Origin of the sequence: Eggerthella lenta DSM 2243 (assembly GCF_000024265.1) — a bacterium.
In the GTDB taxonomy this organism is placed as follows: Bacteria; Actinomycetota; Coriobacteriia; order Coriobacteriales; family Eggerthellaceae; genus Eggerthella; species Eggerthella lenta.
In genome coordinates, this window is sequence record NC_013204.1 from 173,015 (window position 1) to 230,685 (window position 57,671).

Annotated in this window: 39 protein-coding genes and 1 tRNA gene (2 of these 40 running past the window's edge); 27 read left to right on the forward strand and 13 right to left on the reverse strand. The window is 64.0% G+C overall.

The annotated features are described in order from the left end of the window. The 4 genes from ELEN_RS00675 to ELEN_RS00690 form a co-directional block, all read left to right on the forward strand. Positions 1–444 carry the 3' portion of a DNA-binding protein gene (locus tag ELEN_RS00675; protein WP_009305710.1) on the forward strand. It extends 888 nt beyond the left edge of the window, so the window shows 444 of its 1,332 coding nt (coding positions 889–1,332); its start codon lies beyond the left edge, outside the window; it ends in the stop codon at positions 442–444. 252 nt (positions 445–696) lie between these two features. Beyond that, a complete protein-coding gene (locus ELEN_RS00680; RefSeq protein WP_015759826.1) occupies positions 697–2,250 on the forward strand; it encodes a catalase in 1,554 nt (517 codons plus the stop codon). A gap of 219 nt (positions 2,251–2,469) precedes the next feature. Further along, positions 2,470–2,691 (forward strand): hypothetical protein, encoded by a 222-nt coding sequence (locus ELEN_RS00685; RefSeq protein ID WP_009305713.1) that lies wholly within the window; start codon positions 2,470–2,472, stop codon positions 2,689–2,691. A gap of 74 nt (positions 2,692–2,765) precedes the next feature. Next, positions 2,766–4,103: a serpin family protein gene (locus ELEN_RS00690; RefSeq protein ID WP_015759827.1), complete on the forward strand. Its 1,338-nt coding sequence runs from the start codon at positions 2,766–2,768 to the stop codon at positions 4,101–4,103. A gap of 698 nt (positions 4,104–4,801) precedes the next feature. Here the strand turns inward: ELEN_RS00690 and ELEN_RS00695 are convergent. The 4 genes from ELEN_RS00695 to ELEN_RS00710 form a co-directional block, all read right to left on the reverse strand. Beyond that, positions 4,802–4,884, reverse strand: a tRNA-Leu gene (locus ELEN_RS00695). Between the two features lie 160 nt (positions 4,885–5,044). Then, a complete protein-coding gene (locus ELEN_RS00700) occupies positions 5,045–7,162 on the reverse strand; it encodes a hypothetical protein (RefSeq protein ID WP_015759828.1) in 2,118 nt (705 codons plus the stop codon). Between the two features lie 87 nt (positions 7,163–7,249). After that, on the reverse strand, positions 7,250–9,895 hold the full coding sequence (locus tag ELEN_RS00705) for an immune inhibitor A domain-containing protein (protein WP_015759829.1): 2,646 nt from the start codon (positions 9,893–9,895) through the stop codon (positions 7,250–7,252). Between the two features lie 151 nt (positions 9,896–10,046). Then, positions 10,047–11,507 carry a helix-turn-helix domain-containing protein gene (locus tag ELEN_RS00710; RefSeq protein ID WP_021409037.1) on the reverse strand — a complete coding sequence of 487 codons (1,461 nt, stop codon included), beginning with the start codon at positions 11,505–11,507 and terminating at the stop codon, positions 10,047–10,049. Between the two features lie 221 nt (positions 11,508–11,728). On the opposite strand from ELEN_RS00710, the gene ELEN_RS00715 reads away from it, so the two are divergent. From ELEN_RS00715 to ELEN_RS00730, 4 genes are all read left to right on the forward strand, one after another. Then, positions 11,729–13,963, forward strand: a complete 2,235-nt coding sequence (locus ELEN_RS00715) for an FAD-dependent oxidoreductase (RefSeq protein ID WP_041691688.1) — start codon at positions 11,729–11,731, stop codon at positions 13,961–13,963. Between the two features lie 239 nt (positions 13,964–14,202). Next, positions 14,203–15,624 carry a Sapep family Mn(2+)-dependent dipeptidase gene (locus ELEN_RS00720; protein ID WP_015759832.1) on the forward strand — a complete coding sequence of 474 codons (1,422 nt, stop codon included), beginning with the start codon at positions 14,203–14,205 and terminating at the stop codon, positions 15,622–15,624. 179 nt (positions 15,625–15,803) lie between these two features. Further along, positions 15,804–16,691, forward strand: a complete 888-nt coding sequence (locus ELEN_RS00725; protein ID WP_015759833.1) for a tyrosine-protein phosphatase — start codon at positions 15,804–15,806, stop codon at positions 16,689–16,691. Positions 16,692–16,830: 139 nt separating this feature from the next. Next, positions 16,831–17,544, forward strand: coding sequence for a LytR/AlgR family response regulator transcription factor (locus ELEN_RS00730; protein ID WP_009305719.1), 714 nt, complete (start codon positions 16,831–16,833; stop codon positions 17,542–17,544). 561 nt (positions 17,545–18,105) lie between these two features. On the opposite strand, the gene ngr is transcribed toward ELEN_RS00730, so the two are convergent. Next, positions 18,106–18,897, reverse strand: coding sequence for a nigerythrin (ngr, locus tag ELEN_RS00735; RefSeq protein WP_015759834.1), 792 nt, complete (start codon positions 18,895–18,897; stop codon positions 18,106–18,108). Positions 18,898–19,139: 242 nt separating this feature from the next. Here ngr and ELEN_RS00740 point away from each other — a divergent pair, with 242 nt between their 5' ends. From ELEN_RS00740 to gad, 11 genes are all read left to right on the forward strand, one after another. Then, positions 19,140–20,858, forward strand: a complete 1,719-nt coding sequence (locus ELEN_RS00740) for a glucose-6-phosphate isomerase (protein WP_009609026.1) — start codon at positions 19,140–19,142, stop codon at positions 20,856–20,858. A 96-nt stretch (positions 20,859–20,954) separates the two neighbouring features. Further along, on the forward strand, positions 20,955–23,717 hold the full coding sequence (locus ELEN_RS00745; RefSeq protein ID WP_009609015.1) for a carbamoyltransferase HypF: 2,763 nt from the start codon (positions 20,955–20,957) through the stop codon (positions 23,715–23,717). Further along, positions 23,708–23,965 (forward strand): HypC/HybG/HupF family hydrogenase formation chaperone, encoded by a 258-nt coding sequence (locus tag ELEN_RS00750; protein ID WP_009305723.1) that lies wholly within the window; start codon positions 23,708–23,710, stop codon positions 23,963–23,965. The genes ELEN_RS00745 and ELEN_RS00750 overlap by 10 nt, the downstream gene beginning before the upstream one ends. Continuing rightward, on the forward strand, positions 23,962–25,143 hold the full coding sequence (gene hypD, locus ELEN_RS00755; RefSeq protein WP_009609017.1) for a hydrogenase formation protein HypD: 1,182 nt from the start codon (positions 23,962–23,964) through the stop codon (positions 25,141–25,143). The genes ELEN_RS00750 and hypD overlap by 4 nt, the downstream gene beginning before the upstream one ends. 548 nt (positions 25,144–25,691) lie before the next feature. Further along, a complete protein-coding gene (locus ELEN_RS00760) occupies positions 25,692–26,840 on the forward strand; it encodes a serine/threonine protein kinase (RefSeq protein WP_009307323.1) in 1,149 nt (382 codons plus the stop codon). 252 nt (positions 26,841–27,092) lie between these two features. Then, positions 27,093–28,232, forward strand: coding sequence for a DMT family transporter (locus ELEN_RS00765; protein WP_009305726.1), 1,140 nt, complete (start codon positions 27,093–27,095; stop codon positions 28,230–28,232). An 86-nt stretch (positions 28,233–28,318) separates the two neighbouring features. After that, positions 28,319–28,879 carry a hypothetical protein gene (locus ELEN_RS00770; RefSeq protein WP_009305727.1) on the forward strand — a complete coding sequence of 187 codons (561 nt, stop codon included), beginning with the start codon at positions 28,319–28,321 and terminating at the stop codon, positions 28,877–28,879. A gap of 323 nt (positions 28,880–29,202) precedes the next feature. Continuing rightward, positions 29,203–30,498, forward strand: coding sequence for an MFS transporter (locus ELEN_RS00775; RefSeq protein ID WP_009305728.1), 1,296 nt, complete (start codon positions 29,203–29,205; stop codon positions 30,496–30,498). Positions 30,499–30,617: 119 nt separating this feature from the next. Further along, positions 30,618–31,217, forward strand: a complete 600-nt coding sequence (locus ELEN_RS00780) for a TetR/AcrR family transcriptional regulator (RefSeq protein WP_015759835.1) — start codon at positions 30,618–30,620, stop codon at positions 31,215–31,217. A 194-nt stretch (positions 31,218–31,411) separates the two neighbouring features. After that, positions 31,412–33,574: an amino acid permease gene (locus ELEN_RS00785; RefSeq protein ID WP_009305730.1), complete on the forward strand. Its 2,163-nt coding sequence runs from the start codon at positions 31,412–31,414 to the stop codon at positions 33,572–33,574. Positions 33,575–33,620: 46 nt separating this feature from the next. Continuing rightward, positions 33,621–35,111: a glutamate decarboxylase gene (gene gad / locus ELEN_RS00790; RefSeq protein WP_015759836.1), complete on the forward strand. Its 1,491-nt coding sequence runs from the start codon at positions 33,621–33,623 to the stop codon at positions 35,109–35,111. A gap of 536 nt (positions 35,112–35,647) precedes the next feature. Here the strand turns inward: gad and ELEN_RS00795 are convergent. Continuing rightward, positions 35,648–36,241, reverse strand: a complete 594-nt coding sequence (locus ELEN_RS00795) for a helix-turn-helix transcriptional regulator (protein WP_015759837.1) — start codon at positions 36,239–36,241, stop codon at positions 35,648–35,650. A 190-nt stretch (positions 36,242–36,431) separates the two neighbouring features. Next, positions 36,432–39,626 carry a Cna B-type domain-containing protein gene (locus tag ELEN_RS00800; RefSeq protein ID WP_015759838.1) on the reverse strand — a complete coding sequence of 1,065 codons (3,195 nt, stop codon included), beginning with the start codon at positions 39,624–39,626 and terminating at the stop codon, positions 36,432–36,434. Between the two features lie 291 nt (positions 39,627–39,917). Here ELEN_RS00800 and ELEN_RS00805 point away from each other — a divergent pair, with 291 nt between their 5' ends. Beyond that, complete coding sequence (locus ELEN_RS00805; protein ID WP_015759839.1) at positions 39,918–40,610, forward strand: type 1 glutamine amidotransferase domain-containing protein; 693 nt, start codon at positions 39,918–39,920, stop codon at positions 40,608–40,610. Positions 40,611–40,721: 111 nt separating this feature from the next. On the opposite strand, the gene arcA is transcribed toward ELEN_RS00805, so the two are convergent. Then, on the reverse strand, positions 40,722–41,939 hold the full coding sequence (gene arcA / locus ELEN_RS00810; RefSeq protein WP_015759840.1) for an arginine deiminase: 1,218 nt from the start codon (positions 41,937–41,939) through the stop codon (positions 40,722–40,724). Positions 41,940–42,285: 346 nt separating this feature from the next. On the opposite strand from arcA, the gene ELEN_RS00815 reads away from it, so the two are divergent. Further along, entirely contained in the window at positions 42,286–43,248 is a 963-nt protein-coding gene (locus tag ELEN_RS00815; RefSeq protein WP_015759841.1) for a helix-turn-helix transcriptional regulator, read from the forward strand. A 33-nt stretch (positions 43,249–43,281) separates the two neighbouring features. Here ELEN_RS00815 and ELEN_RS00820 read toward each other — a convergent pair whose 3' ends face one another. Together ELEN_RS00820 and ELEN_RS00825 are read right to left on the reverse strand one after the other, a co-directional pair. Further along, complete coding sequence (locus tag ELEN_RS00820) at positions 43,282–44,400, reverse strand: aminotransferase (protein WP_015759842.1); 1,119 nt, start codon at positions 44,398–44,400, stop codon at positions 43,282–43,284. 43 nt (positions 44,401–44,443) lie between these two features. Beyond that, positions 44,444–45,877 (reverse strand): basic amino acid/polyamine antiporter, encoded by a 1,434-nt coding sequence (locus ELEN_RS00825; RefSeq protein ID WP_015759843.1) that lies wholly within the window; start codon positions 45,875–45,877, stop codon positions 44,444–44,446. Positions 45,878–46,126: 249 nt separating this feature from the next. Between ELEN_RS00825 and ELEN_RS00830 the strand changes: the two genes are divergently transcribed. Then, entirely contained in the window at positions 46,127–47,092 is a 966-nt protein-coding gene (locus tag ELEN_RS00830; RefSeq protein WP_015759844.1) for a helix-turn-helix transcriptional regulator, read from the forward strand. A 42-nt stretch (positions 47,093–47,134) separates the two neighbouring features. On the opposite strand, the gene ELEN_RS00835 is transcribed toward ELEN_RS00830, so the two are convergent. After that, positions 47,135–47,821 (reverse strand): TetR/AcrR family transcriptional regulator, encoded by a 687-nt coding sequence (locus tag ELEN_RS00835; RefSeq protein WP_015759845.1) that lies wholly within the window; start codon positions 47,819–47,821, stop codon positions 47,135–47,137. A gap of 171 nt (positions 47,822–47,992) precedes the next feature. Between ELEN_RS00835 and ELEN_RS00840 the strand changes: the two genes are divergently transcribed. Together ELEN_RS00840 and ELEN_RS16650 are read left to right on the forward strand one after the other, a co-directional pair. Continuing rightward, on the forward strand, positions 47,993–50,140 hold the full coding sequence (locus tag ELEN_RS00840; protein ID WP_143924728.1) for an efflux RND transporter permease subunit: 2,148 nt from the start codon (positions 47,993–47,995) through the stop codon (positions 50,138–50,140). Beyond that, positions 50,127–52,019, forward strand: a complete 1,893-nt coding sequence (locus ELEN_RS16650; RefSeq protein WP_015759847.1) for a hypothetical protein — start codon at positions 50,127–50,129, stop codon at positions 52,017–52,019. The genes ELEN_RS00840 and ELEN_RS16650 overlap by 14 nt, the downstream gene beginning before the upstream one ends. A gap of 72 nt (positions 52,020–52,091) precedes the next feature. Here the strand turns inward: ELEN_RS16650 and ELEN_RS15655 are convergent, their stop codons facing one another. Both ELEN_RS15655 and ELEN_RS00855 read right to left on the reverse strand, forming a co-directional pair. Further along, positions 52,092–52,793, reverse strand: coding sequence for a Crp/Fnr family transcriptional regulator (locus ELEN_RS15655; protein WP_015759848.1), 702 nt, complete (start codon positions 52,791–52,793; stop codon positions 52,092–52,094). A 9-nt stretch (positions 52,794–52,802) separates the two neighbouring features. Beyond that, the gene (locus tag ELEN_RS00855) at positions 52,803–53,960 is read right to left on the reverse strand and encodes an MFS transporter (protein ID WP_015759849.1); all 1,158 of its coding nucleotides are present in this window, start codon (positions 53,958–53,960) and stop codon (positions 52,803–52,805) included. Positions 53,961–54,224: 264 nt separating this feature from the next. Here ELEN_RS00855 and ELEN_RS00860 point away from each other — a divergent pair, with 264 nt between their 5' ends. The 3 genes in view from ELEN_RS00860 to ELEN_RS00870 are tightly spaced (at most 16 nt apart) and all read left to right on the forward strand, a layout consistent with a single transcriptional unit that may run on beyond the window. Beyond that, positions 54,225–56,780, forward strand: a complete 2,556-nt coding sequence (locus ELEN_RS00860; protein WP_015759850.1) for a molybdopterin-dependent oxidoreductase — start codon at positions 54,225–54,227, stop codon at positions 56,778–56,780. 11 nt (positions 56,781–56,791) lie between these two features. Continuing rightward, positions 56,792–57,358: a 4Fe-4S dicluster domain-containing protein gene (locus tag ELEN_RS00865; protein WP_015759851.1), complete on the forward strand. Its 567-nt coding sequence runs from the start codon at positions 56,792–56,794 to the stop codon at positions 57,356–57,358. Positions 57,359–57,374: 16 nt separating this feature from the next. Then, positions 57,375–57,671, forward strand: partial view of a DmsC/YnfH family molybdoenzyme membrane anchor subunit gene (locus ELEN_RS00870; RefSeq protein WP_157666242.1) — the beginning only. It continues 489 nt past the right edge of the window; only the first 297 of its 786 coding nucleotides appear in the window; its start codon is at positions 57,375–57,377; its stop codon lies beyond the right edge, outside the window.

Consider the following 57,671-nt stretch of genomic DNA (forward strand, 5'->3'; position numbering starts at 1 on the left):
AACGATTACCAACACTACCTGGAATGCTGCTCGGCGCTTGATGCGGAGCACGTCGAGATCGCGTTGTCCAAGATGATCGTGTGCGACGACATCTTGGGAAACTCCGATCGGCATTGGCGAAACTTCGGGCTTGTGCGAGACGTGGAAACGCTGCGCTACCGTATCGCGCCGCTGTTCGATACGGGCGGCAGCCTCTGGTGCTCGTCGACGCTCGAAAGCCTGCGAGCGCACGATTTCTCGTTCACGACCAAGCCGTTCTACGAAGACGCCAACCGTCAGCTTCGGTTGGTGAACGACTACTCGTGGTTCGATCCGGCTGCGCTCGAAGGGTTTGCAGACGAGCTTTCGGCCATCCTTTCGGACAATCCCGCGTTGGCCGAGCGCGTGGACTATATCTGCTGCGCCGTCCAAAAACGCATCGATCGCATTGTAAGGATGCTGTAGTCGGCGGGGCCGTGAGGGGCGTTTCACGTGAAGCATTTGTACGATGGCCTCTTTCCGGCGCATCTTCGCTCCAAAAACACGCCTCAGCGCCGGGAGCGTGTTTTCCGAGCGAAGATGCTCCTCCGAACTGTCAAATTGTGCCTTTAATGAGAATTAATATCAATTAGTATTCCATTTCGAAACGGATTGCCGTATCGTAGCCCCCATCAAACAGAACGCCGCCAATGCGGCTAAAGGGAAAGGCTCGATACCATGGCCGACCGAATCGACACCACAAGGCTCACGAACGAGGTGGGCAACCCCGTCGCCGACAACAACCATACGCTGACCGCGGGCGAGCGCGGCCCCATGATGCTCCAGGACAACTGGATGATCGAGAAGCTGGCGCACTTCGACCGCGAGGTCATCCCCGAGCGACGCATGCACGCGAAGGGTTCGGGCGCGTACGGCACCTTCAAGGTGACCGGCGATATCAGCAAGTACACGAAGGCGAAGGTGTTTCAGCCGGGCGCCGAGACCGAGGTGTTCGTCCGCTTCTCCACCGTGGCGGGCGAGCGCGGCGCGGCTGACGCCGAGCGAGACATCCGCGGCTTCGCCATGAAGTTCTACACGCCCGACGGCAACTGGGACCTCGTGGGCAACAACACGCCCGTCTTCTTCCTGCGCGATCCCAAGAAGTTCATCGACCTCAACCACGTGGTGAAGCGCGATCCGCACACCAACATGCACTCGGCGCAGAGCAACTGGGACTTCTGGTCCAGCTTGCCCGAGGCGCTGCACCAGGTGACCATCGTCATGTCCGACCGCGGCATCCCGGCCAGTTACCGGCACATGCACGGCTTCGGCAGCCACACGTTCAGCCTGATAAACGAGGACAACGAGCGCGTGTGGGTGAAGTTCCACCTCAAGACCAACCAGGGCATCAAGAACCTCACCGACGCCGAGGCCGGCCAGATCATCGCGGGCGACCGCGAGAGCCACCAGCGCGACCTGTTCAACGCCATCGAGCGCGGCGAGTTCCCCAGCTGGCTCTTCTGCGTCCAGATCATGGACGAGGCCACGGCGAAGAACTACAAGGAGAACCCGTTCGACATCACGAAGACGTGGAGCCAGAAGGAGTTTCCGCTGATCGAGGTGGGCACGCTTGAGCTGAACCGCAACCCCGAGAACTACTTCGCCGAGGTGGAGCAGGCCGCGTTCGCGCCGACGCACCTCGTGCCGGGCATCGGGCTGTCGCCCGACAAGCTGCTGCAGGGCCGCCTGTTCGCGTACGGCGACGCGCAGCGCTACCGCCTGGGCGTGAACCACAATCACATCCCGGTGAACCGGCCGCGCTGCCCCTATGCCGAGTTCCATCGCGACGGTATGATGCGCACCGACGGCAACTTCGGCGGCACCATCGGCTACGAGCCGAACAGCTACGGGCAGTGGCAGCAGCAGGCCGACGCGGCCGAGCCGCCGCTGGACCTGTTCGGACCGATGGACGCGTGGGATCCCGCCGACGACCCCACCGACGACACGTTCTACCAGCCGGGCGACCTGTATCGTCTGATGGGCGAGGATCAGCGCGCTGCCCTCATCGACAACACGGCGCGCAACATGGACGGCGTGACCGAGAACATCCGCCTGCGCCATGCGGCGCACTGCTACAAGGCCGATCCCGAGTACGGCGATCGTTTGGCCGCAGCGCTGGTCGTGGACGTTGAGCGCGTGCACGAACTGGCCGCGATGACTCACGAAGAGCGCATGGCCGCCACCGGCCAGCAGGTTCCCGCCCGCAAGATCGGCGGCGAGGTGCGCGCCTAGCGCTACGCGCCTGAAAGGCGCCCGCCATGTTTCGGGCGCCACCTAACCAAGCTATTCCGTTGACGGTCGCTTCTGCTCATCCCTCTTGCAGAAGCGGCCCGTTTTGTTTCGAGCGATCGCCGGCGGGAAACCAAGTCTGCCACAGATTGCGTTCCGCCGTGTCGCGCATGACGCTTTGCTCTTATCATGCTCCTTTTCAGGAAGCGAAAGGAGCGTCTCATGCGCGAGATATCCGGTTTGGCAAAATTCGGCTACTTCTGCGTCGGCCTCTTCGGCGGCCTGTTCGGCGTGTTGGCCGCATGGTTCATGGGCAAGGATGGTTGGGGTTGGAGCGAGGGCGGCAAGCTGTTCGCCTGGTTCGGCTGCCTGTTCTGGCTCATCGTGTGGGTTGTCATGGTCGTGACGGGAGGCATCGCGGCGTTTCTGGGCATGCTGTTTTAACGCGTTCCCGACAATTCGGCCGCTTCGATCGTGTTACCCTTTGACGGATCAAATAGCCGAATGGAGGGAACGCCATGGATGGACGGGCGAAGCGGGGCGAAAGCCTTGCAGGAAAGACGATCGCGTTGGCTGCAGTGCTGGTGACGCTGCTGGCAGCCGGCACGTTGTTGAGCGCATGCGCGCAACAACGTACGACGAGCCAGTTCGCCGTGGCGCAGCCTGCTATCCCTCAGAAGGCGTCTGAGAACAATCCCGAAGCATGGCTGGACGCGCTCGAGCAGAACCCGATCGATCAATCCTTCGTAGACTCGCTTGCAGCGTTCGCCTACCGCAGCACCGCTTCGGTGTTGGGCGACGGCGCGGACGATGCCAAGGCGAACCGCATGTATTCTCCGCTCAGTTTGTACTACGCCCTGGCGCTTGCGAACGAAGGCGCTGCGGGTCAGACGCGCGACGAGATCGCCTCGGTGCTGGGTGCGCCCAGCACCGTCGACGTGCCCCAGCAGTGCGGCAACCTGTTCCGCGTGCTGACAACCGATCCTTTCTCCACGGTCGATCTGGCGAATTCCATATGGATGGCGAAGGACGCCTCCTTCGAGCAATCGTTCATCGACACGGCGATCGGTCAGTTCTACGCCACGCCGTTTTCGGTGGAGTTCGGCACTGACGCTGCCGACCAGGCCATGGCCGCATGGATTTCCGAGAATACGGGCGGCACCATCGACCCCCAGGTGAAAACCGAGAGCGACCTTCTGCTGTCCATCATCAACGCGGTGTACTTCAAAGGCGGTTGGATGGATACGTTCGATGCGGCGAACACCGCGCCCGCCGTGTTTCACGCCGCATCGGGCGACGTCGAAACCCAGTTCATGACGCAGCGTATCGACTCGCTGCAAGGCTTTCGCCAGACCGACGACTTCCTGCGCGCACGTCTGGCGTTCACGGGCGGCACGATGATGACGTTCGTGCTGCCGGCCGAAGGCGTGTCGGTGGACGACCTGCTTGCCGATGAGCAGCGCTTGGCCCAGGCTTTTGCCGTTGACGCGAACGAGGACGAGTACGGCTTCATAACCTACGTGGTGCCCAAGGTCGCCTTCGATACCGAACTTGATCTGATTCCGGCTCTCGAGCGCTTGGGTATGAAGACGCCGTTTAGCGACAAGGCGGATTTCTCGAACCTTACGGCCACCCCGGCCTTCATCTCGATGGTGAAGCAGGAAAGCCATATCTCCTGGGATGAGGAGGGCGCCGAAGCCAGTGCGTACACGGATATGGGAATCAGCGCCACATCGGCGATGATTCCCGAAGGCGAGGAAGTGGAGCTGCGGCTCGACCGCCCGTTCCTGTTCCAGATCACGTCGTCGCACGGCGTCCCGCTGTTCATGGGCGTGTGCGGCAATCCGGCTGCGTAGCCTGACAGCTTGCCGTGCAGTCGTCCGCCGGCTGCACGGCGCCTGACAGAGCGCCCGTCCCGTCCCGTCCCGTCCCGTCCCGTCCCGTCCCGTCCCGTCCCGTCCCGTCCCGTCCCGTCCCGTCCCGGTGGGATCCTTCGATGCCGATGTTTCACGTGAAACACTCGTTCGGTTTACTATTCGAAACATGCTTTGCCCGCAACGCCGCCACTCAGCGGCGCACTGCGTGCGCTTCTTGCGAGCCGGCTCGTGTGCAGTGACCCGTTAAGCGCCCTTGCGGATGCGGCGGGGGAAAGCGCGTTCTTTGCTTGATAGCTGCTTTCGGTAGTCTGTCGGTGGAGACGGCCTCGCTGATTCTTCAAGCGCGGTCGAAAGAAGAACCCCGGTCGTCCCAGCAAGGGGACGACCCGGGTCCAAAATAGAATCCGAACCGCCGAAGCGGGTTCGAGAGCCGTGGGGAGTAACCAGCTCCCTGCGGCTCGCCTGCTATTGTAGGCAGTACGCCGTTTGCTCGCAAGGCGCTTCCGGCTTTCGCGCACCCGGGCCGATGCCGTTGCGTCACGTCTGCGTCAGCCGTCGGGCGCGACGCAACCGCCGTACTGCAGCAGCGGGACGGCGGTCGCGTCGCTCGTGCTAGGGTCGCGATGCAAAACGAGCTCCTGAAACGCAAGGTTTCTGGAGCTCGTTCATCTGCGAAGTGGTGCCCGAGGCGGGATTTGAACCCGCACGTCTAAGACAACGGTTTTTGAGACCGCCGCGTCTGCCATTCCGCCACTCGGGCGCAGGATGACAGTATACCGGAATTCGATCAAAGCATCGAGTAGAAAATAGCGTCGAGTCCGCGATTGCGAATACGTCGTCAAGCCTTCATGCGTCAAGCTCGATCGAACCCGCCGAGCTCGGCTGCGGGTTCGAGATGGCTCGATCGGCGCAGTCTCTTGTCACCTTGCTGGGGAGCCGACGCTCCGTTTCTTCGCGCATCGTGCGAGCGCCATGCAGCACAGGCTTGCCGCGGCTGCCAGTGCGAGGGCGGCGATCGGTGCCTCTCCATCGCCGGTGGCGGCGAGCGCTTTTGCGGGCATCTGGCGGATCCGCGCGTCGTCGGTGCCGTTGTCATCGGGCGCGCTGCCGGGATGCTGCGCGCCGTCGCTTGAGGGGCTGCCCCCCGAAGGCTGATCCCCGCCGGAAGGCGCGTCTCCGGCATCGTCCGACGGGGGAGTGCCGCCGGACGGATCGTTGCCCTGGTCGCCTTCGCCCTCGTCTGGTTCGGCGGTTTCGTAAAAGCCGAATACGGTGTGGGGCGTCGTTCCGCGGTCGCTTGCGATGCGTACCGCGTACGCCAAAACGCCCGGCTCGAACAGCAGCGGGTCTTCCAGCGGCAGGAAGGGCGCGCTCAAGTTGAGGATCTGCTCGTAGGTGGTGAGGGTCGCAACCTCGTAATGCGCGCCGGGGAGGCTTGCCAGCTGAGGCGAGCTCAGTGCGATCTGGCTTCCCGGCTTCACCGGTCCGCTCGACGGGTTTGCCGCTATCTTATAGGAAACAGGCAGCGAAGAGGTGGCGAACTTCGTTTGGGTGCCGGACCCGGCGTTCGCACCCGGCGCTCCCGAGGCTGCCAGTGAGGCTATCGTCGCCGAGCCGCCTCCTTGCAGCGACTTGGAGGGTTCCGGCACGGAAAGCAGGGGAACTTCCAACCCGTCCACGATGGACGGATTGGATCCTGCGCGGTTCACCAAGCTGTGCGGGCCCGTTTCCTCGCGCAGGAAAAGCGCCGTCGCGTAACCGAGGGCAAGGTCGTCCAGGCTGGCCACGGCGCAGTCGTCGCCGACGCCCGCGTACCCGATGTTGTCGAGTGCGGCCATCAGGCTCTCCGACGTGCACTGACCCAGCCCTCGCTCGTCCCGCATCGCGTCGAACACCGATCGGTACACGCTGTCTCCGCCTCCGGGAAGCCCGCGGGTTTGGTTGGCGAGATAGCGCGAGAACAGGTAACCGTGCGCGTACACCGCTGTTCCTCCTGCGCCCAGAGAAGCGTCCGGCACGAAGCTCCCCTCGTATACGAACGGGGGAATGCGGCCGCTGAGGTTGACCATCACGGCCAAGTTCTGAGCTCGGGTTTTCTGGGTGGAGCCGTATCCTGCGATGGCCACGGCCGCTTGGGAGAACGCCTCGTTGAGCCATGCTTCGCTGGAGCCGTCTGTCTGCGCGAAGTTCACCAGGTGCTGGAATTCGTGGGCGATCATCGGCGGGACGAGGCTCTCGTCGAACTCGCCCACGCCCTCCAACGACTTTCGGTTCAGCACGTTGAGGTGCAGCACGTCCATAGCGTTGGTGTAGGAGGCCTCTTCGATCAGGTCTGCAGCCGTCAGCTGCTCGGGTGTGTACAAGTCGATCGAGGTGAAATAGCCGTCCAGCACCTCCGTCTCCGGCGGGAATCGGTGGAAGACGAACGCGGTTTTCCCGTCGCCGTCCAAATCGACGCGAACCGTCGACCCGAAGGCGTCCGTTACTTTTCGAAGAACGGGGTCGATCTTGCCAGCCAGCCTTTGCACCAGATCTGCGGGGAGCATGTCGGACTCCGCGTCCTCGACCCACAGGGTGAACAGCTCTCCGACAGCCACTGCCGTGGCCGTGAATCCTTCCGGACGGCCTGCGGCGCGAAACGTCTTCGAATCGCCTACCTGGTAATCGGTTTTCTCGGCAGTCGTGATGCGAGGTTCGTCAGCGGCGATCTGCTGCTTCAGCGAGGACATCGTCTCGGCATCGCTTGGCGCAAAAGAGCGCGCGCCGCAAAGGGGCGTTTCCCCGGTTGCGCCCTCGTCGGTCGATTCGCCTTCATTTCCGGCCGAAAGGGGCTTGTCGGCACTCGGGTAGCCGGACGGGAACAGCGCGTCGTATTCCTCGGCGCTGCCGATGGGCGTCATGTTCTGCACGATGACGACTTCGTTCGCCTCGGGTTGCGCATGCGCGGGCTGAGGCGCGAAGGCGAGATTGCTTGCAGCGAGCGCGAAAGCGATTGCGATCGCGACGATGCCGTTCGAGCGTGACCTCGTGCGCAGCATAGGGGCTCTTTCTTTTCCGGGCGTGCGAGAAAGCGAGTATAGCACGGCTATGGCCGCTTCTGAGGAGTGCCGGGCGAGGGGCTGCTGCTATTGCGTCTGCGAATCGTGGCGGCGGCGAAGCTTTATCTGCGCGATCATCGCCGCAACGGCGGCGGCTATCGCCAGCGCGAGGGCAGCGGGTGCCGCCGCGCTGTCGCCGGTGGAGGCGAGCGCCTTGCCGGGCAGCGGTTCGACCTGCGTGTCGCCGGAGGGCTCTTCGCCGTCGGGCTCGCCGGAAGAAGGCGCGCCGTTCCCGTCGGAGGGGCTGCCGCCCGGCTTGTTCCCGTCTTCGTCAGCCGGGCCCGCCGCCTTCTGCTCGAACACGGCGAACGGCGACAGCTCATCGACGGTCATGCTCGCAAGACCGTTTTCCACCGCAACCTTCGCCGTTTCGAGCGAGCCGTCGGCTTTCCGGTGGACCATCCAGACGCTTTCTCCCTCGTAGCGCTTGTCGACCGAGAACGACACGGAGAGCTTGCCTTCGTGCGCGGCATTCTCGCCGGTCGCCGCGTCCACCACCGACGCGTCAGCGCTGACGATGAGCGCGCCCAGCTGGTCGGACGCCTTTGCCATTTCGGCCTTCTGCTCATCGGTCAGGGCCGAGAGCGCCAAGGAGAGCTCGGCGCCTGCGGGGAACGATCCCGACACTTCCACGCGCGATCCGGCGATCTCGCCGACGTGCGAGCTCTCCTCGTAGCCGCCGCCCGGCTGGTCCGGCTCGGGCAGGTCCACCGTCACGCTCATGACGTCGGCCACAGCGTCGCCCACCGAGAGGACGATGCCGGAGTCCACGCGCTCGGCGGGCGTGTTGCAGCCGTCGTACTGCAGCAGCGGAACGACGTTGCCCTCCATGCCGAACGTCTCGCAGGCGTTGGCGTTGAAGAACGGGCGAGTGTAAAGTGCCTGGCCGTCCCGATACTCCGTATTCTCCGGATAGACGGGCATGACGCCCGGACGGTGGTCGACCGTGTTCACGGTGTTACCCAAAAGGGGATCGTCGGCGGTCGTGCCGCGCGCATCCACGATTCCCTGGTCGATATGCCAGATGACGACGCCGCCCGTTTCGTTGTAGTATTGCGGCTTGTCTTTATGGCGTTCGGCGCGGTACGAGGACGTCAATCCCCGGTCGAAGCTCTCGTACTGGCGGTTCTCCACCAGATAGTACTCGCCTTCGGTGCTGGTGGGGACGCGCAGGCACCGGTAGCCCTCGTCGCTCCAGAGCGTGGAGACGTCGTACGTGCCGTCGGCGGCTACCTCGACGGGCTCTATGTAGCCGAGCTGTTCCAAGCAGAAGGGGTCGAAGCTGACGGGGACGAAGACAGTTTCGCCGCTATCGGCAATGTAGTTGCCCCACGATCCGCCTGCCATCAAGCTGATTTCTCCCACGTCGTAGGCCAACCAGGGAAATTGGTCGACGGTCGCATCGGGATCATACGAGGTGTAGTTGACATCGTACAGGTCGGGCAGTCCCAGGTAATGTCCCAGTTCGTGCGCGACGGTGCTCGTGGGCATGGGCTGAGCGGTGACGACGTCGTTCGTAAGGATTTCTCCCATGGTGATGTAGTCGTCGACCACGATTTCGCTGTGCGTGATGGGGTTGACGATCGTTGCGGGTGCGAAGCTGTCCTTGTCCATGCTGGACAGCTGCCATCGGCAGGCCCAGGTTGACGGATCGATTTCGCCTCCCGAGGATTCATAGCCCGCCACGATGAACAGCAGGCAGACTTCGGTCGGTTCGAGCACGCCGTTGCCGTTCGCGTCGTAGGTTGCGAAGTCTATGTACTGGGAGGCTTCGTTGAGCGCGTCGACGTACGCGTCGTGCTGGTCTTTGGCCTCGGGGCTCATGAATTCCGCCCCTTTCCAGTTGCCGTGATTGCGGTCGAGCGTCACGTGGATCACGCCGTCGCCGGGCGCGTCGTACGCGTTGGTGTTGCCGCCCTCCCCGTACGCGCTGGTCTCCTCGGTCGCCGGTGTCCAGGAGAACTTGTCGTTCGACATGGTGGCGTAGTAGTTGGTGATGCTGTTCTCACCGCTGTAGAGCAGCCTGTTCCAATCGTAGTCGTCGCGGTAGCGCTGCTCCGAGGCCTTCCACGTCGACCCGTCCGGTCCCGTGACGATGTCGTCGGGGCCGAGGTTCGTGCCCTCGTCGCCTGCGAACCCGATGACGATGGTGATCAGCGGCAGGGAGGTCTCGGTCTGCGCGACCGACCGCGCGTTTCGGGCGCCTGCGCCGGACGCGGCCTGCGCGGCCTCGATGTCGGAGAGCGTCACCGCCTCGCCGACGCCCCGGTCCCGGGGGACGTAGGCGCCTCCGCCCAGCGCGGAGTAGGCCATCTTGCCGGTATCGTTTGCCAGCACCGAGGGCGCCAGAGCGTTCGCCGGTGCGGCCTCGTCGGCGCGCGGCCCGAGCGCGAGGCCGAAGCCCTCGCTTGTCACGTAATACCACGTCTGGTCGGCGGGGCTCTTCTGAACGAGGAGACCCTCGGTCGTCCGCACGTAGTGGAAGAACTCGTCGCCGCGCTGCCCGGCCTGGAAGGTCGCTCCGTCGGGCTGGACGTAGCCCTGCTCGATCTCCAGGGCGGGCCCGGCATAAGCCGCGCTGGGCGCGAGGCACAGCGAGAAAGCTAGCATGAAGAAGACGAGAAGCGGGGCGCGCCTTACCGTGCGGGCCGGTTCGCCGGTCTTTCGTTGCATAATTCCCTCTCTTCAACGGGGAGCTGCTTTTTGCGTATCGATAGCGTCAGAATACCACAGCGTAAAGCCGCCGTTCGCCGCGGGAGGTATTCCGGACGGAGCGCGGCTGCTGCAAATACTTCAAATGGGGAGCATCGCGAGACGCGCCGGCTCAGCGGTCGTTCTCGTATGCAAGCTCGATCGTCTCCAAGAGGTCCAGCAGCTCCTGCTTGGAGTGGATGTCCAGCTTCTTGTAGATGCTCTTGCTGTGCGATCGCACCGTGTTCTCCGATATGAACAGCTGCTTCGCGATGCTGGGAACGTCCCTTCCCTTTGCCAGCAGCAGCAACGTGTCGTTTTCTCGCGCCGTGAGGCCGTGTTGCTGCGACAGGACCGCGCACCGCTCCGAAACCCCATCGACAACCGTGGCTTTCGCTTCGACCGGGTTTCGCGTTGTGGCATCCTCCCCTCGGCGCTTCTTGCGCGCCTGGATGGCCGCATACGACATCGCCAGGATGTAGAACACGAACAGAACGATGACCGAAAGCGTGGCTGCGCCGAAGTTTCGCGGGTAGTACACCCATGCTCCCAACGCGGTCGCCGCCGCAAAGACGAAGTACGTGGCTCCTGCGAATGCTCCGTACACGGAGGTCGCCGGCACGCTATGTGCGCGAGCTACGGAGATGCTGGTTGACATGATGAACACCGAAACAAATGTGAACAGCACGTACACCAAGGTCGCAACCGAAAGCGCCAGCGAATTGCCCACGATCGAGAGCGCCAAGAGCGCCGTGACGATGATCGGGAAGAACGCTCGGTAGAGTCCGAGAATGCTCAGCTTTTTGAACGGCGCGCGATCGTCTCCCAACACGAACCATATGCCGTAGAGGGCGAGCGCGACGACTATGATACAGCCGCTGGCGATGAGGTTGATCGCGTCGGTTCGCTCTATCCCGTCGAGCGTGATGGCTCGCGTCAGGGCAACGGCGAAGGCGATGGCGCATACGCACAGCAGCGGATCGCTCAGCTCGGCAACCGCGCTCTTCAAGGCTCCCTTTCGCCTTTTCGAGTTCGTGCGGCGATCTTCGTTCGACTTGGGAAGACGGAGGGTGATAAGGCAGAAAACGACCGCCAACGCGACAAGGAAGGGGAAGACCATCCACGTGCGGTCTTGCAAGAGCGCGAATAGCAGCAGGTAGCCTGCCGATTGGATGACCAGGGCGAACAGCAGCGTTTTCACTACGTCGTCGAACGCAAGCGACGATAGGCGATGCTGCCAAACTAACGAGAGAAGACCGTATCCCACGCCTACCAGAATCGCCGATGTGCTCACCGTTGCAAGGCGCAGAACCCCCGTCGTCTCCATGAACAGAACGGCGTACCCGCCCAAAACGAAGACGCCTGCCGCCACCGCAGCTGCGCTCGAACAGCGCTTTGTCGGCGGCTTGCGTTTCGCTAGAACCGAGAAGAACGTCAACCCAAGCGCTATGAGCAGGGGAATCGACCAGTATTTCAGTATTTCGGGTATTCCCAGGCGCGTGAGGCCGCCCAAGGAGAGTCCGCCCCAGAGCGTGAACAATCCGACGAGCAGGGCGAGCGCCAAGCCGAAATACATGATGATGCGATGTCCCACTCTGCCCCCCCGTCGCGAACGCTTTGAGTCCCCGCGCCTATTGTAACGGTTCTGGGCAAAACCGCCCGTGCCATGTGGGGCGTGAGGCCTCGTTTCCCCTCATTTCACATGCCGCATGTGAGGAAAAATGCCCGTGTCTTGCGTAGTCTGAGGCGGTCGCCGAAGGGGCGATGGAGTTGCTTTCGAGCAAGAACCAAAACGACATGCAGGGAGGATGCATCATGGGAACCGAATTAACCAGGCGAAGCTTTCTCGCGGGGCTCGGAGTTGCGGGTATAGCCGCCGCAGGGGCGGGGCTGGCCGGCTGCGCTCCGGCGGCCAACGATTCCGCGGCGGCCACGGGCAATGGCGGCAAGGCGGCGGGCGCAAACGGGGCGGCCGCGAACGACACCGAGTTCATCGCGGCATCGTACGTCAACCCGCAGGATACCGATTACCGCCAGAACACCACGGATTTCAGCACGCTCTTCTCGCCGATCAAGATCGGCTCCATCGAGTCGAGCCATCGCATGATCAAGTCCGCCGCCGGATCGGCGACGTATCTGGCCGGCCTCACCGAGGAATTCTTCCAGTACTACGTCAATATGGCGAAGGGCGGCGTCGAGTTCATCTGGGTCGAGGGCGAACTGGGATCCCTTATCGCCGGGGACGAGGCCGCGCCCGATGCGGCTGACTTCTGCAAGCGTTTGGTCGACGAGTGCGCGCAGTACGGCACGTCGCTCGGCTTGCAATGGGCGTACATGGGCGGCGATGTGGCCGAGCTTTCGGTCGACGACATCGTGAAGATCGAGGATGTCGGCGTCAGCCTTGCGCAAACCATCCAGGGCATGGGCTTCAAGGCGCTCGAAATCAACGCGGCCGGCTTCAACATCGGCGAGCACTTCCTCTCGCGCTTCCACAACACGCGCACCGACCAGTACGGCATCGGCAGCTTGGAGGATCGCGCCCGCTTCGTCACCGAGTGCATCGCGAAGATCAAGGCTGCTTGCGGCGACGACTTCGTCGTGCAGATGCTCATCGATTGCGTCGAGGAAAACGACAACCTCACCAACAACGCGACGCTCATGGACCTCGACAACACCCTGACCGCTCCCAGCAACCTCGTGATCACGGTCGAAGAGGGCATCGAGTTCGCGAAGCTGTTCGAGGCCGCCGGCTGCGATTCCATGCACCTGCGCCTGGGCCCTCTGGGAAACCACCCCTGTCAGTTCGCCAGCGATCTGTACTTCATCCTGAACGGCATTGAGGGCGCGACCGGCTACGGCACCCAATGGGATTTCAGCCGCCACTTCCAGGGCCAGCTTGACGGAAGCCACAGCGGCGCCGGCATGCTGATCGACGTCGTCGCGCGCTACAAGGAAGCGGTGAAGATCCCCTGCGGCACGGTCACCTATATGGATCCGGCGCACGCCCCCGACTTCTTCGAGCAGGCGCTTGCCGACGGCAAGGTGGACTTCTTCCTGATGAACCGCCCGATCACCGTCGACAGCGAGTATGTGAACAAACTTCGCGAACGCCGCGCGGACGAGATCGCCCCGTGCACGCGCTGCCTGCACTGCCATATCGGCAGCAACCAGCTGAACCGCATGATGGGGTATTGCCGCGTCAACGCGCTCACCCAGCGCGTTATGACCGAGCAGGGGCCGGCCACCTACGAGCTTGAGCCGGCATCCTCCCCGAAGAAGGTCATGGTGGTCGGCGGCGGCCCCGCCGGCATGGAGGCTGCGCGCATTGCGGCGTTGCGCGGCCATCAAGTGTCGATGTTCGAGAAGACCGGTTCTCTGGGCGGCATGCTGGGGTTCGCGAGCATGGTGAAGGGCCCGCACGAGAACCTCGACGACCTTGCAGCCTACCTGGAGCGACAGCTTGAGATCGCCGGCGTGAACGTCACGCTGAACAAGGAGGTCGATCAGGCCCTCATCGACTCCGAGGCGCCCGACGCGGTCATCCTGGCAGTGGGCGGCACGCGCACCAAGCTCGATGTGAGCGGCGGCGTCCCCGTCATCGATTTCGACTCGTTCATGACCGCCGACATGGGGGAGAACGTCGTCGTGTACGGCTCGAATGCCCAGGCGTTCGATTGCGCGCTCTGGCTTACCGTGCGCAAGAAGCACGTCACCATCGTCACGCCGAGCGCCAACAAAGACCTCGACATGCAGCAGTCCCAGCATGCGATGCGCTTCATGACCACGGCGCTCTATTCGCTGGGCGTGAAGGTGTACCCGGGGGCGTCCATCAAGCAGATCGGCGACGGCCAGGTCACCATCGCCACCGAAGTGGGCACGAACGTGACCATCGATTGCGACGCCGTCATCGATGGCGCCGAGATGGAGCCGAACACCGCTCTGCTCGACGGCATCTCCGTTTCCGAGACCTATGCTATCGGCGATTGCAACGAGCCTTTCAACATCGCCCTTGCTATCCGCAGCGGAAACGACGTGGCGCGAGCTCTCTAAAACGCACCTTTTCGGCTCCCCGCCCTCTCCCTTCCCTCCTAGCGGACGGGCCGATGAAGGGTTTTCGTCCAAGCGACCCCATGCATGCGTGCGTGGGGTCGCTTGGCGTTTCGGTCAACAGATGGATGACGGCCTAGCGCACCGCAGCCGCAAGCATCATAATGAAAGTATCTACGTGCGAACGCGGCGTTTCGGCCGCTTTCGAAGCCGACGCACTCGAATAGAGAGGCGAATTTGCCATGGAACATGCTGAACTGACCAGGAAGATCGACGCGTATCTCGAGGAAAATTGGGAGACGATGGTCGAAGACATCGAGACGCTCGTCCGCATCCCCAGCTTCGAGGAATCGGACAAGGCGACCGAAGGCGCTCCGTTCGGCCCCGGCCCGAAGGAGGCGCTGGAAGCCGCGCTTGAAATGGCCTCCGACATGGGATTCAAGACGCACGATGCCGAGGGCTACATCGGGTTCGCCGACTTCCCCGGCAAGAGCGACACGCAGCTGGGCATCATCGGCCACATGGACGTGGTTCCCGCCGGTCCCGGCTGGAACTTCGAGCCGTACGCGGTCACGCGCAAGGAAGGCTACCTCGTCGGTCGCGGCACGCTCGACGACAAGGGCCCCAGCGTGGTGGCGCTGCACGCCATGAAGTTCTGGAAGGACTTGCAGGACGCCGGCGAGGCTCCTCAGTTCCCCTACACCGTCCGCTTCCTGTTCGGCGCGAACGAAGAATCCGGCATGGCCGACGTGGCCTACTACCACAAGCATTACGACGATCCGGCGTTCCTGTTCACGCCCGATGCCGAGTTCCCCGTGTGCTACGGCGAGAAGGGTGGCTACGACGGCGAGCTGATCAGCAAGCCCATCGCCGACCGCATCGTGCTGGAGTTCACGGGCGGCGCGGCCACGAACGCGGTGCCCGGCATCGCCGAGGCCGTGGTGAAGGCCGACGCTGCCGACCTGCCGAATACTGATCGCATTACCGTTGCGGCCGACGGCGAAGGCCGCGCGAAGATCACTGCGGCCGGCAAAGGAGCGCACGCCTCCATGCCCGAAGGAGGCGTGAACGCCATCGGCCTCATCGTGGACTACCTGCTGGAGCACGACCTGTGCACCGCCGACGAGCGCGCGTTCTTCGAGCTCGACCAGAAGCTGCTCAATCATACCGACGGCAGCGGCATCGGCATCAAGAGCTCCGACGAGTACTTCGGCCCGCTCACCGTCATCGGCGGCACCATCAAAATCGAGGACGACCGCTTTGTGCAGACGCTCGACAGTCGGTTCCCCACGTCCATCACGGCCGACGAGATCACCGAGCGCCTGCGCCAGCTGGCGAGCGAGATCGGCGGCTCGTTTGAGAACACGCTGCTTATGGAGCCGTTCCTCGTAAAGCCCGACAGCCCTGTGATCCAGGCGCTGCTGAACGCGTACAACGAGGCCACCGGCGAGGACGCGAAGCCGTTCACCATGGGCGGCGGCACGTACGCGCGCGAGTTCAAGAGCGGTGCCAGCTTCGGTCCCGAAAAGCCGTGGGTTGAGGATCCCGAATGGGTTGGCATGATGCACGGTCCGGACGAGGGCGTCAGCGAGGACCTGCTGAAGCAGTCCTTCAAGATCTACGCGCTCACGCTGGACAAGCTCATGCAGCTCGACCTGCAATAGCGAAGGGTGTGTCAAGGGGACGGGTGATTTGACGCGCTCCGCCCCGGTCGTCATCCTGAGCGCAGCGCGAAGCGCGGAATCGAAGGATTCCGTGAGGCGCTAGCCGGAAGCCCCCCCGGCTAGCGCCGACAAAACGCTTCCGGCTGCGCGCTCATCATCGTCGTCGAAAGGCTTTTCCCATGTCCCAACTGGATACTGTCCCCACCGATTTCGCCCCTGCTATCGGCATTGCTCCGGCCGAAGGCCTCGAGAGCGAAGAAGGCGGCCGCATCGTGCTTGAGGGTCTGCCAAACACGCGCGACGTGGGAGGCCTGCCCACGGACGACGGGCGCTACGTGAAGCATGCGCGCCTGCTGCGCTCGGGTGCGCTCGACCATGCCACCGCCCGCGACCTCGAAGTGCTGCTTGACGACTACCAGGTGCGCACGGTTATCGACCTGCGCACCGAAGAAGAGCGCAAGGAGCATCCCGACCCACAGGACGGCCTGGTGGGCGTTCGGTTCGCGGATGCGCCGGTGCCGAGCGCCTCCACATTCGGCGTCACGCGCGAGGGCGGCATGATGCAGGCGCTCAAAATGCTGCGCACCGTGCAGAAGAACCCTGCCAGCATCATGGAGGAAGTGTACGAGCGCATGATGTTGGACGAGCAGAGCCAGCGCGGCTTCGCGCAGTTCTTCGACGATGTGCTGGCTGCCGAGGATGGCTCCGTGCTTTGGCACTGCACCATCGGCAAGGATCGCGCTGGCTTGGCCGCCGCGCTCTTGCTGCACGCGTTGGGCGTAAAGCGCGAGGCCGTCGAGCAGGATTATCTGGCCACGAACAAGTACGTCCAATCCGAAACGCAGAACATCATGGACGCGCTTTCCTCGTTCGGTCTGGGCGACAAGCTGGATAAGAGCATTCACGTGATCAACTCCGCCGATCCGCGCTTCCTGCACGCCGCGCTCGATGCCGTGGAAAAGCAGTACGGCAGCCTCGACGCTTACGTGCGCGACCAGCTGAGCGTCACCGACGAAAAGCGCGAGGCCCTGCGCGCTCGCTACCTCACGGACGATCCCCGCGGGTAACGGCGGATTTACCGATGGTCAGCGGTGGTTGATGTTCTTTCGTCGGTTTGCTTGCTTCTATCTTTCGGCTTTTGGCCGGTTTCGGTGATCCATGATTTATAATGGTCGAAAGCAAACGTACGGAGGGTAGGAGGCTTAGGTGTTGAAAGCGATGATCGTCGATGACGAGGCTCCTGCGCGTTCAGAGCTGAAGTTCCTGCTTGACGAGCTGGGGCAGACGGAGGTTGTCGCCGAAGCTGCCAGTGTGCGCGAGGCTATCGAGAAGTTGAAGGAATATCCGTGCGACGTGATGTTCCTCGACGTGAACATGCCCGAAGCCACGGGCTTGCAGCTGGCTGAGGCGCTGCAGCACCTCAAGTTCCCGCCTGCGGTGGTGTTCGTGACGGCGTACAGCGAGTTCGCCCTCGATGCGTTCAAGGTGAACGCCATCGATTACCTGGTGAAGCCGGTCGAAACCGAGCGCCTGTCGCAAGCTATCTCGCGCGTGCGCGAGCACGTGTCGCTGCACGTGCAGGCTCAGAAGTCCGAGCGCATTCCCGTCGAAAAGGGCGGCAAGAAAATCCTCATCGGCATCGACAAGATCCGCTTCGTCATGGCGCGCGACGACTACGCGTACCTGCAAACGGATACGGATCGTTACTTCTCCACGGTCAGCTTGGCTCAGCTGGAGAAGCGCCTCGACGGTCACGGTTTCTTCCGCGTGCACCGCGGCTATCTGGTGAATCTCTCGATGGTGGAGGAGATCGAATCGGTGTCGGGCGGTACGCTGCTGCTCACGCTGAACGCCGTGGACGAGAAAATTCCCGTGTCCCGTCGCCGAGTTTCCGCTTTGAAGAAGGCGCTGGGGCTGTAAGGCGCGTCCGCATAACGAACCTCGAAGGGCCGGAGAATCGTCGGCCCTTTTCTTTTTGGCACGAGCGCCATCAGGAAAGCGGCTTTTCCCTCCTGCGTCCCCGCGTGAGTGACCCCGTCATCCCGAGCGGCGCTGCCCCCCCCTTTGTCATCCTGAGCGAGCGAAGCGAGTCGAAGGATCCCGTGCGGCGTCGGCCATAAAATCATCTGCAATAATCGCACGGATCTTCGGTTCCGGCATCTTCTGCCTGTGCTCAAGACGGCAGTCCCAGCGATGTTTCACGTGAAACATTTGTTCGCTTGTCGCATGGCATTACGACAAGTGTTTCACGTGAAACACTTGTTCGCGCAAACCGCGGACAGTCGCGAAGCCCGCAAGCGGCAGACGGGGACGCATCGGCACCAGACAGGCGAGAGGTTCGCGCGCAGCGGGCGGCGCGAGGTTCGCGGGCGGCGGACAGGCGCGAAGGTGGGAAATCGCTCCAATCGCATGCGAGAATGCGAAAAGCGCCCGAGAGACGAACCCTCGGGCGCTTCCGACAGAGAAATGTGGGGTAATGGCCTAGTAGGCGGTGAAAGACGACTTCGGAGCCAGGCAGATGGGACAGGCGGTGAAGTTTTCGCCCTTGTGGATGTAGCCGCAGATGGGGCACAGGTAGTACTTGCCGTCGAACGGGGTGTCGATGGTGGTGTACGCATCCATATACAGCTTCGCATGATACGCCTCGGCAAGCTTGGCGCGCGTGAACACCTGCACGGCCTTGTTGTTGCCCTCTTCCTGGGCCTTCTTGATGAAGGAGGGATACATGTCCGAGGTCTCGTAGATCTCGCCGTTGGCGCCGGAGATCAGGTTGATGTCGCTCTCGTGCTCCTCGACCGCGGGCGGCTCGGGCTTCTCGGTTGCGGGGTCGATCTCCTTGGCCAGGTCGTACTCGAGGCCGATGTGGATTTTCTCGGCGTCCGCGGTGCACTGGAACAGGCGGGCCAGCACGTCGAAGCCCTCGTTCTTGGCGACCTTCGAGAACGCCTCGTACTTGGTGGTGGCGCCCGTCTCGCCCGCGATGGCCGTCATAAGGTTTTCGTAGGTGGTGCCGACGGTGGTCTTGCTGTCGTAGATGATGTTGAAATTGCTCGCCGTCGAGGCATCGGGCATGGATGTGGGTTCCAGCACCTCGGCCATATACTCGCTGTTCGTCCCGCTGCCGGTTCCGGTGCCGTCGGCGGACGGATCGGTCGTGGTTTCGGCCTTCGGCTCGCTCGGGGCGGCGCAGGCGCCCAGCAGGCCCATCGCGGAAATGGACACGGCGCTGACGGCGGCGCCCTTCAACAGGTTCCTTCTAGAAATATCGGACATGGTTCCTCCCTCGTCTTCCCGATGGGCTCCTCTCCAGCCCATCTGATATCGATACTATATATCAATTAATATAAATAATCAATAATGAAATAGTACGGGAATGCTTGGGATTTGCGCGCTGATTCTCGTTCTCGGGCGCGCTCCCACACGCTTTGTCCACAACTCCGTCACAAGCGCAAACACGATGGTCAGCCTCGTCACCGTTTGCTAGAATGGAGCGAATTACGCTGAAAGAAGGTTGTATGCTATCCGGTGATGTAGAAAAACTGTATCCTTCCGCGAAAGCCCTCGTGAAGGACTGCGTTGCCAGCCGTATCCATGCCAAGGATGCGAGCCTGTACGACTTCTCGGAGGAAGCGCGCGCGTGCTCCGAGCAATACATGGGATGGACGGACCTTGCGAGCAATTCGCCGTACTCCCTGCGCGACATCCAGAATTTCGCCGACTCGATCATCGCCCAAGGGCTGAAGACGGTCGTGCTCATCGGCCAGGGCGGTTCCACGCAGGCGCCCATGACCATCACGAAATACAACAAGCCCGATTCGTCGAAGATCACGTTCAAGACGCTGGACTCCGACTCGCCCGTGCGCGTGCGCGCCATTTTGGCCGAAGCGAAGCCCGAGACCACGCTGTTCGTGATCTCGTCGAAGAGCGGCGGCACCATCGAGCCGCGCCTGGCCCTGCGTGCCGTGCGCGACGCCGTGGCCGACCGCATCAGCGAAGAGGAGCTGGTGCAGCACCTCGTGGCCATCACCGACCCCGGCTCCATGCTTGAGCGCCAGGCGCGCGAAGAAGGGTGGGCCGCGGTGTTCTCCGGCCAGCCCACCGTGGGCGGGCGCTTCTCCGCGCTGTCCGTGTTCGGCCTGCTGCCGGCGGCGCTCGTGGGCATCGACCTGGAAGAGTTCATGGCGCACGCCATCGACGCCGAGCGCCAGTGCAGCGAGGACGCCATCGACAACCCGGCCATCGGCCTGGCATCGTTTTTGTACGACAACTACCTGCAGGGACGCAACAAGTTCACGTTCCTCACGCAGAAGCGCGGCCGCGTTCTGGGTCTGTGGATCGAGCAGCTGGTGGCCGAGAGCCTGGGCAAGGACGGCCAGGGCATTCTGCCCAACATCGAGGTGGACTCCCTGCTGCTCAAGAAAGACCCGGGCGATCGCAGCGCCATCGTGTACCTCACGCGCAACGACCTGTGGGACGAGCGCCGCAACTTCGAGATGAGCCTGTCCTACATCGACCCGGCCATCCCGCGCGCCAACTACAAGATCGACTCCGTCGAAGAGCTGGCCGAGCACTTCGTGATGTGGGAATACGCCATCGCGATGTGCGGCTACCTCATGAAGATCTGCCCCTTCGACCAGCCCGACGTGGCGTCGGCGAAGGCCGTGGTGCTCGACATCCTCAAGGAGGGCCAGCCCGAGCCCGACTTCGTGCAGGATTTCATCGACGAGGTGCACATGGGCGAGGTGGAAGTGCGCCTGTCTCCGTGCTTCAAAGATTGCACCGATGTCCGCAGCGCGCTGCGTGCGCTGCTGGGCAGCATTCAACCGGGCGATTTCTTCGCGCTCAACGCGTTCTTGCCGTTCACGGGCGAGGGTCGACGCGAGGCGCTGGAAACCATCCGTCACGGCGTGGCTGAGAAGCGCGGCGTGGTATCCTGCCTGGAAGTGGGTCCGCGCTACCTGCACTCCACCGGCCAGCTGCACAAGGGCGGCCCGAACTGCGGCGTGTTCCTCATCCTGTCGGCCGACGAGCTAAAGGACATCCCGCTGAAGCAGGAGGCTGAAAGCCTGGGCTCGCTGGCCAAGGCGCAGGCGTCGGGCGACCTCGTTACGCTGGCCGAGCGCGGGCGGCGCGTGGTGCACCTGCACCTGCCCGACAACTCGGGCGTTACGCTGCGCCAGCTGGCTGAAGTGATTTCCGACATCCTGGAAACCATGACGGTGCCGACGGCTTAGCGGGCGGCCGCGCGACACGATAGCGTTACACCCCGAGGGCGGCCGTCGAGCCGCCCTCGTAGATTGAAGGCCACAGCACAACGCGGAGGCGATCATATGAAGGAAGCGCTGGACATTCAAGTCAAAGGCATCGTGCAGGGCGTGGGCTTTCGCCCCTTCGTCTACCGTTTGGCGAAGAAATACCTGATCGACGGATGGGTGCTGAACGCCACCGACGGCGTGTTCATCCATGCCGAGGGCGAGACGAAGCTGCTCGACGAGTTCGTCATCGAGCTGTCCGAGAACCCACCGGCCGCCTCGCGCGTGGAGGAAGTGACGCTGAAGGAAGTGCCGCTGGAGGACTTCGACTCGTTCGAGATCCGCTTCTCCGACGCAGGCGCCGTGGAGAAGACCACGCTCGTGTCGCCCGACCTGGCCACCTGCGACGATTGTGCCCGCGAGCTGTTCAACCCGAACGACCGCCGCTACCGCTACCCGTTCATCAACTGCACGAACTGCGGCCCGCGCTTCACTATCATCGAGAAGCTGCCCTACGATCGCAAGAGCACGTCGATGAAGGACTTCCCCATGTGCGAGCGCTGCGCCCGCGAGTACGGCGACCCGTTGGACCGCCGCTTCCACGCGCAGCCCGACGCGTGCTTCGAATGCGGCCCCCATATCAGCTGGCGCGAACACGAGGGCATGCCCGGAGCGCTCGCCGGCGTTCATGCCCCCGGCGTTTCCGCCGACGTGCCGGCCGCCCCTGACGTCCCCGCTGGCGCTTCCGCCTCCCATGCGGCGCAAACAAATGTTTCACGTGAAACATTGTGCGCTTCCGATGCCATTGACGCGCCCCTGGGACCCATCGCCTGGGGAACCACGCGCGAGGAGAGCGATGCCATACTTGCGCGCGCCGTGGAACTGCTGCTGGCGGGCAAGATCCTGGCCGTGAAGGGCCTGGGCGGTTTCCATCTGGTGTGTGACGCGTCGAACCCCGAAGCGGTGGCGTTGCTGCGCGCGCGCAAGCGCCGCGAGGGCAAGGCGTTCGCCGTCATGATGGCCGATATGGAAGCCGTGCGTGCCTATTGCGAAGCGGGCGAAGCGGAGGAGGGCATCCTCACGGCCACGCAGCGCCCCATCGTGCTGCTGCGCAAGCGCCCCGATGCTGTTTTTGCTCCCGGCTTGGCCGACGCCCTCCCCGAACTCGGCGTCATGCTGCCCTACACGCCCCTCCAGCATCTGCTGCTGCACGACTTCGCGAAAGCGAGCGGTTGTGCCGAGCGCAGCTCCCAGCGCGAAGCCGAAGGATCCCGCGCAGCGACGGCCGTCCCTATGCTGGTGATGACCTCGGGCAACATCCACGACGAGCCCATCGTCATCGACGACGAGGATGCCTACGAGAAGCTGTTCGCCGTGGCCGACGCGTTCCTGGGCCACGACCGCGCCATCCGCGCCCGCTACGACGACTCGGTGGTGCGCGTTATCGAAGCGGGCAGCGCCGGCGAAGCCGTCCAATTCATCCGCCGCGCCCGAGGCTACGCGCCGCTCCCGTTGGCGATGCCCGCGAAGGCGCGCGAAGGAGAAGATGTTTCACGTGAAACATCCGTTCGCGAACAGGGTTGCTCCATCTTCGCCACCGGGCCCGAGCAGAAGAACACGTTTGCGCTCACGCGCGACGCCGAGGCGTTCGTGTCGCAGCACATCGGCGACCTCGAGAACGCCGAAACCTACGACGCGTGGCTCCAGGCGAAGGACCGCTACGAAACGCTGTTCGAGATCGAACCCGACCGCATCGCGTGCGACCTGCATCCCGAGTACCTCACGTCGAAGTGGGCCCACGAGCAGAGCCTCCCCGTCACCGAGGTGCAGCACCATCATGCGCACGTCGTGTCGGTGATGGCCGAGCACGGCCTGGCCGGCCCCGTGTGCGGCATCGCGTTCGACGGCACGGGCTACGGCATGGACGGCGCCATCTGGGGCGGGGAAGTGCTGCTCACCAACCTGACTGCGTTCGAGCGTTTCGCGAACTTCGCCTACGTGCCCATGCCGGGCGGCGCGGCGGCCGTAAAGCATCCGCTGCGCATGGCCTACGGCGTGCTGTGGGCGTTCGACCTGCTCGACCATCCGGGGGCTGCGGCTGCGCTCGAGGCTCTGGGCGAGCAGGCGGCCGTGTGCGATCAGATGATCGACCGCGGCATCAACACGCCCATGACCTCGTCCGTCGGCCGGCTGTTCGACGCGGCCAGCGCGCTGTTGGGCATCTGCGCCGAGCCTGCGTACGAAGGCGAGCCCGCCATCCTGCTGGAAGCCGCAATCGGGCGAACAGATGTTTCACGTGAAACATCTGCCGCCGACGCAACCGATGCGACCCCTGCTGACACCAACCGGGATCCTTCGACTCCGGCGCTTCGCGCCTCCGCTCAGAATGACGATGCCGGGCTTAGCGCCTCCGCTCGGGAAGCCGCGTCCCGTTACGCCATCGCGGTGGTGAAGAACACCGCCACTGCCGCCAGCACGGCGCAGGACACCTCGGTCGTGCTGTTCGATGCCGCGCCAGCGTTCGCCGCGCTGCTCGACGACCTCGCGGCCGACGTGCCTGTCGGCATCATCGCGCGCTGCTTCCACGACGCGTTCGTGCAAGCCATCGTCACGGCGGCCGAGCTCGTGCGCAGCTTGTACGGCATAACCACGCTTGCCCTGTCCGGCGGCGTGTTCATGAACCGCTACCTGCTGGAGCACGCTCTGGCGGCGCTCGAGCAGGCGGGTTTCACGGTGGCCGTCAACCGCGATCTGCCGCCCAACGACGGCTGCATCTCCTTCGGCCAGGCTGTGGTAGCATGGGCTTCGAGCAAAGAAGAAGGAGAACAGCCATGTGCTTAGCCATACCTGCAAAAGTGACTGAAATGAAGGACAACCGTCTGGCTACGGTGGACATCCTCGGCGTCACGCGCGACATATCCCTCGACCTCACGCCGCAGGCGAACGTCGGCGACTTCGTGCTGGTGCACGCCGGGTTCGCCATCGAGGTGGTGGATCCTGACTACGCGCAGGAAACCATCGACCTCATCAAGCAGTTCCCCGAGCTGGCGGGCGACGACATCCCCGCAGCCGACGAGGTAGCGCGATGACCTCCTCGACCGGAACGGATGTTTCACGTGAAACATCCGTCGAGCCGAAGGATAGGCCCGAGCACCTCGCGCGCGCGGTCGACGCGGCCACGATGGAATCCGAGCTGGCAGCCTTCAAAGACCCTAAACTCGCGCGCGGTCTCATCGAGTCCATCGCGAAGCTGTCGCCCGCAGGCGGCGCCACGCTCATGGAAGTGTGCGGCACCCATACGGTGGCCATCGCGCGCAACGGCATCCGCAACCTCATGCCGGAAGGCACGCGCCTGGCGTCCGGTCCGGGCTGTCCCGTGTGCGTGACCTCGAACAGGGATATCGACACGGTCATCGCCCTCGCCCGCGTGCCGGGCATCACCATCGCCACGTTCGGCGACATGACGCGCGTACCGGGCTCCACGTCAAGCCTGCTCGCCGAGCAGGCGGCGGGCCGCAGCGTGCAGATCGTGTACTCGCCGCTGGACGCGCTCACTCTGGCCCAGCAGAACCCCGATCGCGAGATCGTGTTCGTGGGCGTGGGCTTCGAAACCACCACGCCGCTGGTGGCCATGGCCATCAAGCGCGCGGCCGCGGCCGGCCTCAAGAACTTCAGCGTGTTCGGCGCTCACAAGAACATGCCCGGCGCGCTGGAGGCCATCATCAACGACCCGCAGCTCAAGGTGGATGCGCTCATCCTGCCCGGCCATGTCAGCACCATCATCGGCGCCGAGCCGTATCGGTTCTTGGCCGAGAAGTACGGCATACCCGGCGTCATCACCGGGTTCGAGCCGGTTGACGTGCTGCAGGGCATCGCCATGATCATGCGCCAACTGCACGAAGGCCGTGCGGACATCGAGATCGCCTACGCGCGCGGCGTCATGCCCGAAGGCAACCCCGTGGCGCTGGCCGCCATCGACGAGGTGTTCGAGACGTGCACCGCCCTCTGGCGCGGCCTGGGCGAGATTCCCGGTTCCGGCTACCGCATCCGCGAGGAGTTCGCGCAGTTCGACGCCGTGCGCCGTTTCCAGCCCGACGTCGAGCCCACGCAGGATCCGAAGGGCTGCCGCTGCGGCGACGTGCTTCGCGGCATCATGGCGCCCAACGAGTGTCCCTTGTTCCGCAAGGTATGCACGCCCGAGAACCCCGTGGGTCCTTGCATGGTGTCAAGCGAGGGCAGCTGCGCCGCGTACCACCGGTACTACTAAAGAGAAAACAGGCGCTGCAGCATCCGAAGGACCCCTCGTCGAGGGGTCCTTCGGACTATCTTCGAATGTTTCACGTGAAACATTCGTTCGATAGACTCGGATACGTCGATCCAGCGGCAAGACGACGCGGGAAATTTCCCAAAAGATATTCTTTTCAGTTGATTGTGCAGTCCCTATGCTCAGCGGCGCGCTCATGTTCGGTGCTGTGCGTGCATGAGTTACCCTTTTGTTTCCATCGCTATACAGAACGAGAGAATTAATTGCGGATAATATCCAATATTGGGTCAAAAACTGCATAAAGGAGAAAACGCCGTCGTTCAACATTTTTGTGCATTTGAACAATTTACTTATTCGTTTTGCTCAAATGTCTATGTAATTTCATGTTGCAGTTGAACAAAAAAGATGGTATAACTGGCTCATCGGCAAATCTGGAAGGACTTGCCACGACGGGGTCTAAGCCGTGGCGCTCTCTCCAGCGAAGCTGCAGTTTGTAGTTGTGCCATCCAAATAGGCGGCGCCGGAAGCGCTGCCGGAGAAAGGAGACTGTCATGGCGAAGATAGTCAATTCTTGGAACGACTGGGATCCGCTGAAGCGCGTGATCGTCGGCCTGTGCGACAACTCGGTCATCCCGCCCGAGGAGCCCGCGACCTCCGAGAAGGTGCCGGTCGACTCCGAGATGCGCGGCATGTGGGGTCTCCGCCCGCTGCGCACGGTCGAGGTCGGCAACGCCTGCCTCGAGAACCTCGTGAAGGCGCTCGAGGAGCGCGGCGTGGTCGTCGACCGCCCGACGCCCCTGCAGTGGAACCAGGCCATCGGCACGCCCGACTTCCGCAACGACTCGATGATGACCTGCATGCCGCCCCGCGACATCCTGCTCACCATGGGCAACGAGATCATGGCCTCCGCCAACTCCTTCCGCTGCCGCTACTTCGAGTACCTGGCCTACTGGCCGCTCATGAAGCAGTACTTCGACGAGGACCCGGACTTCCTGTGGACCCAGGCCCCGCGCCCGCGCCTGACCGACAAGTCCTACAAGCACAACTACTACGACGAGAAGATCTCGCTGGAGGAGCGCCTGGTGCGCACCGCCAACAAGGACTTCGTCACGACGGAAGTCGAGCCGATGTGGGACGCCGCCGACGTCATGCGCATGGGCAAGGACCTGTTCATCCAGCACGGCCTGACCACGAACCGCACGGCCATGGACTGGTTCCAGCGCTACTACCCCGAGCACCGCGTGCACGCCGTGAACTTCCCGGGCGACCCCTACCCGATCCACATCGACGCGACCTTCGTGCCGCTGCGCCCCGGCCTGATCATCAACAACCCGCAGCGCAAGCTGCCCGAGGAGCAGCGCGCGATCTTCGAGGCCAACGACTGGCAGATCGTCGACGCCGCCCAGCCGGCCCACTCCGAGCCGCCCGAGTTCTGCTACAGCTCCGTGTGGCTGTCCATGAACTGCCTGGTGCTCGACCCGAAGACGGTCATCGTGGAGGCCTCCGAGGTCTACCAGCAAGAGGAGATGGACAAGCTCGGCATGAACGTCATCCCCGTCGACCTGCGCGGCGCCTACGCCTTCGGCGGCGGCCTGCACTGCTCCACGGCCGACGTCTACCGCGAGGGCGAGTGCCTCGACTACTTCCCGAACCGCGTCGCCGACCCGACCCTGGTTCGCCCGGAGATGTGGAACGACTAGTCGCGTAGCTTGACCTACTTGTCACAGACAGGCATCGTCACTTCGTAAAAAGAAAGGGGATTCGGTTTGCAAGGCATTCCGGATCCCCTTTTCCTTTTCATAATCCAATTATCACGCACAAACAGATCGGTCATGTAGGATCAAAGGTAAGACTCCAATCGTTTCGCATTCGATCTTGCATGACAAGAAAACCCCTCTGACAGGGGGTTAGGTGGGGCATACTCTTTTTTGCTACTGGTTTAAGGAGGACCAATGGCAGACAACGCTAACAAGGAAATCAAGACCGCGACAGCCGATGACGGCTCGACCGGCTACGAGATGAAGATCGGTCTTGGCACCATTGCCATGCTGATCTCGGCGACGGGCATGGGCTTGGTGCCCCTGTTCAGCCGCTGGGCAACTCGTACGGACATGTTCGACGGGGCGCTGGGTCTGAACGCTGGCGACTCCATCGGTGCTTTGATGGCCGTGGGCCGCATGAGCATGGGCGTGCTGTTCTTCGTCGTCATCATGTTCGCTACGGGCAAGGTAGAGACGTTCAAGAAACTCAAGCTGACGCCGGCCATCGCGTTGGGCGGCTTGATGATCGGCATGTCGCTGGCGTGCTACGTGACGTCTACGCTGTTGACCACCATCTCGAACGCTGTTCTGTTCATCTACATCGGTCCTGTCGTTTGCGTAGTGCTCGCGCGCATCTTCCGCAAGGAACCCATGTCTGCTTTACAGTGGGTATGCCTGGTTGCGGTGTTCATCGGCATGTTGTTCGGCAACAACCTGATGGGTTTCAACGAGTCTGGCTTCTTCGTAGACTTCAACCTGGTTCCGTCTACGCCTGAGTTCCCGCAGAAGGGTCTCGGCGACGCCTTCGGCCTGGCTTCCGGCTTCTTCTACGGCGCTTCGATGTTCTTCAACGGCTACCGTAAGGACGCCGACACCACGGCTCGTGGTGTGTGGAACTTCATCTTCGCCGTCCTGGGCGCTGGTGTTATCACCGTCGTCCTGAACTCGCTCGGTGCAAACCCCGGCATGGAGAACTGGGCTCTCAACATCCACTTCACCGCATTCAACTGGATCGGTGCCCTGCTTTTGTGGGTCATCTGCGGTCCTGTGGCTCTGGGCTTCTTGCTGGTGGCTGGCCGCAACCTGCCGGCTGCTGACTACGGCACCATTGCGTACTGGGAAGTTCCCGTGGCCATCTTCGTGGGTCTGGTCGTGTTCGGCGAGGCCCTGACGGTTAACACGATTCTCGGTGGCATTCTCATCATCGGCGGCGGCGCTATCCCCTCTATCAAGGGCATGCTTTCCGCTCGCAAGATGAGAAAAGAAGAGGAGATTTGCGAGAATCTTGCCGCTCGCTTGGAAGAGGAAGAAGTCAAGGAGCACCTGCAGTAGGTTTGGCGGCGTGCGCCTGGTTCTCGGGCGCACGCCTTTCCACTGAGAAGCGGTAATCCATAACCGGAAAGGAAGGGGTGTGATTCATGAAGATCACGAGCAACCTGACCCATGTTGCCACTGAAATCGAGTTCGAAGCGCCGTTGAACGAGGAGGAGCTGCTCGCCGTGTTCGAGAAGAGCGGCGTCCAGGGCTTCCCGGCCGAGCTCGACATCGCCGAGCGCACGGAGGACCACGTCCAGATGATGTCGCTTGACGGCCTGCTGGGCTTCGCCAAGGCGTCCGGGCTGTCCGCGGTGACCTACGACGTGACGTACTTCCCGCACGCCGACGACGCGGAGGTGGCCTACCAGCTCAGGCAGCTGGCGCGCGACCTGGAGATCAGCGCCGAGGTCATCCGCGACGTGTGCGCGGCCGAGATCCAGGAGTACCTGGCCCTCGACGCGAAGCGCGACGCCGGCCTGCCCGTCCACAGCATCGTGGAGGCCTACACGGGCGGCACCGCGTTCGCCTGGTACGGCATGAGCGACTACCCGCGCCTCAAGCGCTTCATCCTGCGCAAGCTGGCGCAGGGCGGTCAGAAGGCCAAGCACAGCTTCATCATGCGCGCCAGCAAGGCCCAGGTGGATATGCTCGACGAGTACTGATCGTCTTTTGCGGTTGAACCTTCGGGTTGCCCTACGGCCTGTCAGCGAGAACGCAGCACGTCCAAAATTATGCGTTTCACGAGGCATTTTAGGTGGAGCCCGTTTGCTGCAAAACGGGCTCCACGCCTTTTCGGGGCAGGGCTCTCGACGGTTCAAACGCATATAAAAGGTTACAGGTTTACCTCGTATTGCCGTTTTTGCGGTATGATAACCTCAGGTTAAGGCGTTTTCCGACTATCGAAAGGGGCTTCTTTTGGAGCACCAGATACGCCGACAGCTTGCGTGTACTTCTAACGAAGCTGCTAATTTCTTAGGGGATTACCATGGGATCTAACGACCAACGTTCCACTATCAGAAAAGTAGCCGTTTCATCGTTCCTTGGGAACTTCATCGAATGGTTCGACTACGCAACCTATTCGTACTTCGCAGTGGTCATCGCCAACGTGTTCTTCCCTGGCGACGACCCGGCGCTTGCGCTCATGCAGACGTTCGCGGTGTTCGCGCTTTCGTTCCTGCTGCGCCCCATCGGCGCCATCTTCTGGGGCAGCATGGGCGACAAGAAGGGCCGCAAGTGGGCCCTGTCCACGTCCATCTTCCTGATGACCGGCGCTACCTTCTGCATCGGCTTGCTGCCGGGCTACCTGGCCATCGGCCTCGCCGCCCCCATCTTGCTGCTGCTGCTCCGCATGATCCAGGGTTTCTCGGCTTCCGGCGAGTATGCCGGCGCTGCTACGTTCCTGGCTGAGTACGCTCCCTCGGACAAGCGCGGCGTGTACTGCTCGCTCGTGCCTGCTTCGACGGCCGTGGGCCTGTTGGTGGGCTCTACGTTCGCCACGGTCATGTACACGATCCTGCCTGACGCAGCCGTGAACGAGTGGGGCTGGCGCATCCCGTTCCTGTTGGCAGGACCGCTGGGTCTCGTCGCTCACTACATTCGTACCAAGCTGGAGGATTCGCCGACGTATCAGGAGATGCAGGCTGCTATCTCCAAGACCGACGACTCGAATCATCCTATCCGCGACCTGTTCCGTCATCACACGAAGGAGCTCATCATCTCCTTCGGTGCCGCCATGCTGAACGCGGTGGGCTTCTACGTGGTTCTCACGTACTTGCCGGTCTACCTGGAGACGGTGGTCATGATGCCGGCGAACGAATCGTCGCTGATCACCACTATCTGCCTGGTCGCGTACGTGGCGTTCATCTTCGGCATGGGGCATCTGTCCGATAAGTTCGGGCGCAAGAAGATGCTCATCATCGCCTGTGTGTCGTTCATCGTGCTGACGGTGCCGGCGTTCATGCTGTTGAACACTGCGCAATTCTTCACGGTGCTGGCCGTCGAGCTGGTGCTGTGCCTGGCGCTTACCATCAACGACGGTACGCTGTCCAGCTATCTGACCGAGACGTTCCCGACGGCGGTGCGCTACACCGGCTTCGCCCTGTCGTTCAACTTGGCGAACGCCCTGTTCGGCGGTTCCGCCTCGTTCATCTCGACTGCTCTGATCGCCGCTACCGGCTCCGGTCTCGCGCCTGCCTGGTACATGGTCGGCGTGTCTTGTGTCGCGCTGGTGGCGATGATACTATCGCACGAACATACGGGTAAGGATCTGTCCGAAGTGTAAGGCCCTGCGGTCTGCACGACGATAGTGCTGATACAAACGGGCGCCGTCCAGACCTGCTGGTCCGGACGGCGTTCGCTCATGAGACGGCGTGCTCGCGCCGCCCGTACAATGGAGGACGAATGGCTGAAACATCGCAGACGCCGAAGTCTTTGAAAGCTCAGATCACGCGCACGTCGCTCGTGCTGGCCGCGGCGGCGTTGTTGCGCGAGCAGGGGCCGAAAGCCGTGACGTATCGCAAGGTGGCGAAGTGGGCCGGTGCGGCCTCGTCATCGGTCGGATATTACTTCGACTCGGTGACGCAGTTGCTGCACGAGGCCGGTCGCTACAATATTCAGCTGTGGGCCGAGCGTGCAGAGAAAGCGGCATCGGCTGCCGAAGGCCTTGAGCCTGAAGAGTGTCGTCGTCATGTAATCGACCTACTCATTCGCGCCTGCTTGCCCGATGAATCGGTGGTGCCTTCGGCTCACTACGGGCAGCTGATTGCCGCGGCCGAATCGGACGTGGTCACCGAGGCTTACCAGAAGGGCCGCGTTTTGCTCGATGCCGCCATCGAGCGCATCCTTGCACGCGCAAAGATCGATATGCCGCCACGTATGGTGGGCACCGTGGTAGACGGCGCGGCAGTGGCCGCCATTTCCGAGGGGTACGACGTGCGCAAGTTCGCGTCCGATATCCTGCGCGATGCCGTCGAAGTCTACATCAAGGCATCTGAAGCTTAACGCTTGTAGCGCGCCTCAGTAATCCAGCAACTCACGTTTCGGCGACGGGAGGGTGAACGCCCTCCCGTCGCCGTTCTTCTTTCCAGCCTGAATGGTAGAACGGATGCAAGAAACGCATCGATTGCGATGTCGCGCCGCTGTGTTCGCGAGCGGCGCGACATCGCGTCCTAGGTGAGGAAAGGGGTTGAGGCAGCATGAGCGATACTCGTCGCGCACCGGAGGCGTCTTCGGCTGACGCGGGCCCGGTGGGCTCGGTGAGCCGGCCGTCGTTCAAACGCACGTTGACGTTCTTCGGATTCTTCGCCATCACGGCTTCCATGGTGATGACGGTATACGAGTACCCGTCGTTTGCGTCGTCGGGATTCCAGCTGGTGTTCTTCCTGATCATCGGCGGCATCCTGTGGTTCTTGCCCGTGGCGCTGTGCGCTGCGGAAATGGCCACGGTGAAAGGATGGGAATCGGGCGGCATTTTCGCCTGGGTGGGCAATACGCTGGGCAGACGGTGGGGTTTCGCCGCGCTGTTCTTCCAGTGGTTCCAGATCACAGTTGGGTTCGTCACCATGGCGTTCTTCATCCTGGCGGCGCTGGCCTACGTGTTCAGGTGGGACGCGCTGTACAACAACCCGCTGGTGATGTTCTTCGGCGTGGCGGCCATCGTGTGGCTGCTCACGCTCACGCAGCTGGGCGGCACGAAGTACACGGCGCGCATCTCGAAGGTGGGCTTCGTGGGCGGCATCATCGTGCCCGTGCTAGTGCTGCTGGTGGGCTTGGTGATCTACTTCGCCACGGGCGGCGTCTCGCAGATCAAGATGGACGCGGCCACGTTCGTGCCCGACTTCGGCAAGGTGGACACGCTGGTCATCTTCGCGTCGTTCATCCTAGCGTACATGGGCGTGGAGGCTTCCGCTTCGCATGTGAACGAGCTGAAGAACCCGAACCGCAACTACCCGCTTGCCATGATCGTGCTGGCAATCCTCACCATCGCGCTGGACGCGCTGGGCGGCTTGGCCGTGGCCACGACGCTTCCGGCGTCGGTTCTGGACGGCAACCTGTCGTTCGGCGTGATCGAGGCGTTCCGCGCCATCTTCGTGCAGCACATCGGCCCGTCTATGAGCTGGATCGTGTTCGTGGTGGCGCTGTTGCTGGCGCTGGGCGTGCTTGCCGAGATCTCGGCGTGGATCGTGGGCCCGTCGCGCGCGCTGCTTGATACGGCGCACGACGGCATCCTGCCCCCGTCGTTCAAGAAGGTTAACAAGCACGGCGTGTCGGTGAAGACGGTGGTCATCCAAGCCGTCATCGTCACGGTGTGGGACGCGGTGCTGTGCGGATCCATCGCGCTGTCCGGCGGATCCAGCTCGTCGGTGGGCTACCTGACGGCCATCGGTCTGACCGTGGTCATCTACCTGGTGGGATACGTGCTGTTCTTCCTCGGGTACTTCTATCTGATCTTCAAGAAGAAGAACCTGCAGCGCTCGTTCCAGCTGCCCGGCGGCACGCCGTTCAAGGCCATCGTGGCGGGCGTCGGCCTCATCATGACCGTGGCGACGTTGATCATCTCGTTCTTCCCGTCGTCGAACCTGGACGCGCAGTCGAACGCGGTGTACCAGGCGACGCTGGGCGTGGCGTTCGCGATATCGGTGGCTATCCCCTTCATCATATACGCGTTGCGTCATCGTTGGGAGCCGAAGCCTGTCGTGCCGGTAGGGGCGACGGTTGCCGCGCCTTCGGGCGCTGCCATGCCCGCGCGTCCCGCGGCTCCCGAACAGGGCGCTCATGTCCGCACCGATGCGGGCACCTCGGGCCCCATCAACAAGCGCACGAAGGCGCGCGACGCGATGGGCGGCCCGCGTGACGCTTCGGGCACGCCGCGATCGGCCGGAGCAAGCGGCGCGGTTGCTGGCGGCGGTCTGAGCGAGCGCGTGGCGCAGGGCATTTCCAGCGTGGTGGTCGGCGTGACCAGCCGCCCGCCGGGACCCATTCCTGTGGACGCGAAGGATCCGCACGGTGCCCCCGACCCGCTGTGCACGCCTACCGTGGACGAAGGCCGTGCGCACGAGATGTCCCAGCCTCCGGCCTGCGGCGTGCCCACGCCGCAGAACCCCATGCCGGTTCCGTGCGACGTCTCGGACGAGGATTCCGCCTCGCGGCATGCGGCTTCCAGCTCCGGTGCCGAACGGCCTGCGGCCGATGCCGCCGACGTGCGCGACGATCTGATCGACCGCACGGCGGAAGGCGACCCCAGCTTGCGCTCCAGCGTGACGGAGGGCGTGGTCGGGCAGGGCGTTCCCCAGGCCGACCCCGATACGCCCGATCCGCAGCGCGAGACGGGCATCGACACCGACAAGCCGGCCCGCTAGCGCGCAGCGAACAACCAGGTATCAAACTTCGAAACAGGAGGTTTTCATGAAGGAACAGACATCTACCAGCAAGATCCTCGACAGCATGGACGAGGGCACCAAGTACTCGACGCCCATCTTCGGCTCCGAGGCGTCCGACGTGGCCATGCCGCGCCTCAAGATGAACGATAAGCCGGTCGAGCCGCGCATCACGTACGAGATGATCAAGGAATACCTGTCCATCGAGGGCAACGCCACGCAGAACCTCACCACGTTCTGCCAGACGTACATGGAGCCCATGGCCACGAAGATCATGGCCGAGACGATGGAGAAGAACGCCATCGACAAGGACGAGTACCCCATGACGGCCGACCTCGAGAACCGCTGCGTCGCCATGATCGGCAACCTGTGGCATGCCGACCCGGCCGAGGAGCCCATGGGCACGTCCACCGTCGGCTCGTCCGAGGCGTGCATGCTGGGCGGCTTGGGCATGCTGTTCCGCTGGAAGAAGCTGGCGAAGGACGCGGGCATCGACATCTACACGGCGCAGCGCCCCAACCTGGTGATTTCCGCGGGCTACCAGGTGTGCTGGGAAAAATTCTGCCGCTACTGGGACATCGAGATGCGCCTCGTGCCGCTTGAGAAGGACCACCTGTCGCTGAACATGGACACGGTCATGGACTACGTGGACGACCACACCATCGGCATCGCGGCCATCCTGGGCATCACGTACACCGGCAAGTTCGACGACGTGCAGAAGCTCGACGAGCTGGTGGAAGCGTACAACCAGCAGCATCCGAAGCTGCCGATCCGCATTCACGTGGACGGCGCGTCGGGCGGCATGTTCGCCCCGTTCGTCGAGCCCGACCTGGTATGGGACTTCCAGTTGAAGAACGTGTGGTCCATCAACTGCTCCGGCCACAAGTACGGCCTCGTGTACCCCGGCATCGGCTGGGTGGTGTGGCGCAGCAAGGAGGCGCTGCCCGAGGACCTGATCTTCTGGGTGAGCTACCTGGGCGGCGAGGAGGCCACGATGGCCATCAACTTCTCGCGCTCCGCGTCGCAGATCGTGGGCCAGTACTACGTGCTGATGCGCAACGGCTTCGAGGGCTTCAAGGAGATCCAGGAGCGCACGCTCGACGTGGCACGCTACCTGGCCGCCGAGCTCAAGGAGATGGGCGTCTTCGAGATCTACGAGGACGCGTCGCACATTCCCATCGTGTGCTGGGGCTTGAAGGACGACGCCGGCGTGGAGTGGTCGCTGTACGACCTGTCCGACCGCCTGCGCATGAGCGGCTGGCTGGTGCCGGCGTACCCGATGCCGGCCGACATGCAGGACACCACCGTCCAGCGCGTCGTGGCGCGTGCCGACTTCTCGATGCAGCTGGCCATCAAGCTGGTCGAGGACATGAAGAAGGAGATGGACACGCTGAACAAGGCGAAGTTCGTCACCGGCAACACCCAGGGCGTCATCCGCACCGGCTTCAACCACGGCGGCCGCTCCGCCGTCGACAAGGGCGAAAAGGTGCAGACGAAGGCCCCGACGCCCCAGAAATAACCGCCCGATAGCGTGCGTGCCGCGCCTCCGCTGCGGGGACGCGGCACGCTCCGTCCGACTGGTTGTGGGCGGGACGACGAGGGTGCGGCGTGGCCCGCCGATCGTTTTGCGCCCAGAATCGAAATCCGGAGCGCGGATCGCGCTCATCTCGTCGCTGCCCGGTCGTCGCGGCGCAGCCCGCCCGTTGCGCCCCGGCGCTGGATCCCCGCCGAAAGCGGGATTCGGTGTCCCTTCTGCAACTTTTTCGACTTTATGGCAGGCGCGTTTCCGAAGTCAACATCCTCATCAGGCGTTTTGCGGTTGCAGGGAAGCGCGGCGGCGGAAGGCTGCAGCAGCGTCGGGAGAAATCCCTGGTCAGGTTCCACCCCATTTGCCACAAAGTCGAAAAAGTTGCAGAAGGGGTTGCATTCCCTGCTTCGCGGCTCCGACGACAGGAAGCGGGGCGGCGACCTCGTCCCTTGTCGCGCTCTTACGAGAGACGACAAGGGGGCGTCGGTCGCGAGAGCGCGGGGTCGCAGGAATCGTTCGCGATGGGTTTACCCGAAGATGCCGTACATGTACCCGAAGTAGCCGGCCAGGCCGCCGACGACGGCGGCGGCCAGGAAAAGCACGACGCCTTTGAGGGTGCGATGCTGGCGGGCGCGGCGGCTGCGCGGGTTGTTGCGGTCGATGGGCTCGCCCTTCGAGTACGCTACGAGCTCGCGGTAGGTAACCAGGTCATTCTGCTTCTTGATGCGCTCCACGCGCATGAGCATCGCCATGCCGATGCCCCATACCAAGAGGCCGATGATGGCGGACGGCACGACGCCCCAATCCCATTGGGTTATGCCGGCGATGGCGGCTACGGCTCCCACGATCGCGATGGCCAAACCTCCCCAGCTGAGGGCGACCATCTTCTTGTAGTCGTTCGCGATTGCTTTTTTCATGGCTTCCACGTCTCCTTTGATCAGTTCGTCGACGGTTACGTCGAAGAGAACGCTGAGCAGCAGCAGGCTTTCCACATCGGGATAGGTCTTGTCGTTCTCCCAGCTTGAGACGGTCTGGCGCGAAACGTAGATTTTCGCGGCGAGGTCGTCTTGCGAGAGTCCCCGATCCGTCCGATGCCGTTTGATCTGACTGCCGAGCTCCATGCGTTTCCCTTCGCTGATCACAGGTTGCCATGACGCGCCAAAGTGTACCATCAAATGGTCTTGACGAAGCCTCTCCCGCCCCCAGTTCACCTTGTCAAAAGTCTTTTACGTTGCGTCTGAACAGGGAAAAGCCCCCCGCTTCGATGCTTGAAGCGGGGGGCTTGGGAGGTTGCGATCGGTCGATGCAAGCCTAGGCGCGCCTGCGCTTTCGGAAGGCGGCGACGACGAGGAGCGCGGCCGCGAAGGTTGCGCCAAGCGCGACTGCGGCGAACGGGGCATCGCCGGTGGCGGCCAGCTTGTGCGGCGCGTCGGTCGGGGTGGGGTCCTTCGGCTTCTGCGGGATCTCGCTCAAGGTGTTGGTCAGGTCGTAACCCTTCACGGAGGCCGTGTACCCGCTGGGGACGGCGTCCTCCCGTATCGAGTACGCGAACTCCTTCCCATCCGCGTCGAAGCGGGGGAGGTCGGCGAAGCGGTACGCCCAATCGCGTTGTGCGGACGTCTCCTGCGTGCGGAAGAGCTTGTCGTTCTGGTACAGCGAGACGGTGAGCGTTTCCGGTCGCGTGGTGCCGGCGTTGTCGTTGTCCACCCAGGTCTTCGTGCCGGCGACTTCGACGGTGTCGCCGCCGGGCTGGGGCTTCAGCGTGTTCGCGATGTTGTGGCCCGAGACGGCCGCCTCGTAGCCGGCCGGGACGTCCTTCTCGCGCACGGTGTAGGCGATCTCGGTTCCGTCGTCGGCGTACTTCGGCAGCTCGGCGAACGCGTACGCCCAACCGTCAGCCTCCGTGGTTTCCAGCGACTTCACCACATCGTCGCCGTCCAGCAGCTCCACGGTGATGCTTTCGGGGCGCGTGTTGCCGGCGTTGTCGTTGTCGTCCCAGGTCTTCGTGCCCTTCACCTCGGCTATGTCGTTCAGCTTCGGGTCGAGCGTGTTCGCGATGGCGGTGCCGTCGATGACGGTGGCGTAGTGCTCGACGGCCTCCTCCTGCACGGTGTACACGTGGATGGCGCCGTTCGCGGCGGCTTCGGGCAGACCGGTGAACTGGTACGCCCAGCCGTCGTCGGCGGTTGCGGTGGCGGTGTCGAACAGCACGTCGTCCTGATACAGGTTCACGGTGATCGCCGCCGGGCGTGTGCCGAGGGCGTTGTCGTAGTCGTGCCATGTTTTGGTGCCGGCGACGTCGACGCGCTTGATCTTGTTGACGGTTTGCTCGCCCGGAACGACCACCGTCTCGATGTCGCCGGTGCCCTGGATGTTGGCGATGGGGACGAACGACGTGTACCCGTTCACGGGCGTTTCGGTGAGCTGGTACGTTGCCCGCTCGGAGCCTTCGAGCAGCGGGATGTTCGTGAACGTGTACGTCCAGTCGGGCGCCGACGCCGTGGTCTTGAAGATGTAGGGGGCGTGCCCGCTCGCGTTCGTCTGCGTGAGCGTCAGGGACACGGATGCGGGGCGGTCGGCCTCGGTGTCGCCGCTCCATGTTTTCTGACCGGTCAGGTAGAACTTCTCGGCAACGTTGTACAGGTTGGAGACGATGACGCCGTTGTCAACCGCTGGATCGGCGTCGATGGTCGAGATGTAGTTGCCGGTGATGCCCGAAGCGTCCCGAACGGGATCCTCGGTCACTTCGTACACGAGGTCGTTGCCGTACTGGTCGGTTTTCGGCAGGCCGGTGAACACGTGGTCGAAGTCGTCGGCCCCGCCTTCGCTCGGCTCTCCTCCGATCAGCGTCCAGGTGCCCACCTCGTCGCCGCCGCACCACAAGCGGATGGTGACGTCGGCGCGCGTTCCGTGCCAGTCGGGGTTGTCCTGCCAGTGCTTCTTCACGGGGATGTCGATCGCCTCGACGGGCTCGTCGCTCGTTTGCACCTGCACGGGCGCGGCGGTCGACGTGCGATACCTAGCCGTGACGGAGACGGGCCCCATGATGGCGTTGTCGCCCTTCTCGGCGTTGATGTCGGCTTGGGCGTCGGTCAGGCTGTCGAACGTGCGCACGACGTTGTCGCCGCCTCGGTCGCCGTCGAGCTTGTCGTACGTCACCTGCACGCCTACGACGTCGTCGGGGTTGCTCGATGAAAGCTCCAGGTCGGGGCTGAGCAGGGTGCCGGAGCCGTCCTTGCCGCCGGCGAACAGCCGCTCGTTGGCAGAGGCGTTGACGGTTTGGCCGTCGGACGTGGTCACCTGCGACTCGCCGCCGCCGACCGAGGTGGTTGCGCCCGTGGTGCCCTCTACGATGGTGAAGGGAATTTTCTTGTCGTTGAGCAGGTAGCCGGTGGGCGCTTCGGTCTCCTGGAAGTAGTAGGCGCCCGGAAGGAGGCTGGAGGTGGAGAGGCTGCCCGCATCATCGGTCGTGCGCTCTTCGACGAAAGCCCCCTTGTCCGTGTACACCGCATAGGTCGCTCCGGCCACCGGCGCGTTGGTGGTGGAGTCGGTCTTGGTCAGCACGGCGCTGCTTCCGGCTGCGGACGCGGCCGTGATCCGGTCGTATACGCGAAAGGTGGGCGTGAGGTAGTATTTGTAGGATTGCTCGCCTTCCGTAATGGCGCCCCACTCGTCCTGGGTGCCGTACTTCAACTCTTTATCCATGCCGACGTAGATATGGAAGACCCCGCTTTTCTCGAGGCCGGTGAAGGCGGCGGTCGTGTCGTTATGAGAGGCGATGACCATGCTGGTGGCGGCGTCGCCCGGCCGTGTGTGAACTCCGCATTCTACGACGTGCGCGTCCTCGATCTTCGCGCCATGCTCGTATATGGCCGATTTGCCGATGTCGAGGGCTCCGCTGACGGCGGTTTCGCCGGCGGGGCGAACGTAGGCAAGGTGCTGGGATACGTCTTCCGAGTACGTGAAAGAAGAGCTTGCCGGCTGCATGATCTTCAGGCGTCCCCCGAAGAACGTCGGGAGCATCTCAAAGGGGTTGCCGCCGAAATCCCACACCACGTTCCTCTCGTCGATTTCGATGGTGGGGTCGTTCGCCAGCAGCTCGCCATAGTACTTGTCTTCGAGCCCGCCGCTCCTCTCGAGCCATGAAAAGTCGCGAATCTCGTTGTACTTCAGGCTGACGAGCTGGGCGTTGCGCAGGTATTGAATGCCGTGTACGTCCTTGATCTTCTGATCCGAGGGCGTCGCGTTGCTCTTGTTGTACAGAACGGTTCCCCTGAAATTGTACAGCGCTTCTTCGACGTCCGCGCCTTCGGCGCCGTCAGCCCCGTCCTTCACGGCATCGAACACGGCTTGGCGGAAGATCGCGTCGGGAACGTACGGCACCAATTGCTCGATGTCCGTGATTTGCACGGTATCTTCGGCGGCTTCCGCCGTCATGCCCGGAGCGACGGGCAGGCAAAGCGCAAGGCCCAACGCGGCGCCTATCAACAGTGTGCGAACCTTCATGGCGTAATCCCCTTCGATGCTCGATAATCCATCCGCCAGCTTAGCATCAACGCAGGTCAGAACATGCGTGAATCGCCAGCCTCAACTTGTTGCTCAGGCGTGCGATCGGCGCCTCGCGGCGACGCGCCGCAGGCGCGCGGCAGAAGCGGCGCGGGGCGCGAGGCGCGAGACCCGGGGCACGCCGCGTATGCCGTTTGGCCACGCGGCGCTTACGGATGACGAAGCGCATGATCGATGAGACGCGCGCACCGTATGATCGAACGCAGCCCCGGCGTCGAGGAGGAGCCCACGATGAAGAAGATCCTGATTGCCCTGACTAACACCCCCACGTACGGGGAGAAGCACGCTGCCACCGGGCTGTGGCTGGGCGAAGCCGCCGAGTTCGTGGACGAGGTGGGCCAGCGCGGCTTCGAGGTGGACTACGTCAGCCCGAACGGCGGCTTCGTGCCCCTCGACCCGCGCAGCATGAAGCCGGCATATCTCGACCAGCCCACATTCGCGTTGTATCACACGCCCGACTTCCAGGAGCGCGCGCTCGCGCGCTCGATGAGCCCCGACGACGTGGACGCGGGGGAGTACGCCGCCCTGTACTACACGGGCGGCCACGGCGTGATGTGGGATTTCCCCAGCAGCGAAGGGCTTGCGCGCCTGTGCCTCGAGGTGTACGGCAACGGCGGCTACCTCGCCTCGGTGTGCCACGGCATCGCGGGGCTGCTGTTCGTGCAGGATCGCGGCACGTACCTCGTGGAAGGGAAGAGCATCACGGGTTTCACCACGGCGGAGGAGTACCTGAGCGGCAAGAGCGCCGCCATCCCGTTCTGGAACGAGCAGGTGGCGAAGGCGCACGGCGCCGTGTTCTGCAAGAAGCGCCCGTTCGCGTCGTTCGCCATGCAGGACGGCCGCATCATCACGGGTCAGAACCCCGAATCGCCCCGCGCCGTCGCGCGCCTGCTGTTGGAGAATATAGAACGCCCCCTGCGCTGAACCCGGTTCTCGTTCGCCATTTGGGACCGGATTCAGCGCAGGGGGCGCCTGGGGAAGGTGGTGGTCACGCGGAGCACATCGCGCGCAACCACCGGTGATAGCGGAAAAGCTTTAGTCTTCGCGCTCGATGGGCATGCTCATGCAGCGCGGGCCGCCACGGCCACGGGACAGCTCGGCAGACGGGACCACGATCAGCTTGAGGCCCTTGCCTTCGAGCACGGCGTTCGTCACGTCGTTGCGCTCGTACACCACGATGGTGCCCGGAGCGATGCACAGCGTGTTCGAGCCGTCGTTCCACTGCTCGCGCTCGGCCGCGATACGGTCGCCGCCGCCGCAGGGGATGAGCTCCACGGGATGACCCATGTAGGTCTCCAGGATGCTCTCCAGCGTGCCGTTCACTTCCTTGACCTTGATGCCGTCGCCTTCGGCGGTGATCTCGAACACGGTCAGCGGGCCCATGATGCCCGGGTGGATGGTGAACTTGTCAACGTCGATCTGGGTGAACACGGTGTCGAGGTGCATGAAGGCGCGGGAGTTCGGGATGTTGAACGCCAGGATGGTCTCGATGGGGCTCGTCGGATCGTTGAAGATGTTCTTCGCGATGGCGTCGATGGCATCGGGCTCGGTGCGCTGGGAAATGCCGATGGCCAGCACCTTGTCGTTGATGTTGAGGATGTCGCCGCCCTCGATGTGGAACGTGTTGTAGCGGCTGTAGTACTCAGGGGTGCCCTTGAGCAGGGGATGGTGCGTGAAGATGTACTCGCCGTAGATGGTCTCGCGGTTGCGGGTCTCGGAGTACATGCGGTTGATGGACACGCCGTTGCCGATCATCGCGAACGGGTCGCGGGTGAAGTACAGGTTCGGCATGGGGGCCACGACCATCTTGGAGGACTCGGAAACCAGGTCCACCAGCGAGTTGGACTTGTCGGTGTGCAGCTCGGTGAGGTTGATGCCCTCCATCGTCTTCAGCACGAAGTCCTTGGCGTCGGGGTAGTTCTCCTGCATGTAGTCGAAGATGATCTTCTGGTAGCGATCCGTGCGGATGCCGGCCTCTTCGATCCACTGCTTGAGGAACTGCTCGCGCAGCTCGGGGTTGGCCTCGAGAACCTCAGCCATGAGGTCTTCCAGGTAAAACACTTCGACGCCGTTGTCGCGCAGAGCCTGTGCGAACGCGTCATGCTCCTCCTGGGCGACCTTCAAGAACGGGATGTCGTCGAACAGCAGCTCCTCGAGCGTGTTCGGCGTCAGGTTCAGAAGCTCTTTACCCGGGCGGTGCAGCAGGACTTTCTTCAAGGGCTTGATCTCGCTCTTGACGTTTACTCCTGACATGTGCAACCCTCCTTCTTCCTTTACGTCGGTTCCTCGTGAAGGGGGAACCGATCTTCGCCAAGTCGCCGTGCGGTCTTTTAAGCCGCTCGGCGCGTTGAGTCCACCATGCACCCCTCGTCGGGCGAATGAAAGATGTAAACAAGATTTAGCGATAGATTGATTGCGGGTGTAGCGGAGCGGCGAACGCGGTAAACCTCCCGTAAACCGCAGGTGGGAAGATGATTCCCTGGCGGCGGCCGCCGGGGTGCGCGGGCGCGTTTTCGGGCGGGGGCAACGCCGTGCGCGATTTCGTGTATCATGGCATATGATGCAAGCCATGAGGTAAACGATAGCGAGGTGCTCGTTCGTGGGGTTCGTGCTGTTTTACTACACGCTGTTCGTGATGCTTGCCTCTATCCTCGCTTCGGCCACGTGCTTGTCGGCCTATCTCGTGTCGCATCGGCGCGAGATGATGTTCGCCGTGTTCGGCTTCCTGTTCTACTTCTTCGATGTCGCCTGGGTGCTGCAGGACGACTTCGCCCTCCTGGGCGATTTGCAGGTGGTGGGCGTGTTCGCCATCGTCCGCTCGCTGGTGTCCGTGGTGACGGGCGGCGGCTGCCTCATGGCGTTCTGGCTGCTGCTGTGCGACTACCTCGGCGGCACGAACCGCGCGCTGCGCGTGGTGCCGGGGGTGGTGTACGTGCTGGGCAGCATCGCGGCGCTCACGTTGCTGCCCGACGGCAACGTGCAGCGGTTCGTGTTCTACACCACGCGTGCCATGCTGCTGTTCTGGATGCTGCTGTACGTCGGGTTCCGTTACTTCTCCAGCAAAGACGAGGTGGAGCGCAATCGTTTGCGCCGTCATCGATGGCTCTACGTGCTGGTGTGGGTGGTGGGGCTGCTCATGGTCCTGGAGGACGCGAGCTTCTTCTTGGTGTGCGAGCCGAACTCCATCGTCATGTGGCCGCGCACGTTCGTGCCCGAGCGCAACTTCATGGAGAACGTGCTGATGCTGAGCCTGGCATTCTTCGCGTGCCGCGACGCGTTCCAGGTGCTGTCGATGCGTTTCGAGCGCCCGCCGATGCACGGCGGCGAGGTGCAGGACGCGCGCATCAGCGAGAACCTCATGGTGTACGGCAAGCGTCACCAGCTGTCCGAGCGCGAGCAGGAGGTGCTGCACCTCGTGCTGCTGGGCAACGACAACCAGAACATCGCGTCCACCATGCACCTGGCCCTGAGCACCGTGAAGGTGCACGTGCACAACATCCTGCAAAAGACGGGCCAGCCCAACCGCCAGGCCCTCACCCAGGACTTCTGGAAGACGTCGTAGCGAAGCGCGCGCCGAGCGGCGCGCGCTTCGTGCTTAGTCGAACTGGCGCAGCGCGGCGCTCAGGCGCTTGAGGCCCTCGCGCAGCGTGGGGTCGGGCGCGCAGTATCCCAGACGGGCGCCGCAGGGCAGCTCGAAGCGGCTTCCCGGCACCAGCAGCACCCCTTGGTCGCGCAGCAGGTCGATGCAGAACCGCTCGTCGTCGATCGGGATATCCAGCTCGATGAACGACGTGGACACGGCCTTCGGGGGCACCCAGGACACGCGCGGCTCGTTGTCCACCCACTCTTGAGCGATGGCCAGGTTGTTCGTGACGATGGCGCGGTTGCGCTCGAGCACCTTGTCGCGGTTGCGCAGCACGTGCACGGCCAACGCGTCGTTGAACACGCCGTCGCAGATCATCGTGTAGTCGCGGTACACGCGGAAGCGGTCGGCCAGCTCCTTGTTCGACACCGTCCACCCGATGCGCGCGCCCGGCACCGAGTACGTCTTCGACAGGCTGTTCGTCACGATGGCCCGGTCGTACAGGTCGGCCATCGACACGTACGATTCCGTGTCGTGCAGGGGCAGGTACACCTCGTCGGACAGGACGTAGGCGCCCACCGATTCGGCGATTTCCGCGATGCGCTTGAGCGTTGCGGCATCGAGCACGGTGCCCAGCGGGTTGCTGGCGTTGTTGATGCAGATGAGCTTCGTGTCGGGGCGCACGAGCTTTTCAAGCTCGGTCACGTCGGGGTTCCAGCCGTGCTCGCGGCGGATGTGCCAATACTCCACGTCGGCCCCCAGCGTGCGGGGGATTTCGTACAGCGGCTGGTAGGTGGGGTATTCGGCGATCACGTGGTCGCCCGGCTCCACGAGGGCCAGCAGCGCCAGCAAGTTGGCGCCGGTCGCGCCGTTGGTTTGCAGCACGTTGTCGGGATCCGCCGAGCGGTAGAGCTTGGCCACCTCCTCTTTGAACGCGGGCGAGCCCTCGATCCAGCCGTAGTTCATCTTCTCCTTGTTCAGCCGCTCGTAGAACGTGGCCCCTTGCTCGTCGTCCAGGGCGAGGATCTCGCCCATCGTCATCGACGAGATGGTGGATTGCGCGATGTCGTAGGTGGCGCTTTTCTCCCAGACGTTCAGCCAGTCTTCAACGCCAATGGTTGCGATATGCATAGGAGTGTTCCTTCCCGGTTGTGACAGGTTGCGATATGCGGTGCTAGAAGCTGATGAATCCCGTGAACAGCAGCACGAGCGACAGCACGCCGAGCGCCGAGATGATGCCCATCCCCGCCTTCTCGGCCGTCGTCAGGCCGCGTCCTTGATCCTTGCGCGCCTTGGCGTACACGAAGAAGCCCGGGATGTAGCCGACGCAGGTGAGCAGCAGGAACGTCCAGCCGTTCAGCAGCACGCCGACAACCTGGAACAGCACCGCGATCGCGCCGATGACCAGCTGTCCCATCTGCCTGTTCTGGGCGGAGTACTTCGCTTGATAGGCCGCTGCCAGGGTCCAGGTGATGACGATGGCCACCGTGCAGAGGGAGAACGCGAAGTTGTACGCGTCTTCGGAGAAGATGAGCGTGAGCATGAACACCTGGGTGCACGCGCCCACGATCAGCAGGCTGAACCGGGGAGCGTTCTTGGCGTTCATCTTGCCCCACGCGGCGGGCAGCAGCTGGCGTTTCGCCATGTCCGACGTGGTTTCGGCGGGCAGGATGGTGAACGACAGCCACGACCCCATGACGGAGATGATGATGGCGATGGAGATGAACGCGCCGCCCCAGCCGGGGGCCATCGAGTCGAACACGTAGAGCATGGCCGGGTAGTTCATGGCGGCGATCTCGGTGTAGGGCAGGTAGCCGTACGGCAGCACCGAGGCGCTGATGTAGATGAGCAGCAGGCAGATCAGGCCGATGACGGTCGCCTTGCCCACGTCGCTCTTCTTGCGGGCGCGCGAAGACATGACGGTGGCTCCCTCGATGCCCACGAAGGTCCACATGAGGATGATGAGGCAGTTCTTCACCTGGTCGCCGACGCTTCCGATGGCCACCGCGTCTGCGCCCAGCTCGCCCATGGAGGCCATGTTGTTCTGGAGCGTGCCCCAGAAGTCGGCCGTGAACACGTTGGCGTTGAACAGGAACAGGGTGAACAGGATGAACACGGCGATGGACGCCACCTTGCACACCATGACGATGGCGTTGAGGAACGATGCGCTCTCGACGCCGCGGATGACGAGCAGGGTGAGCAGCCACATGATGACCGACGCGATGAGGATGCAGGGAACGGTGTTGCCCGGCAGGAACGCGGGGAAGAAGTACCCCAGCGTCGACATCATCATCGTGGCGAAGGCGACGTTGCCCAGCCACGCGCTCAGCCAGTACCCCCAGCCCGAGATGAAGCCCGCGAACGGGCCGAAGCCCTCCTCGGCGTACTGGAAGATGCCGTGCAGGTCGGGGCGCTTCGCGCCCAGGTTGGCAAGCGACAGCGCCAGCATCATGAAGCCCACGCCCACGACGCCCCAGGCTATGAGCGCGCTGCCGGGAGACGCGACCTGCGCCAACTGGCCCGTGATGGCGAACACGCCCGACCCGATGCACGAGCTGATCACCATGCCGATCAGCCCGAACAGGCCGATCCCTTTTCTTTTGTCCATTGACGAACTCCTTTGCGAAGAGGTGCTGCATGACGACGCGTCGATCACACCTTGCCGGGAGGCGACGGCGAAAGAAAGGTCTAAACAGGGTCTATCGAGCGGCCCGCGCGCGTCCGAAATGCGGCGACTGAGAACTACAACCTAGTTAAACCGCAGGTGATCGGATGCATGCACCGCAGGGGCGTACCGTTTCGTATATGATGGGAAACGATTGATTTCCTGCATCGTCGGACGAAGGAGTGTCTGTTGGTGGGGTTCGTGCTCTTCCATTTCACCCTGATCGTGCTGCTGGCTTCCGTCCTCACCTCGGCTGCGTGCCTGTCGGCGTACCTCGTGTCGCGCAAGCGCGTGCTGCTGTTCGCGTTCCTCGCGTTTCTGTTCTACTTCTTCGACGTGGCCTGGGTGTTGCAGGACGAGCTCATGTATCCGGGGCTCGATGCGCAGATGACCAGCGCGTACCTGATGGTGCGCTCGTACGCGTCCATCCTGGCGGGCGCTGGGTTCCTCGTGTCGTTCTGGCTGGTGGTATGCACGGTGCTCGGCGAGAAGAGCCGCGCGCTCATGGCGGTGCCCGGCGTGGTGTTCGTGGTGGCAAGCGCGGTGGTGCTCATCGTGTTTCCCGAGGGGAACGTGCAGCGCTTCACGTTCTACACCCTGCGCGCGCTGCTGCTGTTCTGGATGCTGGGATTCGCCGCGTATCGCTACCGCACGACGGACGACAGCGTGGAGCGCGGGCGACTGCGCCGCCACCTGCGCCTGTACGTGGCGCTGTGGGTGCTCGGCGTGTTGGTGGTGGCCGAGGACGTGCTCTTCTTCCTCGTGGTGGATCCGGCGACGCTTGGCATCGGGCCGTGGGCGTTCACGTCCGAGCGCAACTACGCCGAGAACGCGTTGATGCTCGTCTGCATGTTCGTGGCGTGCCGCGACGCGTTCCGCACGCTCGCGTTGCGCTTCGAGCATCCGCCGGCGCCGGGCGGCGAGCGCCGCGAGGCGGTGCTGAACGACACGCTCATGCGGTACGGCAAGCAGCATCAGCTGTCCGAGCGCGAGCGGGAGGTGCTGTACCTCGTCCTGCAGGGCAACGACAATCAGAACATCGCCTCGTCGTTGCAGCTGTCGCCCAGCACCGTGAAGGTGCACGTGCACAACATCCTGCAAAAATCCGGTCAGGCGAACCGTCAGGAGCTTATCCGGGACTTCTGGAGGATGTCCTAGAAGGGGTTCGGCTCCCTTTGGGGCATCGGGGCGCCGCGCTTGCTACGACGGGCGCTCGGCCAGCGCGAGGTTGCGCTGGAGGACGCCTTCGCCCAGCACGTTGAGGTAGCTGTCGGCGAGGGCGACCATGGTGTCGATGGACTCGCGGCGGTCGCTGGCCAGCCAGCTTTTCAGCATGCTGACGATGCCGCCGGCGATGAAGTCGAACTGGTAGTTGCACAGCGCCATGCCGAGGGCGCGGTCGCGGTTCGGCGTCAGGCCCTGGTCGCGCTCCCGGCGCTCCACGGCCTCGAGGGGCGCGACGGCCGTGAGGCAGCTGTCGCGCACTACGTCGATGACGTCTCCCAGGAAGGCCCCGTCGGCGTTGTCGCCGAACACGATGGCGAACGCGTCTTCGTTCGTTTCGAAGTAGCTGAAAATGTCCTCGAGGAACGGACGGTTCTCGTTGCGCGCCAGCTCTTCGCCATGCGCGTCCACCAGCTCGCGGCAGATGTTGCAGAACTCCTCTTTCACCTGGTCGAACATGTCGTACACGTCCTGGAAGTGCACGTAGAACGTGGCGCGGTTCACGTCGGCCAGCTCGGCCAGCTCAGTGACGGTGATGCTTTTGAGCGGGCGCTCCTTCAAAAGCGCCATGAGCGCCGTCGTCAGCGCGTTGCGCGTGCGCCGAGAACGGCGATCCATTTTGATGTCGCGACGCCATCCGGGTGTCAAGATTTCTTCCGACACGATTCACCTTCTTCGACGAACAGCCCCCGCGGTGTCGAATAGTCGACGATCGGGCGCTTGATTGCGTATTGCCCTGGTCGAAAGCATATCGCATACTCGTTCATTATTCAACACATGATGTATAACGGTACTAATGTTGAGTATGCATCACCTGTGGTATGAGTGTTTCACGTGAAACATCTGTTCGAAGGGAGCATGATGCTCAAGTTTTGCGAAGCGTTCCTGCGCCACCGCAAGGCGGTGGTTGCGCTGTTCGCGGTGGCGGCAGTGGCGTGCGCGCTGTGCATCCCGGCGGTGAAGGTGAACTACAGCATGACCGATTACCTGCCGGCCGACGCGCCGTCAATACAGGCGCTCGACGACATGGAGCAGTCGTTCGACGGGGGCATCCCGAACGCGCGTCTGTTCGCCGAGGGCATCGACCAGGCCACGGCCGAGCAGCTTTCCCGCGACCTGGCCGCCGTCGACGGCGTGGACGAGGTGATGTGGCTGGGCAGCGTGGCGGACACGAAGAAGCCGCTCGCCGTGCAGGACGAGGACGTGACGGCGTCGTGGGCGACCGACGACGGGTATCTGTTCCAGCTGGTCATCGACGAGGCGAAAGGGGTGACGGCCACCGAGGAGGCGCGCGCGGCCGCCCAGGATACGGGCGCGTCGCAGGTGTCGCTGTCGGGCGATGCCGTGAACACCGCCAGCGCGCAAAGCTCCACGTCGGTGGAGATCGCCTACATCATGGTGCTGGCGGTACTCATCATCATCGTGATCCTGTCGCTGACGTCGCATTCGTGGTTCGAGCCCGTCATCTTCCTGACGGTGATCGGCGTGGCCATCGTGATGAACATGGGGACGAACCTCCTGATCGGCGAGATCTCCTTCATCAGCCAGATATGCGGCGCCATCCTGCAGCTGGCGGTGTCGATGGACTACGCCATCGTGCTGCTGCACACGTTCCGTCGCTGCCAGCGCGAGTACGCCGACCCCTACGTTGCCATGGCGCATGCGATGAAGCGCGGCTTCTCGGTGGTGCTGTCCAGCGCGGCCGTCACGTTCTTCGGCTTCCTCTCGCTCACGGTCATGCAGTTCGGCATCGGCGTGAACATGGGCATCGTGCTGGCGAAGGGCATCCTGTTCAGCTTCCTCACCGTCATGTTCCTCATGCCGTGCCTCACGCTGCTGTGCCTGCGCTGGATCGACAGGTTCGAGCACCGGTTCCTCATGCCCTCGTTCGACGGCTTCGCCCGCGTGTGCCAGCGCATCATGGTGCCGATGGCCGTGGTGGTGATCGTCGTGGCGGTGCCGGCGTACCTGGCGGAGAGCCGCACCGATTTCAGGTACGGCACCTCCGGGTTCGCACCTCCGGGCAGCCAGACCGCGGTTGAGCAGGAGCGCATCGAGGAGGCGTTCGGCGCGTCGGCCACCTGGGTGGTGATGGTGCCCGAGGGCGACACGTCGCGCGAGCAGGCGCTTGCGGACGATCTCGAGGCGCTCGATCACGTGACGGGCGTGACGTCGTACGTGACCGAGGCCGGGCGCGCGCTGCCGGTGGAGGTTGCGCCCGCGTCCACGGTGGAGCAGGTGGTCGCGGGCGGCTGGTCGCGCCTCGTGGTGTCGCTCGACGTGGAAGGCGAGGGCGACGAGGCGTTCGCGCTGGTGGAGCAGGTGCGTGCGACGGCGGAGGCTCAGTACGGGGACGCGTACCGGTTGGCGGGTGCGGAGGTGTCGGTGTACGACCTGCGCGACACGGTGCAGCAGGACGCGGGGCGCGTGAAGCTGTTCTCCATGCTGTCCATCGGCCTCGTGCTGGCGCTCATGTTCCGCAGCCTGTCCATCCCGTTCGTGGTGCTGATCGCCATCGAGGTGGCCATCTGGATCAACTTGGCCGTGCCGTACTTCCTGGGCGACAGTCTGAACTACATCGGCTACCTCGTGATCGACGCGGTGCAGCTGGGCGCGGCCGTGGACTACGCCATCATCTACACGCGCGAGTACTTCGACCGCCGCAGCGAGTACACGCCGCGCGAGGCGGCGCGTTCGGCGGTGAAGCATGCGGCCCTGACCATTCTCACGTCGTCGTCGATCCTCGTGTTCGCGGGGCTGGCGGTGTGGCAGATCGCCTCGAACGGCGTGATCTCCGAGCTGGGCGTGCTCATCGCGCGCGGCGCGTTCACGTCCATGCTCATGATGTTCGTGTTCCTGCCGTGGTTGTTCAAAACGTTCGATGGAGTCATTCGCCGCACCTCGCTCGGCCTGCATGTGTACGAGGGCGAGCCGAAGGGTGCGAGCGCGTTGGAAGGAGAAGGTGCTCATGGAGAAGCGTAAGGAAGCGGGATGTGCGCTGGCGGCCTCGCTGCTGGCCGGCGCGCTGGCGTTGCCGACGGCGGCGTTGGAGGTGAGCCAAGCATGGGGCGTCGAGCCCGAGGCGGCGAAGGACGAGGTGGTGTACGTGAAGGCGGGCGCCGACGGGGCGACGCAAGGGCTGTACGTGGTGAACGTGTTCGACACGGGCTCCGTCCAGACGGTGGACGACCCGGCGCGCTACACGCGGGTGAAGAACCTGACCACCACCGATGCGCTGGTGCAGGAGAACGGCGCCGTGCAGGTGAGCACGTTGGCTGATCAGCCGTTCTATTACGAGGGCGAGATGGACGCCGCGACGCCGCTGCCGTGGGACGTCTCGTTGACGTACTACCTCGACGGGGCGCAGATCGCGCCGGACGAGCTGGCGGGGAAGAGCGGGCGGCTGCGCATCGAGTTCGCGGTGACGGCGCGCGGCGGGGATGCGGAGGCCGCGGGGCTCGCGGACTTCGCCGAAAGCTGCGTCATGCAGGCGCAGGGGACGTTCCCGGAAAGCGCGTTCAAAGTGGAGGAGGCCGAAGGCGCGACCGTCGCCCACGTGGGCGACAACGCCGTGATCAGCTACCTGGTGCTGCCGGGCGAGAGCGCCGTGTACGCCATCGAGGGCGATGCGCGCGCCTTCTCGTACGAGGGATGGCAGATCAGCGCGATGCCGCTCGGCCTGGCCATCGATCTGGCCGAACAGGACACCGCGCAGCTGTCCGACAAGACCGGCGAGCTGGAGGACGCAACTGCGCAGCTGTCCGACGGCGCGGCCTCGCTTGAAAGCGGGCTGGGGTCGCTGGCCAGCGGTTCGGGCGATCTCGCGTACGGCACCGGCGAGGTGGCGGCGGGCGCGACGGAGCTTGCGGGCGGCGCCAGCTCGCTGGCGCGCGGGTCGGAGGAGCTGCAAGCGGGCGTGGGCGCGGCGGTGGACGGGCTCGCGTCGGTGAGCGCGAACAGCGCGGCGCTCGACGCGGCGGCAGAGCGGGTTCGCGCGGGGGCGGCCGACCTCGACGCGGGCGTGCAGGCGCTGCGGGCGGGCGACCAGTCGTTCCTCGGGGCCGTGGCGGCGGCGAAGGCCCAGGCCGCCGTCGGCGCCGCGCAGTACGCGGCCGCACAGGAGGCGTACGCGGCGGCTGCGGCGGCGGCGTACGCCGATCCGACGGCTGCGACGGTAGCCGCTTTGGACGGCGCGGTGCAAGCGCTTGCCCAGGCCAGCCAGGCCGCCGGATCCTACGGCGCGCTCGACACCGTCGAGGGAAGCTATGCGCCGCTGTCGGGCGGCATCGCCGAGGCGGCGGCGGGCTCGGCGAGCCTGTCGGCGGGCACGGCGGACCTTGCCGCCAACGTGGAGGCGTACGCCGGCGGCGTCGATGCGCTCGCGACGCAGGCGCCTGCGCTTGCTGAGGGGGCTGCGAGCTTGAGCGCGGGCGCGGTATCGCTGGCGGGCGGCACGGGCGAGGTGGCGGCGGGCGCGTCGTCGGCGGCTGCGGGGGTCGCGCAGCTGGCGAGCGGCGCAGCGAGCGCCTCGTCGGGCGCGCGCGAGCTGTCCGTCGGCACGGCCGACCTCGCCGAGGCCGTGAGCGGCATGGACGAGCAGGTCATCGACGCGGTGCAGCAGGCGATCGACGACAAGCTGGGCGCCGACTACCAGGCGCACTCCTTCGTCGACCCGTCGAACACCGCCGTCGACGACGTGCAGTTCATCTACGTGGTGGACGGCGTGGAGGAGCCCGACGACGCGGACGCGGCGGAGGCGGCGGGGGAGGCGAATGCGGACGCGGACGGGGGCGCAGACGCAGGCTCGGAGCCGCAGGGCTTCGTGGATCGCCTGCTGGCCCTCTTCCGTCCCGCAAGCTAGAAGGAGCGGCCCCCCCTGCCCCACGACGGGCGGGGCGGGGGGCAGGCGGGCTGGCGGGGGCTTGCCGCGAGCCTAGTTCTCCACGATGAGGTTTTCGGCGATGCTTTTGAGCTTCTTGAAATCGGTGATGACCAGCGCGCCGCGTTGGCGTTCGGCGCAATCGGCGTTGCGCAGCGCCACGACGGAGTTCGTGATGGAGTTCACGTGCACGCCCAGCATCTCGGCCAGCTCCTCGTTGCTGAACGGGATGATGGCCGGCGCCTGCGCCGAGTTGAACTCGCGGGCCAGCGTGAGCAGCAGCGCGGAGAACCGCTGCAGCACGGGGTACACGGAGGCGTTCACCGCTTCGCGCGTTTGCAGCGACATCATCTCGAACAGGTATTGCGCCATGGCGTAGCACACGTCGCCGTGCGTTTTGAGGTAGGAGCCGAAACGCTCGGCGTCGATGGCGAACGCTTCGACTTTCGTGGTGGCCTTCGCGTTCAGGATGGACGGCTTGCGGTCGACTTCGGGACGGAATCCCTGGAACCCGATGAGCGTGCCCGCCTTGTGGAAGAACACCGTTTTGGTGTACCCGTCGGGCGTGCCGCTGTACAGCCGTACCAGGCCCCTCGTCAGGTAAAACGTCTCGCGCATGTCGTCGCCCTCGCGGAACAGGTAATCCCCCGGGCTCAGCACGAGCGCCCGAGCCTTCAGGGTGCCGTCGGCGACGATGCGTTCGATGGTCTCGCTCAGCAGCGGCTTCGGCTGCACGAACAGGCTGATTGCTTCCATGCGTTCCCCCTAGCGCTTCGGCTTCCCCTTCGTGTTCGGATACATCATACCCCACGCGACCAGACCCGCCCCGGCGACCGCCGAGGTTGCCAGATAGGTCGCGGAAACCGGCAAGCCGCCCTGCATCATGGCTCCGGCCAGCAGCCCTCCCGCGATCATTCCCAGGTCGAGCGCGCTTTGCTGCCGCGCCAGGAACGTGCCGGCGCCGCCGCCCGACGATGCGCCCGCGGCGGCGACGAGCGTGGCCGTGGCGCCGAAGTATCCCGCTCCGCACAGGAACGCCCCCGCGAGGACCGCTTCGGGGCTGCGGCCCAGCGCCATGAGCAGCAGCCCCAGGCCGTTGGCGGCGATGGTGCAGCCCACCGAGCGCTTCGCGCCGAACCGATCGGTCGCCCATCCGGCGACGAGGCTGCCGACGAGGCCTCCGGTGCTGAGGAACGCGAACAGCATGCCGTCGTTGCAGGATGCGAGCGCTTCTTCGGCGAGGGTCTGGCCGAAGTTCATGACCACGCTGTAGCCCGACGCGAGCAGGAGCGGGCTGGCGAGGAGGAGCACCCGCTGGCCCAGGGGAGAGGACGCGGGGAGCGCGAGGGCGACGGCCGTGCCGCACGTTCCCACAAGCGCGAGCGCGACGAAGAACGCCCCGTACCCGTGCGCGTCGATGAGCGGGAAGATGGTCACCGGCCCCGCCATCAGCGAGGCGGTGGTTGCGAACCGCACGATTCCCAACCGCCTCCCCAGCTTGGAGGCGGGGGAGGTGGCTGCGAGGTACTGCGCCACGCTCGGTTGGAACAGCGCCAGCCCGAACGCCTGCGCCAGGCGCAGGACCACGACCTGCCACAGCTCGGAGCAACCGACGAGGGCCAGGCACGGCACGGTGTACCCCAACGCTCCCGCGATCATGGCGAAGCGGCTTCCTCGCTGCTCCACCACGCGCTCGAGCGGGATGCGCAGGAGGACGGCGAGCAGCACGAACAGGCTGTTCTGCAAGCTGGCGACGAACGGTCCGGCGCCAAGCGACATGACGTAGGTGGGAAGCGCGGTCGTCTCGGTGTTGTTGAGCCCGAACAGGAGGAAGGCCGCAATGGCGACGAGCGCCGTGACGGCACTCGATGATCCTGTTGCCTGCGTGCGGCTCGGGCCGCTCCGTTCCTCGTCGGCGCCCATGGCGTCCCCCCCCCTCTGCGCAGGAGATGGTACGGCTTCGTGTACGCGCCTGTCCAACCAGCCCTGTGCCAGCCCCACAATGTTGTGGGTCCAACCCCTGTTTAGGTGCGCAGCCCAACCGTGTGCCGCTCCCACTGCCGTGTGTGGAGCGCGTTCCGAAGCCGGCGTATCGTCCAGCTTGTCCGCAAGAATGGCCCCAAAGGCGCCTGTCCCCTTTGGGCCTTCTTTGGGGCCATCGGAGAAGACGAGGAAGAGGAGGGTGAGATGAAGACGACCGATACGCATGCTGGCGCATGCGAACCCGAGTACTTCATGCGCGACGGCAAGCTGACCCGTCGCACGTTCATCAAGGGCGTCGGCGCGATAACCGTCGCGTCCGCGCTGGGTTTCGGGGCGCAGGGCACCGGCGCGCCCGAAGCGCTGGCCGACGAGGCTCCGGCAGCCGCCGGCGAGAAGGCCGTGCACGCGGTGTGCACGGTGAACTGCACGTCGCGCTGCCATCTGCGCGGCACGGTGCGCGACGGCAAGCTCGTGCGCGTGGAGCCGGGCGACATGCCGGGGCGGCCGGGGTACGCCAACGCGTGCCTGCGCTCCATGAGCTACATCCAGCGCTTGCAGGACGAAAACGCGCGCGTCATGTACCCCATGCGGCGCACGGGCGAGCGCGGCTCGGGCGAGTTCGAGCGCATCACCTGGGACGAGGCCATCGACGCGATCGCCGAGAAGCTCAACGCCGTGCTGGCCAAAGACCCGCAGGCCGCTTCGTTCTACTCGTTCACAGGCGACCTGGGCAAGCTGTCGTGGGAGGCGCCCACGCGCTACGCCGCCACCGTGGGAGCCACCACCTGGGACATCGAGGGCATCATGGGCGATCACGGCGCGTCCATGGGCATGACCATGGTGTTCGGCACGCACCGCGGCGCGCACGACTCGCGCGACTACCTGAATTCCAAGCTGCTCATCGTGTGGGGCCGCAACGTGGCTGATACGCACACGTCCGAGCTGCGCGATTACGTGGCCGCGCGCAAGAACGGCGCGAAGGTCATCGTCATCGACCCGCGCCAGTGCTCCACGGCGGCCATGGCCGACGAGTGGATTCCCCTCAACCCGCAAACCGATCCGGCGCTGGCCTTGGGCATGATGAACTGGATCATCGGCAACGACCTGCATGCGAAAGACAAGCTGGTGGAGGAATCGGTCGCCCCCTACCTCATCCGTGAGGACGACGGCACGTACCTGCGCATGGTGGACGGCGAGGTGGTGGCCACGGCGGCGGGAACCGGGAAGGCCGACGAGGGTTCCATCGGCACCGCTCCGGCGGCGCAGGGCGAAGCGGGCGCCGGCGCCGGCACGTACGTGATCTGGGACGAACTGACGGGCGCCGCGGTGCCCGCCCCCGATGCGGCCTCCATCAAGGGCGGAAGCGTCAAGCCCGCGCTGACGGGCTCGTTCACGGTTGACGGCGTGGCGTGCCGCACCGCATTCGACCACCTCGTCGACGCGTGCGCTCCGTACACGCTCGAGCGCACCGGCGAAATCTGCGGCATCGACCCGGACGTGGTCGAACGTCTGTCCCGAGAGTACATCGAGGCGCAGCCCGCCGGCATCCGCATGGGTCAGGGCATGCAGCGCGTGTACCATTCCTACGCGCCGTTCCGCACCGTGGCCACGCTGGCCATGGTCGCCGGGTACATCGGTGTCCCCGGCGGCGGCGCGTCGCATGCGGGCGGCACGGCCACTAACAAGCCGGTTGCCGGCTACACGGGCCCGGTGTACGACTTCACCGATTGGTCGGACACGGGAAAGAAGGCGAACCTCGTGCCGTCCTCCAAGGTGTACGCGGCGGCGGTGAACCACGATCCGGTGCCCATCGACTTCCTGTGGATCGCCAACTCGAACTTCATCAACATGAGCCCCGATTCCAACCGCATCATCAACGAGGTCATCCCGGCCATCGACTTCATCGTCACCGTCGATCCGTGGTGGACGTGGACGGCGAAGTACTCCGACATCGTGCTGCCTGCCTGCACGTATTGGGAGCACTGGGACCTCGTCGACCGCAGCCCCTGGGCCATGTTCAACCAGCCCGCCATCGAGCCGATGGGCGAGAGCAAGTCCGACGTCGAGATCATGTCGCTGCTGGCGAAAAAGACCGGCGTCGAGGATTACTGGAGCAAAACCGACGAAGAATGGATTCGCCAGTTCGTGGGCACCGACCATCCGGCATGGGACGGCCTCGATTGGGATCGCGACGTGGTCGAGCAGGGCATCTTCGGCCGCTCCGACGCGCTGTACGACCCCGCCATCGTCTACGCCGACGGCACCGGCTACAAAACCGACACCGGCAAGTTCGAGTTCTACACCGAGTCCTTGGTGGCGTTCGACGAGGAGGTTCCCACGTGGCAACCGCCGTGCGAGGACCCGCGCGAAGGCGAGCTGGCCGCGAAGTACCCGCTCGTGTACATCCAGTACCACGACCGCCTGAACGTGCACACGCAGCACATCCTGAACCCGGCGCTCGAGGTGGTGCAGGACGAGCCCCTGCTGCAGATGAACCCCGTCGATGCCGAGGCGCGCGGCATCGCGCACGGCGACGTGGTGCGCGTGCTCAACGATCGCGGCGACATGAAGATCCGGGCGTTCCTCACCGAGGGCATCATCCCGGGCACGGTGGCCACGCAGAGCGGGTGGACGCCCGATTACTTCATCGAAGGCTGCTACCAAAATCTGACCCATCACACCATCTGCGACGCCGAAGAAGCCTACAGCATGACGAACAGCGCCTTCTATGACGTGCTCGTCGAAGTCGAGAAGGCGTAAAGGAGGAGATCATGACCGAAAAACGTTACGGCATGGTGATTGACACCCAGCACTGCGTGGGCTGCCAAACCTGCACGGTCAGCTGCAAGATATCGAACGAGGTTCCCGGCAGCGCGCACTGGAACCACCTGGAAAGCCTGGACGGCGACGTGCTGTACCAATCGACGGGCACGTTCCCGCGCACCACGCTGGCCTTCCGGCCGCTGTTGTGCAACCACTGCGAGAACCCAGCGTGCGTGAACAACTGTCCGTCGGGGGCCATGCACAAAGACCCCGCTACCGGCATCGTGTCGGTGAATCAGGACGTGTGCATCGCGTGCGGCTACTGCAGCTGGGTGTGCCCCTACGGCGCGCCGTCGATGAACGACGTCGACCACGTGATGAGCAAGTGCACCTTCTGCGCCGAGCGTGTGGCCGAGGGCGTCGAGCCGTACTGCGTGGCCGCGTGTCCGGCGAACGCGCGCGTGTTCGGCGACTTGAACGATCCGGAGAGCGCGCCGAGCAAGCTCATGCAAGAGCGGCATGCCGAACCGTACCTGCCGGAGGCCGGCACGCATCCGTCGGTCTACTATATATAGGAAAGAGGGGATGAAGATGTTTGCTGAAATGCTTCCCTTGCTGGTGTTCACGACGTTCGCCGGCTTGGCGGCCGGAGCGTACGCGGTCGATGCCCTGTGCGGGAACGGGCGCGCGGGCTCGGGGGCCGCCGCTCCTGCGCGCCCCTGGCTGTTCCCGCTCGTGTGCCTCGTGTTGCTGGGACTGGGCCTGTGCGGCACGTTGCTGCATCTGGGGCAGCCCTTGCGGTTCGTGAACGGCATGGCGAACCCCGGCTCCATGATCGCGCAGGAGGCGTACTGGTCCATCGCGTTCGGGGCGGTCATCGTCGTCGAT

Excerpts from the sequence above, each read along its gene's own strand:
- ELEN_RS00680 (WP_015759826.1), top strand. The coding sequence starts at position 697 with ATGGCCGACCGAATCGACACCACAAGGCTCACGAACGAGGTGGGCAAC.
- ELEN_RS00685 (WP_009305713.1), top strand. The coding sequence starts at position 2,470 with ATGCGCGAGATATCCGGTTTGGCAAAATTCGGCTACTTCTGCGTCGGC.
- ELEN_RS00690 (WP_015759827.1), top strand. The coding sequence starts at position 2,766 with ATGGATGGACGGGCGAAGCGGGGCGAAAGCCTTGCAGGAAAGACGATC.
- ELEN_RS00700 (WP_015759828.1), bottom strand. The coding sequence starts at position 7,162 with ATGCTGCGCACGAGGTCACGCTCGAACGGCATCGTCGCGATCGCAATC.
- ELEN_RS00705 (WP_015759829.1), bottom strand. The coding sequence starts at position 9,895 with ATGCAACGAAAGACCGGCGAACCGGCCCGCACGGTAAGGCGCGCCCCG.
- ELEN_RS00715 (WP_041691688.1), top strand. The coding sequence starts at position 11,729 with ATGGGAACCGAATTAACCAGGCGAAGCTTTCTCGCGGGGCTCGGAGTT.
- ELEN_RS00720 (WP_015759832.1), top strand. The coding sequence starts at position 14,203 with ATGGAACATGCTGAACTGACCAGGAAGATCGACGCGTATCTCGAGGAA.
- ELEN_RS00725 (WP_015759833.1), top strand. The coding sequence starts at position 15,804 with ATGTCCCAACTGGATACTGTCCCCACCGATTTCGCCCCTGCTATCGGC.
- ngr (WP_015759834.1), bottom strand. The coding sequence starts at position 18,897 with ATGTCCGATATTTCTAGAAGGAACCTGTTGAAGGGCGCCGCCGTCAGC.
- ELEN_RS00740 (WP_009609026.1), top strand. The coding sequence starts at position 19,140 with ATGCTATCCGGTGATGTAGAAAAACTGTATCCTTCCGCGAAAGCCCTC.
- ELEN_RS00745 (WP_009609015.1), top strand. The coding sequence starts at position 20,955 with ATGAAGGAAGCGCTGGACATTCAAGTCAAAGGCATCGTGCAGGGCGTG.
- ELEN_RS00750 (WP_009305723.1), top strand. The coding sequence starts at position 23,708 with ATGTGCTTAGCCATACCTGCAAAAGTGACTGAAATGAAGGACAACCGT.
- hypD (WP_009609017.1), top strand. The coding sequence starts at position 23,962 with ATGACCTCCTCGACCGGAACGGATGTTTCACGTGAAACATCCGTCGAG.
- ELEN_RS00760 (WP_009307323.1), top strand. The coding sequence starts at position 25,692 with ATGGCGAAGATAGTCAATTCTTGGAACGACTGGGATCCGCTGAAGCGC.
- ELEN_RS00765 (WP_009305726.1), top strand. The coding sequence starts at position 27,093 with ATGGCAGACAACGCTAACAAGGAAATCAAGACCGCGACAGCCGATGAC.
- ELEN_RS00770 (WP_009305727.1), top strand. The coding sequence starts at position 28,319 with ATGAAGATCACGAGCAACCTGACCCATGTTGCCACTGAAATCGAGTTC.
- ELEN_RS00775 (WP_009305728.1), top strand. The coding sequence starts at position 29,203 with ATGGGATCTAACGACCAACGTTCCACTATCAGAAAAGTAGCCGTTTCA.
- ELEN_RS00780 (WP_015759835.1), top strand. The coding sequence starts at position 30,618 with ATGGCTGAAACATCGCAGACGCCGAAGTCTTTGAAAGCTCAGATCACG.
- ELEN_RS00785 (WP_009305730.1), top strand. The coding sequence starts at position 31,412 with ATGAGCGATACTCGTCGCGCACCGGAGGCGTCTTCGGCTGACGCGGGC.
- gad (WP_015759836.1), top strand. The coding sequence starts at position 33,621 with ATGAAGGAACAGACATCTACCAGCAAGATCCTCGACAGCATGGACGAG.
- ELEN_RS00795 (WP_015759837.1), bottom strand. The coding sequence starts at position 36,241 with ATGGAGCTCGGCAGTCAGATCAAACGGCATCGGACGGATCGGGGACTC.
- ELEN_RS00800 (WP_015759838.1), bottom strand. The coding sequence starts at position 39,626 with ATGAAGGTTCGCACACTGTTGATAGGCGCCGCGTTGGGCCTTGCGCTT.
- ELEN_RS00805 (WP_015759839.1), top strand. The coding sequence starts at position 39,918 with ATGAAGAAGATCCTGATTGCCCTGACTAACACCCCCACGTACGGGGAG.
- arcA (WP_015759840.1), bottom strand. The coding sequence starts at position 41,939 with ATGTCAGGAGTAAACGTCAAGAGCGAGATCAAGCCCTTGAAGAAAGTC.
- ELEN_RS00820 (WP_015759842.1), bottom strand. The coding sequence starts at position 44,400 with ATGCATATCGCAACCATTGGCGTTGAAGACTGGCTGAACGTCTGGGAG.
- ELEN_RS00825 (WP_015759843.1), bottom strand. The coding sequence starts at position 45,877 with ATGGACAAAAGAAAAGGGATCGGCCTGTTCGGGCTGATCGGCATGGTG.
- ELEN_RS16650 (WP_015759847.1), top strand. The coding sequence starts at position 50,127 with ATGGAGAAGCGTAAGGAAGCGGGATGTGCGCTGGCGGCCTCGCTGCTG.
- ELEN_RS15655 (WP_015759848.1), bottom strand. The coding sequence starts at position 52,793 with ATGGAAGCAATCAGCCTGTTCGTGCAGCCGAAGCCGCTGCTGAGCGAG.
- ELEN_RS00855 (WP_015759849.1), bottom strand. The coding sequence starts at position 53,960 with ATGGGCGCCGACGAGGAACGGAGCGGCCCGAGCCGCACGCAGGCAACA.
- ELEN_RS00860 (WP_015759850.1), top strand. The coding sequence starts at position 54,225 with ATGAAGACGACCGATACGCATGCTGGCGCATGCGAACCCGAGTACTTC.
- ELEN_RS00865 (WP_015759851.1), top strand. The coding sequence starts at position 56,792 with ATGACCGAAAAACGTTACGGCATGGTGATTGACACCCAGCACTGCGTG.